This window comes from Bacillus daqingensis (genome assembly GCF_042654445.1).
Taxonomy (GTDB): Bacteria; Bacillota; Bacilli; order Bacillales; family Salisediminibacteriaceae; genus Alkalicoccus; species Alkalicoccus luteus.
Window position 1 is genome coordinate 1 of sequence record NZ_JBHSGK010000003.1, and the last position, 54,415, is coordinate 54,415.

Annotated in this window: 67 protein-coding genes and 1 pseudogene (1 of these 68 cut by a window edge); 49 read left to right on the forward strand and 19 right to left on the reverse strand. The window is 47.1% G+C overall.

Annotated features, from left to right (window positions below):
- Positions 1-652: 652 nt before the first annotated feature.
- The 3 genes from ACFO4L_RS17565 to ACFO4L_RS01045 form a co-directional block, all read right to left on the reverse strand.
- Positions 653-805, reverse strand: coding sequence for a four-helix bundle copper-binding protein (locus ACFO4L_RS17565; RefSeq protein WP_465251173.1), 153 nt, complete (start codon positions 803-805; stop codon positions 653-655).
- A gap of 300 nt (positions 806-1,105) precedes the next feature.
- On the reverse strand, positions 1,106-1,954 hold the full coding sequence (locus ACFO4L_RS01040) for a ferric reductase-like transmembrane domain-containing protein (protein WP_168006055.1): 849 nt from the start codon (positions 1,952-1,954) through the stop codon (positions 1,106-1,108).
- A 115-nt stretch (positions 1,955-2,069) separates the two neighbouring features.
- The gene (locus ACFO4L_RS01045; protein WP_168006057.1) at positions 2,070-2,234 is read right to left on the reverse strand and encodes a hypothetical protein; all 165 of its coding nucleotides are present in this window, start codon (positions 2,232-2,234) and stop codon (positions 2,070-2,072) included.
- Positions 2,235-2,817: 583 nt separating this feature from the next.
- Between ACFO4L_RS01045 and ACFO4L_RS01050 the strand changes: the two genes are divergently transcribed.
- The 3 genes from ACFO4L_RS01050 to ACFO4L_RS01060 all read left to right on the forward strand — a co-directional run bounded on the left by ACFO4L_RS01050 (position 2,818) and on the right by ACFO4L_RS01060 (position 5,768).
- Positions 2,818-3,462 carry a YdhK family protein gene (locus tag ACFO4L_RS01050; protein ID WP_168006059.1) on the forward strand — a complete coding sequence of 215 codons (645 nt, stop codon included), beginning with the start codon at positions 2,818-2,820 and terminating at the stop codon, positions 3,460-3,462.
- A 507-nt stretch (positions 3,463-3,969) separates the two neighbouring features.
- On the forward strand, positions 3,970-4,830 hold the full coding sequence (gene lgt / locus ACFO4L_RS01055) for a prolipoprotein diacylglyceryl transferase (RefSeq protein WP_168006061.1): 861 nt from the start codon (positions 3,970-3,972) through the stop codon (positions 4,828-4,830).
- A gap of 788 nt (positions 4,831-5,618) precedes the next feature.
- Positions 5,619-5,768 carry a hypothetical protein gene (locus tag ACFO4L_RS01060; protein WP_377907789.1) on the forward strand — a complete coding sequence of 50 codons (150 nt, stop codon included), beginning with the start codon at positions 5,619-5,621 and terminating at the stop codon, positions 5,766-5,768.
- Positions 5,769-5,805: 37 nt separating this feature from the next.
- On the opposite strand, the gene ACFO4L_RS01065 is transcribed toward ACFO4L_RS01060, so the two are convergent.
- Complete coding sequence (locus ACFO4L_RS01065) at positions 5,806-6,711, reverse strand: F510_1955 family glycosylhydrolase (protein WP_377907790.1); 906 nt, start codon at positions 6,709-6,711, stop codon at positions 5,806-5,808.
- Positions 6,712-7,200: 489 nt separating this feature from the next.
- Between ACFO4L_RS01065 and ACFO4L_RS01070 the strand changes: the two genes are divergently transcribed.
- The 5 genes from ACFO4L_RS01070 (at position 7,201) to ACFO4L_RS01090 (ending at position 12,260) form a co-directional block, all read left to right on the forward strand.
- On the forward strand, positions 7,201-8,451 hold the full coding sequence (locus ACFO4L_RS01070; RefSeq protein ID WP_377907791.1) for a cell wall-binding repeat-containing protein: 1,251 nt from the start codon (positions 7,201-7,203) through the stop codon (positions 8,449-8,451).
- Positions 8,452-8,763: 312 nt separating this feature from the next.
- Positions 8,764-9,090: a four-helix bundle copper-binding protein gene (locus ACFO4L_RS01075; protein WP_168006069.1), complete on the forward strand. Its 327-nt coding sequence runs from the start codon at positions 8,764-8,766 to the stop codon at positions 9,088-9,090.
- A gap of 401 nt (positions 9,091-9,491) precedes the next feature.
- Entirely contained in the window at positions 9,492-9,770 is a 279-nt protein-coding gene (locus ACFO4L_RS01080) for a DUF6414 family protein (protein ID WP_440898475.1), read from the forward strand.
- A gap of 45 nt (positions 9,771-9,815) precedes the next feature.
- Entirely contained in the window at positions 9,816-10,445 is a 630-nt protein-coding gene (locus tag ACFO4L_RS01085; protein WP_377907793.1) for a hypothetical protein, read from the forward strand.
- A gap of 870 nt (positions 10,446-11,315) precedes the next feature.
- A complete protein-coding gene (locus ACFO4L_RS01090) occupies positions 11,316-12,260 on the forward strand; it encodes a DUF4349 domain-containing protein (protein WP_377907794.1) in 945 nt (314 codons plus the stop codon).
- A 226-nt stretch (positions 12,261-12,486) separates the two neighbouring features.
- Here ACFO4L_RS01090 and ACFO4L_RS01095 read toward each other — a convergent pair whose 3' ends face one another.
- From ACFO4L_RS01095 to ACFO4L_RS01110, 4 genes are all read right to left on the reverse strand, one after another.
- Entirely contained in the window at positions 12,487-12,801 is a 315-nt protein-coding gene (locus ACFO4L_RS01095) for a hypothetical protein (RefSeq protein ID WP_377907795.1), read from the reverse strand.
- A gap of 263 nt (positions 12,802-13,064) precedes the next feature.
- On the reverse strand, positions 13,065-14,117 hold the full coding sequence (locus ACFO4L_RS01100; RefSeq protein WP_377907796.1) for a homocysteine S-methyltransferase family protein: 1,053 nt from the start codon (positions 14,115-14,117) through the stop codon (positions 13,065-13,067).
- Between the two features lie 227 nt (positions 14,118-14,344).
- Positions 14,345-15,079, reverse strand: a complete 735-nt coding sequence (locus ACFO4L_RS01105) for a hypothetical protein (RefSeq protein ID WP_377907797.1) — start codon at positions 15,077-15,079, stop codon at positions 14,345-14,347.
- 252 nt (positions 15,080-15,331) lie between these two features.
- Positions 15,332-16,198 carry a DMT family transporter gene (locus ACFO4L_RS01110; RefSeq protein ID WP_377907798.1) on the reverse strand — a complete coding sequence of 289 codons (867 nt, stop codon included), beginning with the start codon at positions 16,196-16,198 and terminating at the stop codon, positions 15,332-15,334.
- Positions 16,199-16,504: 306 nt separating this feature from the next.
- Here ACFO4L_RS01110 and ACFO4L_RS01115 point away from each other — a divergent pair, with 306 nt between their 5' ends.
- From ACFO4L_RS01115 to ACFO4L_RS01130, 4 genes are read left to right on the forward strand one after another with little or no spacing between them, the layout of a single operon-like run.
- Entirely contained in the window at positions 16,505-17,083 is a 579-nt protein-coding gene (locus tag ACFO4L_RS01115; protein ID WP_377907799.1) for a TetR/AcrR family transcriptional regulator, read from the forward strand.
- A 48-nt stretch (positions 17,084-17,131) separates the two neighbouring features.
- Positions 17,132-17,704: a hypothetical protein gene (locus ACFO4L_RS01120; protein WP_377907800.1), complete on the forward strand. Its 573-nt coding sequence runs from the start codon at positions 17,132-17,134 to the stop codon at positions 17,702-17,704.
- Complete coding sequence (locus tag ACFO4L_RS01125) at positions 17,670-18,290, forward strand: GNAT family N-acetyltransferase (RefSeq protein ID WP_377907801.1); 621 nt, start codon at positions 17,670-17,672, stop codon at positions 18,288-18,290. Before ACFO4L_RS01120 ends, ACFO4L_RS01125 begins: the two co-directional genes overlap by 35 nt.
- Before the next feature lie 40 nt (positions 18,291-18,330).
- Positions 18,331-18,762, forward strand: coding sequence for a hypothetical protein (locus ACFO4L_RS01130; RefSeq protein WP_377907802.1), 432 nt, complete (start codon positions 18,331-18,333; stop codon positions 18,760-18,762).
- A gap of 151 nt (positions 18,763-18,913) precedes the next feature.
- Here the strand turns inward: ACFO4L_RS01130 and ACFO4L_RS01135 are convergent, their stop codons facing one another.
- Positions 18,914-19,099, reverse strand: coding sequence for a hypothetical protein (locus tag ACFO4L_RS01135; protein ID WP_377907803.1), 186 nt, complete (start codon positions 19,097-19,099; stop codon positions 18,914-18,916).
- Between the two features lie 262 nt (positions 19,100-19,361).
- Positions 19,362-19,817 (reverse strand): hypothetical protein, encoded by a 456-nt coding sequence (locus ACFO4L_RS01140; protein WP_377907804.1) that lies wholly within the window; start codon positions 19,815-19,817, stop codon positions 19,362-19,364.
- Between the two features lie 111 nt (positions 19,818-19,928).
- Here ACFO4L_RS01140 and ACFO4L_RS01145 point away from each other — a divergent pair, with 111 nt between their 5' ends.
- From ACFO4L_RS01145 to ACFO4L_RS01155, 3 genes and pseudogenes are all read left to right on the forward strand, one after another.
- Positions 19,929-20,417, forward strand: coding sequence for a DinB family protein (locus ACFO4L_RS01145; RefSeq protein ID WP_377907805.1), 489 nt, complete (start codon positions 19,929-19,931; stop codon positions 20,415-20,417).
- Positions 20,418-20,696: 279 nt separating this feature from the next.
- Positions 20,697-21,239 (forward strand): annotated as a pseudogene (locus ACFO4L_RS01150) (protoglobin domain-containing protein); the annotation flags it as partial.
- Positions 21,240-21,503: 264 nt separating this feature from the next.
- A complete protein-coding gene (locus ACFO4L_RS01155) occupies positions 21,504-22,010 on the forward strand; it encodes a methyl-accepting chemotaxis protein (protein ID WP_377908547.1) in 507 nt (168 codons plus the stop codon).
- A gap of 52 nt (positions 22,011-22,062) precedes the next feature.
- On the opposite strand, the gene ACFO4L_RS01160 is transcribed toward ACFO4L_RS01155, so the two are convergent.
- Both ACFO4L_RS01160 and ACFO4L_RS01165 read right to left on the reverse strand, forming a co-directional pair.
- Positions 22,063-22,275 carry a helix-hairpin-helix domain-containing protein gene (locus ACFO4L_RS01160; RefSeq protein WP_377907806.1) on the reverse strand — a complete coding sequence of 71 codons (213 nt, stop codon included), beginning with the start codon at positions 22,273-22,275 and terminating at the stop codon, positions 22,063-22,065.
- 1 nt (position 22,276) lies between these two features.
- Positions 22,277-22,732, reverse strand: coding sequence for an SRPBCC family protein (locus ACFO4L_RS01165; RefSeq protein WP_377907807.1), 456 nt, complete (start codon positions 22,730-22,732; stop codon positions 22,277-22,279).
- A gap of 182 nt (positions 22,733-22,914) precedes the next feature.
- Here ACFO4L_RS01165 and ACFO4L_RS01170 point away from each other — a divergent pair, with 182 nt between their 5' ends.
- The 5 genes from ACFO4L_RS01170 to ACFO4L_RS01190 all read left to right on the forward strand — a co-directional run bounded on the left by ACFO4L_RS01170 (position 22,915) and on the right by ACFO4L_RS01190 (position 25,158).
- The gene (locus ACFO4L_RS01170; RefSeq protein WP_377907808.1) at positions 22,915-23,163 is read left to right on the forward strand and encodes a hypothetical protein; all 249 of its coding nucleotides are present in this window, start codon (positions 22,915-22,917) and stop codon (positions 23,161-23,163) included.
- A gap of 178 nt (positions 23,164-23,341) precedes the next feature.
- A complete protein-coding gene (locus tag ACFO4L_RS01175) occupies positions 23,342-23,818 on the forward strand; it encodes a DinB family protein (RefSeq protein WP_377907809.1) in 477 nt (158 codons plus the stop codon).
- Positions 23,819-23,873: 55 nt separating this feature from the next.
- Complete coding sequence (locus ACFO4L_RS01180) at positions 23,874-24,131, forward strand: hypothetical protein (RefSeq protein ID WP_377907810.1); 258 nt, start codon at positions 23,874-23,876, stop codon at positions 24,129-24,131.
- Positions 24,132-24,386: 255 nt separating this feature from the next.
- Entirely contained in the window at positions 24,387-24,848 is a 462-nt protein-coding gene (locus tag ACFO4L_RS01185; RefSeq protein WP_377907811.1) for a hypothetical protein, read from the forward strand.
- Between the two features lie 55 nt (positions 24,849-24,903).
- Positions 24,904-25,158: a DUF4190 domain-containing protein gene (locus tag ACFO4L_RS01190; RefSeq protein ID WP_377907812.1), complete on the forward strand. Its 255-nt coding sequence runs from the start codon at positions 24,904-24,906 to the stop codon at positions 25,156-25,158.
- Positions 25,159-25,282: 124 nt separating this feature from the next.
- Here the strand turns inward: ACFO4L_RS01190 and ACFO4L_RS01195 are convergent, their stop codons facing one another.
- A complete protein-coding gene (locus ACFO4L_RS01195) occupies positions 25,283-26,158 on the reverse strand; it encodes a GNAT family N-acetyltransferase (RefSeq protein ID WP_377907813.1) in 876 nt (291 codons plus the stop codon).
- Between the two features lie 544 nt (positions 26,159-26,702).
- On the opposite strand from ACFO4L_RS01195, the gene ACFO4L_RS01200 reads away from it, so the two are divergent.
- The 5 genes from ACFO4L_RS01200 (at position 26,703) to ACFO4L_RS01220 (ending at position 29,427) form a co-directional block, all read left to right on the forward strand.
- The gene (locus ACFO4L_RS01200) at positions 26,703-26,873 is read left to right on the forward strand and encodes a hypothetical protein (RefSeq protein WP_377907814.1); all 171 of its coding nucleotides are present in this window, start codon (positions 26,703-26,705) and stop codon (positions 26,871-26,873) included.
- Complete coding sequence (locus tag ACFO4L_RS01205; protein WP_377907815.1) at positions 26,870-27,169, forward strand: TIGR04104 family putative zinc finger protein; 300 nt, start codon at positions 26,870-26,872, stop codon at positions 27,167-27,169. The genes ACFO4L_RS01200 and ACFO4L_RS01205 overlap by 4 nt, the downstream gene beginning before the upstream one ends.
- Positions 27,170-27,183: 14 nt before the next feature.
- Complete coding sequence (locus tag ACFO4L_RS01210; RefSeq protein ID WP_377907816.1) at positions 27,184-27,852, forward strand: HAD family hydrolase; 669 nt, start codon at positions 27,184-27,186, stop codon at positions 27,850-27,852.
- A 402-nt stretch (positions 27,853-28,254) separates the two neighbouring features.
- Positions 28,255-28,707, forward strand: a complete 453-nt coding sequence (locus ACFO4L_RS01215) for an NUDIX hydrolase (RefSeq protein WP_377907817.1) — start codon at positions 28,255-28,257, stop codon at positions 28,705-28,707.
- Between the two features lie 207 nt (positions 28,708-28,914).
- A complete protein-coding gene (locus ACFO4L_RS01220) occupies positions 28,915-29,427 on the forward strand; it encodes a hypothetical protein (RefSeq protein WP_377907818.1) in 513 nt (170 codons plus the stop codon).
- Here ACFO4L_RS01220 and ACFO4L_RS01225 read toward each other — a convergent pair.
- Positions 29,388-29,882 (reverse strand): VOC family protein, encoded by a 495-nt coding sequence (locus ACFO4L_RS01225; protein WP_377907820.1) that lies wholly within the window; start codon positions 29,880-29,882, stop codon positions 29,388-29,390. The two genes, ACFO4L_RS01220 and ACFO4L_RS01225, sit on opposite strands and share 40 nt — an antisense overlap.
- A gap of 382 nt (positions 29,883-30,264) precedes the next feature.
- Here ACFO4L_RS01225 and ACFO4L_RS01230 point away from each other — a divergent pair, with 382 nt between their 5' ends.
- Entirely contained in the window at positions 30,265-31,665 is a 1,401-nt protein-coding gene (locus ACFO4L_RS01230) for an N-acetylmuramoyl-L-alanine amidase (RefSeq protein ID WP_377907822.1), read from the forward strand.
- Between the two features lie 80 nt (positions 31,666-31,745).
- Here the strand turns inward: ACFO4L_RS01230 and ACFO4L_RS01235 are convergent, their stop codons facing one another.
- Positions 31,746-32,183 carry a hypothetical protein gene (locus ACFO4L_RS01235; protein WP_377907823.1) on the reverse strand — a complete coding sequence of 146 codons (438 nt, stop codon included), beginning with the start codon at positions 32,181-32,183 and terminating at the stop codon, positions 31,746-31,748.
- A gap of 373 nt (positions 32,184-32,556) precedes the next feature.
- Here ACFO4L_RS01235 and ACFO4L_RS01240 point away from each other — a divergent pair, with 373 nt between their 5' ends.
- From ACFO4L_RS01240 to ACFO4L_RS01260, 5 genes are all read left to right on the forward strand, one after another.
- Positions 32,557-33,102 carry an RNA polymerase sigma factor gene (locus ACFO4L_RS01240; RefSeq protein WP_377907825.1) on the forward strand — a complete coding sequence of 182 codons (546 nt, stop codon included), beginning with the start codon at positions 32,557-32,559 and terminating at the stop codon, positions 33,100-33,102.
- On the forward strand, positions 33,099-33,758 hold the full coding sequence (locus ACFO4L_RS01245) for a hypothetical protein (protein ID WP_377907826.1): 660 nt from the start codon (positions 33,099-33,101) through the stop codon (positions 33,756-33,758). The genes ACFO4L_RS01240 and ACFO4L_RS01245 overlap by 4 nt, the downstream gene beginning before the upstream one ends.
- Before the next feature lie 62 nt (positions 33,759-33,820).
- Positions 33,821-34,603, forward strand: coding sequence for a class I SAM-dependent methyltransferase (locus ACFO4L_RS01250; RefSeq protein WP_377907827.1), 783 nt, complete (start codon positions 33,821-33,823; stop codon positions 34,601-34,603).
- Complete coding sequence (locus ACFO4L_RS01255) at positions 34,600-35,076, forward strand: GNAT family N-acetyltransferase (protein ID WP_377907828.1); 477 nt, start codon at positions 34,600-34,602, stop codon at positions 35,074-35,076. The genes ACFO4L_RS01250 and ACFO4L_RS01255 overlap by 4 nt, the downstream gene beginning before the upstream one ends.
- A complete protein-coding gene (locus tag ACFO4L_RS01260) occupies positions 35,073-35,549 on the forward strand; it encodes a hypothetical protein (RefSeq protein ID WP_377907829.1) in 477 nt (158 codons plus the stop codon). The genes ACFO4L_RS01255 and ACFO4L_RS01260 overlap by 4 nt, the downstream gene beginning before the upstream one ends.
- Positions 35,550-35,667: 118 nt before the next feature.
- Here ACFO4L_RS01260 and ACFO4L_RS01265 read toward each other — a convergent pair whose 3' ends face one another.
- Positions 35,668-35,802, reverse strand: a complete 135-nt coding sequence (locus ACFO4L_RS01265; RefSeq protein WP_377907831.1) for a hypothetical protein — start codon at positions 35,800-35,802, stop codon at positions 35,668-35,670.
- Between the two features lie 36 nt (positions 35,803-35,838).
- On the opposite strand from ACFO4L_RS01265, the gene ACFO4L_RS01270 reads away from it, so the two are divergent.
- Positions 35,839-35,970: a hypothetical protein gene (locus ACFO4L_RS01270; RefSeq protein ID WP_377907832.1), complete on the forward strand. Its 132-nt coding sequence runs from the start codon at positions 35,839-35,841 to the stop codon at positions 35,968-35,970.
- Between the two features lie 605 nt (positions 35,971-36,575).
- Here the strand turns inward: ACFO4L_RS01270 and ACFO4L_RS01275 are convergent.
- On the reverse strand, positions 36,576-37,442 hold the full coding sequence (locus ACFO4L_RS01275; protein WP_377907833.1) for a DMT family transporter: 867 nt from the start codon (positions 37,440-37,442) through the stop codon (positions 36,576-36,578).
- Between the two features lie 447 nt (positions 37,443-37,889).
- Between ACFO4L_RS01275 and ACFO4L_RS01280 the strand changes: the two genes are divergently transcribed.
- The 7 genes from ACFO4L_RS01280 (at position 37,890) to ACFO4L_RS01310 (ending at position 45,595) form a co-directional block, all read left to right on the forward strand.
- The gene (locus ACFO4L_RS01280; protein ID WP_377907834.1) at positions 37,890-39,428 is read left to right on the forward strand and encodes an AbgT family transporter; all 1,539 of its coding nucleotides are present in this window, start codon (positions 37,890-37,892) and stop codon (positions 39,426-39,428) included.
- Between the two features lie 84 nt (positions 39,429-39,512).
- Complete coding sequence (locus ACFO4L_RS01285; RefSeq protein WP_377907835.1) at positions 39,513-40,697, forward strand: M20 metallopeptidase family protein; 1,185 nt, start codon at positions 39,513-39,515, stop codon at positions 40,695-40,697.
- Positions 40,694-41,998 (forward strand): amidohydrolase, encoded by a 1,305-nt coding sequence (locus tag ACFO4L_RS01290; RefSeq protein ID WP_377907836.1) that lies wholly within the window; start codon positions 40,694-40,696, stop codon positions 41,996-41,998. Before ACFO4L_RS01285 ends, ACFO4L_RS01290 begins: the two co-directional genes overlap by 4 nt.
- On the forward strand, positions 41,995-43,221 hold the full coding sequence (locus ACFO4L_RS01295) for a M20 family metallo-hydrolase (protein WP_377907837.1): 1,227 nt from the start codon (positions 41,995-41,997) through the stop codon (positions 43,219-43,221). Before ACFO4L_RS01290 ends, ACFO4L_RS01295 begins: the two co-directional genes overlap by 4 nt.
- Before the next feature lie 5 nt (positions 43,222-43,226).
- Positions 43,227-44,534, forward strand: coding sequence for a hypothetical protein (locus ACFO4L_RS01300; RefSeq protein ID WP_377907838.1), 1,308 nt, complete (start codon positions 43,227-43,229; stop codon positions 44,532-44,534).
- A 54-nt stretch (positions 44,535-44,588) separates the two neighbouring features.
- The gene (locus tag ACFO4L_RS01305) at positions 44,589-45,293 is read left to right on the forward strand and encodes an AzlC family ABC transporter permease (protein WP_377907839.1); all 705 of its coding nucleotides are present in this window, start codon (positions 44,589-44,591) and stop codon (positions 45,291-45,293) included.
- Positions 45,290-45,595 carry an AzlD domain-containing protein gene (locus tag ACFO4L_RS01310; RefSeq protein ID WP_168006085.1) on the forward strand — a complete coding sequence of 102 codons (306 nt, stop codon included), beginning with the start codon at positions 45,290-45,292 and terminating at the stop codon, positions 45,593-45,595. The genes ACFO4L_RS01305 and ACFO4L_RS01310 overlap by 4 nt, the downstream gene beginning before the upstream one ends.
- 297 nt (positions 45,596-45,892) lie before the next feature.
- Here ACFO4L_RS01310 and ACFO4L_RS01315 read toward each other — a convergent pair whose 3' ends face one another.
- Entirely contained in the window at positions 45,893-46,675 is a 783-nt protein-coding gene (locus ACFO4L_RS01315) for a formate/nitrite transporter family protein (RefSeq protein ID WP_377908548.1), read from the reverse strand.
- A 329-nt stretch (positions 46,676-47,004) separates the two neighbouring features.
- Here ACFO4L_RS01315 and ACFO4L_RS01320 point away from each other — a divergent pair, with 329 nt between their 5' ends.
- The 3 genes from ACFO4L_RS01320 (at position 47,005) to ACFO4L_RS01330 (ending at position 49,773) form a co-directional block, all read left to right on the forward strand.
- Positions 47,005-47,535, forward strand: coding sequence for a thermonuclease family protein (locus ACFO4L_RS01320; protein ID WP_377907840.1), 531 nt, complete (start codon positions 47,005-47,007; stop codon positions 47,533-47,535).
- A gap of 224 nt (positions 47,536-47,759) precedes the next feature.
- Positions 47,760-48,065, forward strand: a complete 306-nt coding sequence (locus ACFO4L_RS01325) for a hypothetical protein (RefSeq protein WP_377907841.1) — start codon at positions 47,760-47,762, stop codon at positions 48,063-48,065.
- A gap of 232 nt (positions 48,066-48,297) precedes the next feature.
- Positions 48,298-49,773 carry a potassium/proton antiporter gene (locus ACFO4L_RS01330; RefSeq protein ID WP_377908549.1) on the forward strand — a complete coding sequence of 492 codons (1,476 nt, stop codon included), beginning with the start codon at positions 48,298-48,300 and terminating at the stop codon, positions 49,771-49,773.
- Between the two features lies 1 nt (position 49,774).
- On the opposite strand, the gene ACFO4L_RS01335 is transcribed toward ACFO4L_RS01330, so the two are convergent.
- On the reverse strand, positions 49,775-50,875 hold the full coding sequence (locus ACFO4L_RS01335) for a GGDEF domain-containing protein (protein ID WP_377907842.1): 1,101 nt from the start codon (positions 50,873-50,875) through the stop codon (positions 49,775-49,777).
- A 131-nt stretch (positions 50,876-51,006) separates the two neighbouring features.
- On the opposite strand from ACFO4L_RS01335, the gene ACFO4L_RS01340 reads away from it, so the two are divergent.
- From ACFO4L_RS01340 to ACFO4L_RS01370, 7 genes are all read left to right on the forward strand, one after another.
- Complete coding sequence (locus ACFO4L_RS01340) at positions 51,007-51,546, forward strand: GNAT family N-acetyltransferase (RefSeq protein WP_377907843.1); 540 nt, start codon at positions 51,007-51,009, stop codon at positions 51,544-51,546.
- Complete coding sequence (locus ACFO4L_RS01345) at positions 51,543-52,463, forward strand: AEC family transporter (protein ID WP_377907844.1); 921 nt, start codon at positions 51,543-51,545, stop codon at positions 52,461-52,463. Before ACFO4L_RS01340 ends, ACFO4L_RS01345 begins: the two co-directional genes overlap by 4 nt.
- A gap of 10 nt (positions 52,464-52,473) precedes the next feature.
- Positions 52,474-53,370 (forward strand): arsenic resistance protein, encoded by an 897-nt coding sequence (locus ACFO4L_RS01350; protein WP_377907845.1) that lies wholly within the window; start codon positions 52,474-52,476, stop codon positions 53,368-53,370.
- A 5-nt stretch (positions 53,371-53,375) separates the two neighbouring features.
- A complete protein-coding gene (locus tag ACFO4L_RS01355) occupies positions 53,376-53,564 on the forward strand; it encodes a hypothetical protein (RefSeq protein ID WP_377907846.1) in 189 nt (62 codons plus the stop codon).
- Positions 53,565-53,614: 50 nt separating this feature from the next.
- On the forward strand, positions 53,615-53,743 hold the full coding sequence (locus tag ACFO4L_RS01360; RefSeq protein WP_377907847.1) for a hypothetical protein: 129 nt from the start codon (positions 53,615-53,617) through the stop codon (positions 53,741-53,743).
- A gap of 44 nt (positions 53,744-53,787) precedes the next feature.
- On the forward strand, positions 53,788-53,985 hold the full coding sequence (locus tag ACFO4L_RS01365) for a hypothetical protein (protein ID WP_377907848.1): 198 nt from the start codon (positions 53,788-53,790) through the stop codon (positions 53,983-53,985).
- Between the two features lie 188 nt (positions 53,986-54,173).
- Positions 54,174-54,415: the 5' portion of a hypothetical protein gene (locus ACFO4L_RS01370; protein WP_377907849.1), read on the forward strand. The gene runs 109 nt beyond the window's last position; 242 of the gene's 351 nt are visible here — the first part of the coding sequence; it begins with the start codon at positions 54,174-54,176; its stop codon lies beyond the right edge, outside the window.

Here is a 54,415-nt window from a genome sequence, read left to right on the forward strand (position 1 = left end):
GGGTTCACGAGTGGCATGGCAAAAAGCGCTGCCGTTTTATACATTTTTCTCTTGCCAAATACAGGTCTTCACTCTTATGCGTAACTTCGATAGAATATGAATATCTAATGAAAAAGCTGTCCATTATGTATACTGGACAGCTTCCTAGTAGAGGTTTTCTTTTATTAGCATGACCCAATAATTGAAATACCTTCTCATTTCAATGTTATCGTTGGGTCGCAACCATTGGTCATTGCTCAAAATCCTGAATCCGCTGAACACCTCCCAATCTGAATCTTTGGTTCGCTTTGTCGCAGAACAAGAGGGTCTCCTATACGTCAAAGCACCATTCCTGGATAAACCAAATTGCGTGCTGATTCCGTATCCTTGCTTATGATTTTTAATCGAAGAACTACATTTCACTTGGTACAATAGCCTTTAGAATGGCTGACGAGTATATTGATTACTATAAATAACGCCTTGCCAAGCCAATTCGAAGGAGGTTTAAAAGGGGACTATTGAAAAGAGGATGTTCTATTTAAGTCATAAGGCACTAGGAATTCAGCATGGCATGCCACTTCTTTTGCGGGTTATTTCTACTTCAGGCTATTTCTTTACCAGCAGCTGCACATTTTTTTACAGTGATCATGATTATGCTTCTTACTTTCATTGTCTATGCTTCGCAAATCTTCGCACAGGCTGCTTTTAAATCAGAAGTAAATGGTGCGTTCCTAGTTAACGCTTGTTCTAAAAATGCACAGATATCTGCACCTTCACAATTCAGACGCATACACTCTCCCATCATTTTTACCTCTTCTTCTGGCAAGCAGGCATCGAAACAATGATTACACGCCTCCCCACATGCAAAGTTTGAATCAATTTCTAATGCTGTTCATGAGCCATTTATAAATCCCTCCTATATAATTGTACCTGCCATATATCTTTTATAAATAAACTGATATATAGATCCCATAGAAACTGCACGAAATTTTAATATTAATGTGCAATTTTCTTTACTGTCTCGAATTTTGAGAGTTGCAGCGCTAGTGAAGCGGAAGTTACTAGCAGTTCGCTATTAAGAGAAGATTTTGCAGGGCACAAGGCTCTTCCAGACACACTATCTGATTCAAAGAATTTCCAAAGCAATGGTATCAAAATAGATCACGGCTACGAGAAGAAGTAGCATGGGCAAAATATATAGGAAAGAAACGCCAAGAACGAATCCTATTTGCACCCAGCTTTTTTGTTGCTGGTGGTTCCGATTTTGTAGAGTTTTTTTAGTGAATGCTGCAGCTTGCAAAACCACCACAGTTAAACCCATGCCTAGAAAAACGTATAAAAACCAGATCGGTGGATAGGGTATCCAGTCCGGAGGTGTCGTTTGAAAAAAATAAAACAAGTATAAGATACCTCGTAACATCACGATATAAAAAATCACATGAACAAGAGTTCTGTGAAGCCATTTCCAGGTTGAAACTCCGAGAAGTTGAATGGATTTGTCAAATGAGGTGGCGGCTAACAGAATGATCATAGGGGCTACAATCAAACCCATTATGTTCATGATGCCGACTTCTGGTCTCATGAGCACATAACTTCCGATTTCTTCTACGTATTGGAAGCCAAATAATACAGCAAGATCCCATTGGGCCCAGCGATCCAGGATAGCATAACCGTGTCCAGCCGAGAGAATGGCAAACCATATCCCTATTTCACGCCTCCATGAAAGGAAACGTGCAGCGGGTGGCCAAAGAACGGCAATTGGAGAAAGAATGAGCGTGATAAATAACAGTATAAAGGCGGCATGCGCCCATGCGCGCCAAAAAGGGTGATCTGCCCCCCAGTCAGGCCAGAGAGCAAGTTCCACCCCCCAGGAAGTATAAGAAAGATAAAATAAGTAAACGAGAAGCAAAGATGCAGTTCCTGAAACTATGTGACGGAATATCAGTTCTTTTTTGCGGTGAAGGGGGCGGCCCATAGGTTCACACTCCTGTAGAAAATTTTGTGATTGCTATTGTCTATGTTTTATTAAAGGAAAAGGAGCTGAAAATCTGCCGAAACTTATTTTTATAGAGAAACAAGTTTCAATTGTTTTACTCTTTTTCCTTTTCTTCCTGTTCTAGTTTTTTGTTCTGATTCTTTAATAGAATAACGATGAGCTGAGCAATGATAAATGCTACGCTCATCAGTGCGAATGTGTAAATATAATCTCCTTCTTCAAGGCTGGGTAAATGTACAATTGATTCAGTGATGCTCATGGTTCTCCTCCTTCTTTTCCTAAAATTCTTTCGTTATAATAAAATTTGTTTGTTAAGGATAACAAAAAACCATGAAGTTTTTATGAAGATTTCTCCGATTTTCGTCGTCGAATCGAGAGCGACATAATTGCCATAACTGCGCCCATTTTACTTAAAAACGGACGCTCACCTAAGCACCCGATGAGCGAAGGGAACACTCAGACTAACAGAACGTGTCCGACTTAAGTGTCGTGGAATATAAGGTTGATGAAACCCAATGAGCCTATGGGTTTAATTTTTATTCGGTCGATCTGAAGATCCTGCATTTGAACCTAGACAAGGTGCTGCGGGAGCTTCCCGCCTTTTGATCCCGGTTTTCTGCACGACGATCTAGCCTATATAAATGAATAACTAGACACCCAAGACCTAATTGGACGGGATAGACATATAATAGGTGTTCGGTAATCTCTACATAAAAATTTAATGCTTTTTTGAAACTATTTCCTTTCCCATCACTCCATACATTAATTTTTATCTTAACTTCATATAAATTTCACACCTTTAGACTATGCTGTTTAATAGTAAAGAAATTGGAGGTGAAAATATGAGGAAAAATAAAATGACATTAGGATCCCTTCCTTTGCTAGCGGCAGTTTTGTTAATGGGGTGCGCTGATGAAGAGTCTCCAATCAATGAGAGTGAGGAGCCTCAGAACTCTGAAACAGATGCAACTGGGGAAGAAGAAATGAATATGAACTCCGAGTCGAATTCTGAGGAAGAGATGAACCACTCAGAAATGGATCACTCAGCTGAAGAAATGTCTAGTTCCGGTGAAGTACCTGAAGGTCTGGAAGAGGCAGAAAATTCTACGTATGAAGTAGGAAGCCAAGCGATTATTCAAGCAGACCACATGCAGGGCATGACAGACGCTGAAGCAACAATATCCGGCGCCTTTGATACCACCGTTTATACGGTTTCGTATATACCTACAGACGGGGGAGAACCTGTAGAAGACCATAAATGGGTCATTCATGAAGAATTTGTAGATACAGAGTCAGCACCGCTGGATGCAGGTACTGAAGTCATACTCGATGCAGAGCATATGGAGGGTATGGATGGTGCAGAGGCCACTATTGACACAGCGGAAGAAACAACCGTATACATGGTGGATTTTGTTATGACAGATACTCAAGAAGAAGTCTCGAATCATAAATGGGTGACAGAAAGCGAATTAGCTGCTGGGGAATAGATTCAAATATTCTCAGCAATTAATATAATAGACTGAATAAAACAATCGCTCCTATAAAAAACGCTTTCGAAACTAAAAGGATCGAAAGCGTTTTTGATTCTGGGAGGAATACTGCGCTGCTTTAATCATTTAATTTATAAATTATATAAAGGAATTATCAATATCGTAATTCTATATATATCTATACCTCTTTTTAATATGATAGCCTAAAGCAAAACTATAAGAAATTCGACCAAATTGGAATAACATTAAGTGGCTCGAGCATTAGTACGCGAGTATAATATCGTAAATTTCATTAAAAATGGCTTATTTTCGATTATGTACAATTTTGGTGCAGCAATTTTGATAATCTTACAGGCAAAAGGAAGAATGAAGCAAAGCGATCTAGACATTTCGTCTTTCTTCAATAAATTTTCATAATAAAAGGAAGGATAGGTAGTAGCCTTCCTTTTATTATGAAATATGCTCAAATGAACAATAGACTGAAATAAGTAGAGGAGAGTAACGATGGTTGTCACTAATCAAATAATAGATCCAGTGGCATTTGATCTTGGACCAATCACTGTCCAATGGTATGGAATAATTATTATGCTTGGAGCAGTATTGGGCTATTTGATCGCGGCTAGTGAAGCAGATAAACGTGGCTTGCCGAAAGATACGCTCACTGATTTATTACTATATGCGATTCCCATTTCTATTGTATCGGCCCGCTTGTATTATGTGATTTTTCATTGGGAACATTACACTGGTGATTTAGGAAGAATACTTGCGGTTTGGGAAGGCGGTCTAGCCATTCATGGCGGGCTTATTGGTGCAGTGATTACTACTGTAGTATTCGCGAAAAGAAGAGGGTTATTGTTTTGGAAAATTGCCGATATTACCGCACCTGGTATTTTGCTCGGTCAAGCCATCGGGCGCTGGGGAAACTTTACGAACCAAGAAGCTCATGGAGGGGAAGTAAGTCGGGAATTTTTAGAAGGTTTACTGCTTCCTGAGTTTATCGTTAATCAAATGTTTATTGATGGTGTGTATTATCATCCAACATTTTTATATGAGTCGATTTGGAGTTTAATAGGGGTTGTCTTTCTACTATGGTTACGGAGCGTGAACTTACGTCGAGGAGAACTTTTCCTTACCTACGTCATTTGGTATTCCGTTGGACGTTTTTTTATCGAATCATTGAGAACCGATAGTTTAATGATATTTGATTTACGGACAGCGATGATGCTTTCAGTCGTTCTAGTCATTGTCGCAGTGGGTTTAATGGTATACCGTCGTAAAAAGGGATTATCGAAAATACGATATTTGGATGAAGAATCTTCGCAAACGAACAATCATTCAAAAGAGAAGAAAAAAATAAAGAAATAAAGCGCGGATTTTTTTGATTGGAACAGCTGCAGTCATTAATGCAGTGGTAAATACTAGAATATCGATTCACTTTCAATGAAATCAAATGCTATTCGCAAGGGTTATTATTTAATGGATTAGGGATTATCTTTGGAACAATTCATTTTAGAAGAACTTTTTAATAGAACACGCGTAAAGCGGCAATTAGGAGCAAAAACTGAAGAGCAGATGGTGGCTTCACTGGACGATCTCATTCCATAAATTTACCAGGAGATACTACATGAATAAAATAACCTGCGAATGTGGATGTCAAAATCCGTTTGGTACTTACTTATGTGAATCTTGCGGAAAACCAATCAAAGAGGATAACAAGCTTGCTAATATGAGTTAGGAGGGGACTAGCTCGATTTCCTATTTTTCCAGTGGAGAAGTCATCGTACCATCTGGCACTCGGATGACCACGATCTACAGGTAGCGAAACACCTTTAAAAGCAGCACTGGCTTCGGTTTAATGAGTGTGCGGCCACGAACCCCCACGTAAAGAAGAGAAGGGAATGGTCCGGTCGAGCTTCTCATCTTACTTCTGCAGTAGTTCCATTGTTTCCTAATTCCATGATATTTCCGTCTGCTTTTTCCTTATAGTAGTGTTTAGACTGGGAATAAACTTATTTGTTATGTAGGCCCCAGTGTTTTTAAAAATCCTTATAGAAATTTAGTTTTTAGGAGGAGCTCTTGGTCTCCTCCTATGTTTATTTCAGAAAAATGAGCAAAGTTCTAAACTATTTAAATTTGATAATAGGAGGGGAAAAATGAGTGTAGCAGAATCAATCGTACATCTTCCAAGTTGGGAGGATGGGGGGTACGGATATACTTTTTTTATACTTGCAGTGATGTGGTCTTTAGCTTTTATTGTTATAAATTTGTTGAAAAAATCCGAAAAAAAAAACAAAGGAAGTTAGAAAAAGAATTGTACGTGGAAGAAAGTAAAAGAAGGGATTAGGGAGCTATGGGCTCCCCTTTATCAATCCAAATTTCCCAAGAGGCTCCTCCATCAAAAGAAAGATAGAGGGAATCCTCAGTTCCTCCCGCAGCAATGGTGTCTCCATGTCTATCAAATGCAATAATAGGTTCATCGGGTAGTGCCATGTCATATGCTTCCAACGTCTCTCCTAAGTCTTCTGTATAAAACCAACCTTCCTGCTCTCCCACGCCATAAACTAAATGACCATCGTCATAAGGAGTACTACTTAAAGCAGTCGTTTCTTGTTGTATATGCTCCCAGGATCCCCCACCATCTTCAGAGCGGTAGATTCCATACGGGGAAGCAGCAGCCAGAACTTCAGAATCCTCCGCATCTGCAAATATTTCTAAGATTTCCTGGTCATTAAAATCTTCTTCATTTACTATTGTCCACTCCTGGCCGGCATCTCTTGATGAATAAAGATGTCCATTGTAAGCGTCAAACCCATAAAGAATGGAAGCATCTGCGGGACTTTCAACAAGGTGATGAAAATCAACCTCTTCATAAAGTACATCTACTTCCCACGATTCTCCCGCGTCTTCACTGCGCATAGCGCCTAAAGGATTACCTAAGTCAGAGGCAGGGGACGGATGGCCACTACTAATAAAGACTCCATCCTCTAAAATAGTAAGTCCCATAAAATCGTGGCGTTCTTCTGGAGACCCCTCCCAAACCATCGTTTGATTATCAATATTTACATGCAGAAGGCCGTGGTGCGTACCGATATATGGATCTCCATTTCCGGACGTATGAAAAGATATATCATGCATATGCATGATTTCTTCTGCTTCTTCTCGTGCTTCTTGCTCTGCATCAGTGCTGCAAGCGGTGGTTACAAAAGCAATCGTAACCGCTAGAATAGAAATATTCTTATTTGACAAGTTGCTCATCTCCTTACAAATTTTCTATGTTACTCTATTCAATCATTATGCAATCTAAATATGAAGAATGTATGAAAGCAGTATTCTCCAAGTTTATTTTTTCTTTTACATAAGGAGTTTTCTCTTTTTAAAGCGAAAAACAAGATCTCCCAGTAGGAGAAGCTAAATGCTCGTTTTGATTCCTGGTTAATCGTATGCTATAGAAAGAAGTGTAACTGGTAAGGTATCTATAAAAACGAGCAATAATATCTGTTCCATTCTAGGTTATAGGATTAAATAACCTTATTCAAAAATAAAAATTCATAGTTTCTTCAAATTTATTTTTTATACTAATGGCAGGACGAAATTTTAAAAAGATATAGAAGAAAGGGAGTAATAAAAATGAATAGGAAAAAATCAACGATTTCTGGAGTGGTGCTGGTTTCTTCTGCTTTGTTGCTAGCAGCTTGCAATGAAAGTGAGGAAAATACTTCAGCAAATGAGAATAACATGAACCAAATCAATGAGGAAAATATGAATGAAAATGACATGAACGATGGGGACATGGATCACAATAACATGAATGAGAACAATATGAATCATCATGACATGAATGATGAGAACATGGATCAGGAAACGAATGAGGCAAGAGAAGACTTTGAGGAGGAAGCAGCAGAACTTCCTGAGGATTTTAATGAAGGAGCGAATGAAAATCTGCAGACGCTGAATACGAAAAACGTTACGAGACTGGATGCCTCCAGCATAGAAGAAATGACAGTTACGGCAGCGCAAACGATCTGGCCGGCGACGCATGAAGCAAATCAGCCGGGAGCGGTTATTCTGGCTGATGCCGCAGAGTGGCAGCACGCACTTGCAGCTTTAACGCTCGTTCACCACCCAAATGATGGTCCGCTCCTCTTAATGGAAGATGGGTTAACGGAAGAATTAATAAGTGAAATCGAACGACTCAATCCTCTGGGGAATGAAGAGGGGATAGAGGTCCTTGCAGCAGCAGAACTTACAAGTGAGGAAGAAGAATTACTGGAAGGTTTTGAAGTACACAGTATTTATGAGGAAGATCCTGCTGAATTTGCAGGAGAAGTAGAAAATCAGTACGCAGAAACCATTGGAGAATTGCCGGAGAGTGTGATCATTGGTTCCATGGAAGAGGAGCATCAGGCTTCTTCTTTGCTCGCTGGAAGCTGGATCGCTCACATGGACGAATCTCTGCTTTATGTGAACGAAGAAATTCCGGAAGCGACAGCAGAAGCCTTGGAAGCAAGAGAGGGAGAAGCGAATATATATCTGCTTGGAAATGAGGAAGCTATCTCCGAGGAAATAGCAGAAGAGCTTCAAGAATATGGTAATGTTGAAAGAGTCGAAGGAGAGACGCCAGTAGAGCTTTCTATTGCCTTTGCTTCGTACCAGGATGATAACTTCGGATGGGGAATTGACGAACCGGGTCATGGGCTTGTGTTTGCATCTCCGGAAGAATCAGGTATGGTACTACCAGGTTTACCGCTCGCTCATTTAGGAAAGCACGCGCCACTGATATGGGTGGAGGAGGATGAACTTGAACAAGCGCACGCCGATTACCTGGCCCAATTAAAACCTTCTTTCGAAGAGGTTCCAATGGAAGGACCTTATAATCATGCTTATATTTTAGGAAATGAAGATACGATTTCTTATCAAAATCAAGGGATTATTGATCAAAAGCTTGAAATTGAAGCACTTGGTGACGGAGGGCATGGGGGACACTAATCCTCTGCTGCAATTACTTCCACCAGCTTCTTTACAAAATACACGGGCTATCGTCCTTCTACTTTACACACAGAAGGCAATTTCTTGATAAGAGAAGAAGAGAGCAAGAATTCGATTTGATTTTACTGCATATAATGATGCCGGTGAAAGACGAATGGTCATTACTAAAAGAAACAAAAATGATTTAACAAGCGACGCCAGTGATTATACTGATAGTATTCGGCAATACAGAATAACAGGAATATCTTCAGTGTTTGAAATACACGCGAGTGGGAAGAGAAAGATAACTTTAAATGGAAGGGAGTTTTACACATGGCACACGATCGTCACGAAGAACTTCTACAGGCATTACATGAATGTATGGAAGCGTGTAATCATTGTTTTGATGCATGTCTTCAAGAAGACAACGTAAAAATGATGGCAGAGTGCATCCGATTAGATCGGGAATGCGCGGACTTATGCGGATACTTGGAGCAAGCGATTTCAAGAAATAGTCTTTATGTAGCGGATTTAGCCTCGCTTTGTGCTAAGATTTGTGAAGACTGTGGGAATGAATGTAAGAAACATGATCACGAGCATTGTCAACGCTGCGCAGAAGCATGCTTTAAATGTGCAGAAATTTGTAAAAAAGCTGCGTAACCAAAGGAATCTCAAATGATCTTACCTAGCTGTGAACTCCTCACAGCTAGGTTTTTTAAGTGTGCTACATTGAAACTAAAGGAAAGAACGTAAACTTTAACCTCATTCCTAACCCTGCTTCTACAAATTATCCGGTTCTTTTCATACTTTCTTCATGTTTTTCTTATACATTGATAGATATATTGGATTATTTTAAAAAGATGAAAATAAATATTTTATCATTAAGAAAGGAGTATGCATTTTACTCAATTGTATGACTTAGAGAAGCAAGCTAGATTAATCGGATCGGCTGGAGCCACCTTAAGAGCAATAGATCCAGAAGAAGTTACTGAACTACTAACTCAAATAGACCAAGTAAAAGAACTACAGGAAAAAACGGGGTCCCTATAAAATTTGAAACTTTGGATGGGAATTATAAGTTTGTCAGTTATCTCAACAAAAAATATTTAGTTAAGGATCAAAACGAAGCAGTGGGTACGGAATATAAAATGCTTTGCAAAATTGAGAAAGTGATTCCAAAAGGTCACAAGTTTGATTTATTCGACCTTGAAGAACTGGAAAAAAAATTATTAACTCGAAAACAAAGAAGGAGTAAAAAATCAGAAGGCTTGCCAAACGAGTTTAAAGAAAATGTGAAGGGCCCGGCTGCTATTGTTATGCCCATAGCTATTTATAGATAAATAAATTGTTCAAGCAAAATTTTAATAAAGAGAGTAGGGAAATAGATGGCTAATCGTGATCAAAGTGAGTTTATTAGAATACTTCAAAAACATGGAAAAAGACTAAAACGTAGTGCAAATCTTTTTGATCAAGGAGAAATTGATGAATTCAGCCAAATGGCATTATCTTTACGTATTTTGTTACACGATGCCTTGAAGTCGTGCTCTGCTCTTTACCAATTAGATTTAGAGAATAGACAATTTATTGATTCTGCTATTCATGAATATGAAAATTCTAATATGTTAATTGATGACGAACCGCTGTTTTATAAAACTATAGAGATAGATGGAGTAAAACTGTTTCCCAATTGTACTGATGACTCACTTAAGTTATCAGAGCAAAAAAAGATTTTTAGTGATTGGTTCCACCAAAAAGTATTACAACTAGAAACTGGAGGTAAGTATACGAGGAAAGGTTTAATTCTTGAAGTTGCAAATAAAGTTGGTGGAGCCCATGAAGACGCTACTTTATCAAACAAGTATAGGAGGCTTACACGAGAAGAAGGTTTAGGAGAAACTTTTGCACGAAATGATGGTCCCGCTCAACCTGTACTGGAAAACGAAGCTTTCACGATAAGACAGATAGCTTATGAAGTGATAAAAACTCTAGAAAAGGATTACGATTTAAACTCTTAAAATAATGTTAGAGCATAAGGAAAATTTGTCCCCAAATGGATGGGCAGTCCGGCAACACCGAAACGAAAACGGCGTCCTGGTGTAAACACGAACCAACTTGTATCATTGGATCATTCCGAAACGGGTGTGCGAAGAGCCGATCCTGCTAAGGGGTATTGTCCACTTTTCAACCTAGAAAGGGAAACGGTCGTAGTCATACAAGTTTTTCGGAAAGACATCGAAGACACCGGATGGAAAAACAAAAAAGTGATCAAGGTGCTCGAATGAGCTCTGGAGAACAATGCTCAGGAATCGTAACATCCCCGTATCCCACTGTTGTTAATCATTCGGATGATTGAAAAATATCATATCATGATACAACAAGGGTTACCGCTAACATTTCAACGAAATTATACGCTATGCTAATATTTGGATCATAAAAGCCGAATTCACCTTCGCTAAGGAGATTCGACTTTTAAGGTTGTAGATCTACAAAATAAAGTCTCGTTTCATGAGAGTTTATAAGTTGTTCTTATATCGGAGCATTTTTAGGAAAATGCGTATTTACAACGCTAAGACTATTTTATTGGCGGTTACCCTTAATAAGGTCTACTATTGAGTTAACATAATCCCACTTATACGAACCTCAAACCAGCTGCGCTTAAAAAGCAGCTAGTTTTTATTCAAGTTATTCATTTGACCTTACCTGCTTCATTTATTCCTCTACGCAAATACTTATCCAGTAGAATGTTGCTCTCTATTAATTGTGATGAATTGCTCTCTAATTTAGGATTTACACTAGCTCACTAAGACTCACCTCCATTATTTGTAACTTACCCTGCTATTTTTATGACTAATATGGTAAGAAGACACAGAATGGGGGTTTTTCTTTTGCGAAGAAAACAGCTTGTGTTTTTCCTTCTTATGACAGCGGTGCTGGTCATTCTGGGTGCGTGCATGAATCAGGCGGATGATAATCAGGCTTCTGATAATCGGAATACCGAAGATACTGTGGATGATGGCGGCGGTCTTGTGGAATCCAACGAAGAAGCAGCGAATGCCCCGGCGGAAGAGGACGCGGATCAGGAAGCGTTTCCGGAGAGCGAGGAAGCACCGACTGCCGATCAGACGGGACAGATGGTGATTTATAATGGAGAGATTTCCGTCGAAGTGAATGATTTTGACACGATGCAGGCTGCCATTCAGGAGCAGGTCGATGCGAGGGGCGGATATGTAGTCGAGTCCAATGTCGAGCAGGCAGGAGAAAACGAAGAGCGCAGCGGCCGCATGGTGGTCCGGATTCCGCACGAGGATTTCCATCCATTTTTGCAGGAGCTGGAGTCTGCAAGTGCGACAGTACTGGAACGTTCCACGAGCGGCAATGATGTATCGGAAGAGTACGTCGATCTGGAATCCGAACTTCGTGCCCAGGAAGCGGTGGAGGAGCGGCTGCTGAGCTTTCTGGAAGATGCGGAGACGACGGAGGATCTGCTTGCCATTTCTCAGGATTTGGACGAGGTGCAGAGTGAAATCGAACGCGTTACCGGCAGAATGAACTATCTGGAAAATCAAGTTGCCTATTCGACGGTAACGATTCAGATACAGGAACGTGCAGTGCAACTGGATCAGCTACAGGATCAGGAATCGCTGAATACGTTTGAGCGAGCGCAGAGCCTGTTTATGACGACCGTCAACTTCCTGCTTTCGGCTTTCTCTGGCGTGACTGTCTTCCTTATCGGATTATCACCGATGCTCGTCCCGCTTGCACTGATTGCAGGCGTGATTTACTGGGCTGCTCGTCGCACGAAAAAGAAGAAGCAGGTTAATCAGGAATAAGAATGAAAGCAGCCCCGTTCATTAACCGGACGGGGCTGCTGTTTTTCGGTAAGGGATTTGCTGCATTGATCTGTGCTCCCTTGAGAAAGCCTGATCCTCTTTACCTCATCCGACCACTTTGCAGCAGTAAATTCAAATCAGGAGACATTTGTACGACCCTTCATCCAGCAGCAGCTGAAAAGCGGCTGGATAATGTTTGCGTTATTCAAGGGATTTCAATCTTCACTCAACGAAAATACATATCTAATGGGATGACGCTAAGTGTGAGTAACACCATGCCGACGAAGTAGGGGTTGAGTGCGGCCGGGTAATCGCGTTTTTGAGTTTTAATATCGTCTACAGTGGACATCGAGTGAACCGCACTGCCTGCCATCATGGCACCGTTACCTCCGCCGATGCAAATCAATGCCATAATGGAGCCACCGACAAACATGATATTCTGCCAGGCAAAGTCCGTCATGTACCAGACGCCAGTTAATATCAAGGCGCCAACTGCCATCGTGGAAACCATTCGAATAAAATAGCCGAGCATGTCCATCACCTCTGTTTCACTTGTACTAGTTGCTTATCTCTATTTCTATACGCATCAATCACAAAGTAAGTTCCCATTTTTTCACTAATTATCCAGCCGGTGTGAGGTTGTCGATGGAAATACGAACGCTGTAAGCAGGTGAGGGGATTAGTCGACGGCTTTTCCATTTAACATAACTGCGTATCTTTTAAGTCCAAGCTCCTTCAGCTTGGTCTAATAAAGCCTATCAAAAAATCAGCCTCCCGATTCGATCGGAAGGCTGGTGGTTTTCGTTATGCTTTATTGCGGTAGTCCAGGTTCTGTTTGTTAAGCGTTTCGTCTTTCCCGAAGAGGAAGTGCTTCTCCATGTCCGGGGAATACTTGGAGTTAATCGCTTCCTGGCTTGCGGCTTCTGCTACTTCCCGCAGCATCGCTGGTGAAGCACCGCAGCATAGGCCGATATAGTTGATGCCAAGATCCTTGGCTTCCTTCGCCCAAGCCGCAATTTCGTAGCGGTTGTGGTAAAGCGGGTCGAGCGACGTCGGGAAGGTCGTTTCCGTTGGCAGGTGGCAGCTGCAGCCGCCGTCCGGCAGGTTGAAAAACGTCGGGTGCTCCTCGGTTGTGCGGTACGGCACCGGTAGACCGGCAACATACCCGTCAACCTCGCTGCGGATCTTCTCGAGGTACGGCTGCATCGTATTCGGTCCGCGGAAGCAGTTCATGCCGACGACGAGCGCACCTTTTTCGGAAAGCAGGCGGCACGATTCCTCAACCGTATACCCGTCACGCAGGATGTTTTCTCCCATGAGACCCATCGTAATCACGGCCGGAAGCCCCTGCTTTTGAATTTCCTCGAGCGCGACGACGGCTTCCGCATGGTAGTAGAACGTTTCGCCGTTCACATAGTCGACGCCTTCTTCTTTACACCAGCTGATCATCTCGGCGAACATGCTCCGCACTTTATCAACGGATTCCTGATCATCCGGGTCAAAGATGTTCGTGTTGGAAATGTTTCCGGCAACGAGCGCCTCTTCGGTCGGATGCTCCTTGGCGACTTCTTTTGCGAGGCGGATCGCCTGCCGATTGAGCGGCTCCAGCACATCCTCCTTGCCGATAATCCGCATTTTCTCCCGGTGGGCGTTGTACGTAAACGCGAGAACGACGTCTGAGCCGGCGTTCATAAAGTCGCGGTACGTCTGCTTCAGTGCATCTGGATTCTCCAGTGCGACCTCCGGCACAAAGGAGCCGGCCTGCAGATAACCTCTTCGCTCCAGTTCAAATAAATATCCTTCTCCAGCTACGACGGTCCCGTCCTGCAGCCGTTGTTCCAGGCTTCGCTTTGCCATGTGCATTCCCTCATTTCTATACTCGTTCCATAATTGTAATGATCTCCACATACCTGATCGAGATAATGGGATATCCCGCACTTTACAACGCACACATCGGATTGTCAAGAAAGGTGACAGAAGGTTCAATGACCCCATGTAGAGAAGGCGTTATCACTGTTTCATGAGAAAGACAAACAAGCCGCCACATGGTCAGTGGCGGCTTGCGTTTTTGAAAGAACGTAGATTTAATTATTCGACTTTTGCCGGGCCGGGCGCTTGATCGCCGGGACAAAATCCTGGAACAAGGTGTCGACCAGCTGATTGTCAGGTGTACGTAAATGCGATATGTCCGAGCTGCTGAAGTAAAGCGTGCGCTGAATCAGCGTATCCAGTTGATCGAGACGTTCATCGATCAGCTCCTTTAAGTCAGCTGCGCTTTCGGCTCGAAGCTTGGAATCTGATTCAATCGTATTCAGGTGGAATCCCTGCCATTTCGTGCGGATCGTCGCTGTGAACGTGCTGTCTTTTTCCAAAGACCAGATGTCGTAGCTGACATAAGCGCGGTGCACCGTTTCTTTCTCTGCCAGCGTACTATCAGTCGCAGCAGAAGATCGTTCCACTGTATGTTCAGGTAAGTGTTCATAAAAATAAGACGTGATGCGTGGGTGGATATGCTTTTCAACGGCCTTTCTTCGCTTCACGAGGGAGTAGAAGAGATACGCCGAGACAGCTGCACCGACTACCAGGATGGCGCTGATCCCCATCGAAAGACTTACTGTAGAAGGGGAGGCTGTAATAAAGGCTGTTCCTTTTTGCTGGGCATGGTCTGCGTACAGGCTGCCGGAAAGGAAGATTCCAATCGCCGCTCCGTAAATGAAGAAACCAAGAACGATAGCGTTAATCGTTTCGACCTGCTTTAAGCGCTGTAAATGGCGCAGTACATGTTTGGTATCTGCAAATTCGCGATTGGAATGATTCATGCGAGTCATCCTTTCTGATTTGGGAGATTGTGGTCAACTTCCGTTTGCAGATACATAGAGTGTACCATTTTTTCATATTTCACGCTCCTGTCCCGATTTGTCAGTTTATATAAGCGGTTGAGCTTGGCTGTTAAAAACGGGGGAGCGGCCGAGTGGAACAGGGGAGGACTTATAGAGCTGTTTGCGAGACATAATCAGGGAGTATGTAAGCCCCCTGCCGACGTCGACAGGGGGTGGTTGCTTTATACGCGGCTAGGACTGCCTTCTGCTTAACACGGTAACGGTTCCGAGAATGACAGCCATACCGGTTAATTGAATCACGGACAAATAATCACCGAGTAAAAGCACGCCGAAGAGGGAGGCAGTGACAGGTTCGACCATGGCGACCATCGCCGCAGTAGAAGGCGTCGTGAGCCGGATGCCAAACAAATAAAAGATAAACGAAACGCCTGCTCCGACTATACCAAGAAGCACAAACCAGCCGATGTCTCCGGACGTCAGCACTGCTGCAACCTGCTCTTTATCGGCGATCATGAACAGAACAACACAAAAAACGAAAAACGCAATGGAAAGCGTTGTCTGCGGATTGCCAAACGGCGACGCATTTTTAAAGCCAAAAATAAACAGGGTATAGGAAAGTCCGGCAGCAAGTCCGGTGACGATGCCGAGTGTACTCGTTTCCAGCGCCCCCGGGTTATAGGCGCCGGTTATCAGCACGATCCCGCAGAGAACAAAAAAGATGCAGCCCCATTTAAACAGTGTGGACCGCTCGAAGCCGATCACAAACGAGATGAGCAGCACAAACACGGGAGCGGTGTACATGAGCGTTGCCGCAACGGCGACCGTGGACGCCTGGATGCTCAGGAAGTAGAAGCTGAAGTTGCCCGCGACGCCGATGCCGGCTAGCACGGACCATATGTAAAAACGCGGTGTGGCCGCTTTCTTTGGCGAAGCACTTGCGAAAAACCAGACGATGAAAAAGACGAGTCCTATCGCACCGCGGTAGAAGGAAATCACGATTGGATCCCAGCCCCGGTCCATTAAAATATTCCCGATTCCACCGCTCAACCCCCAGCCGACAGCCGCCATCATAATAAACAACACACCTGCAAAACGCATGTAACCCCTCCACCACTCGTTCTCTTGCTCGATGGCCCACCTGAAGAAGCGGCAGGATGCAGCCTTAGGGTGGATTCCTTTTTATGCCAATAACTAAACCACATTCTAGCAGGAAGAGGCTGATAATGAAAGAAAAATCGATATAAAAACAGCTTCCACTCAGTAAACTCCTTTCAGGCGTGTTTCAGGCCGGATAATGACGGAATTTCGCGCATCAGCAAAATTGCTAACAGCATGCTTTATAAAACTGATTGACCGGTCGGACGGTTATTTATATACTAAGCGTAACGAATAAGGGGGGCTTTGATGCGCGACGATCTACGGATGGTAAAAGGAAGTGAAACGAAGCGACGTCTTTTAGAGACCGCGATGGCGATCGTGGCAGCGGAAGGGCTGCAGGGGGTGAGCGCCAAGAAGGTCGCGGATGCATCCGTTATCAGTAAAAGCAGCGTGTTTCACCACTTTCGATCGGTTGATGAACTGCTGCAGGAGCTGCTGCTCATGATTACAAGAAACCTGTCAAAGGAATTAGCACAGCCGCATACCAGCGCAGAAGAGTACCTGTACGCAATAGGGGCAGAAATCTTTCAATCGTCCAATGAGGAAGCACTAGCCTACACGACGCTGCTCCACTATGTGAACGCGGCTCTGTACACACCTGAATACCGCGACGTGCTGCTTCAATCCAATGAGGAAATGATTGACGCGATGACGAACCAGCTTAGTCTCTTCAGTCAAAAGCCGGAGAGGCAGCTGAAGCAAGTGGCAGAAATGATTGTCGTGACGCTTGATGGCTACGGTATTCACTATTTGCTCGAACCGGATCGGACGGATTGGCGGGAAATCTGGTCGCTGCACGTGAAGGGCTGGCTCCAGCTGCTGTAAACGGTTCGGATAAAAAAAGACCGTTCGATCGGTCGGAAGAGGTGCGACGTGATTCGGATCCCGGCTTTTTTTCATGAGATTTTCGGGGAGGTTCAGTCCAGGAAGGCACTGTTCGTGGTCATGCTGTTTACAGGAACAATCGTGCTTCTGGCAGGCATTTTTGGCTATGGAACGTGGAGCGAGCTGACCCTCGTGAAACAGCTCGTGCTCTTTGTGCTCATCATCGATATTGCCGGCGGTGTCGTGGCGAATGTCACCCCGGGAACCAACCGCTTTTACGAGGCATCGACCAGACGCCGCTGGGTGTTTATTGCGATTCACGTGCAGCCAATCATCCTTGCCTGGGCGCTAGAACTGCCGCTCATGATCGGCATTGGCATCTGGGCGTTTACGACAGCGAGCGCTGTGCTGTTGAACGTAGTGCGCGGGCAGCAGGAACAGCCGCTTGTGGCGTTTGCACTCGCAGGCATTGGCTTTGTGCTGATTGCATTCAGCGGAATCGCTCCGTTAGCAGCGGGAATCTTTCTGCTGTACGTGTGCAAAGTGCTGATCAGTTTTTCCATTTCATTTACGAAGGAGGCATCTTATGAAACACGAGCCAGTCGTTCAGTTATTAGCTGAAGCATTTCGAGAGGATCCCTTTTTTAGGCTGATGTTTAATGACGAGGAATGGGAGACAAAGGCGACCGCGATGATTGCGTTTTTGATCAGGCGAAACGAGCTGCTGGACGGTGTGCTGCTGACGGATGATGAGGCGGCTCCTAGCTTTGCTGCTATTGTGGAAAAGCCGGCACCTTTAAGGCGGATTTCATTAGTGAATCGCCTCAGGCTGCTTGTTGAAATGATGAAGCTGGGTCTTCGTTTACCTGGGCGAATCCTACCGATTGCACAGCAGTATGAGCGCATTCAAAAGCAGCACCTGCCAACCGAACCTCATTACTATATCACGATGATCGGCGTCGCCGCATCGGTCAGAGGCAAGGGAGTCGGAAAGCGTGTGCTGCAGGCGGTGGACGAATTAGCAGCATCCGGCCCATATCCTGTCGCACTCGATACGGAGAACGAACAGAACGTGGAAATCTACAGACGGCTTGGCTTTACGTTGACCGGCTCTGAGAAGCTCGGCGATGTGACGATGTACTGCATGACGAAGCCGCCAGAGAAGATGAGAAATGAACGTAACGGCATCAGGCGGGGAAACAAATAAATGCTTTAGGTGTATCGAATAATACGAAGGAGGACTGAACGTGGATACTCATACATTTTCCATCCTCATTCAGGCGGATAAGAGAGAGATTTGGAACGTCTTGTGGGAGGATACGTCGTTTCGGGATTGGGCGAACTTGATTGATGAGGGCACATACATGAAGGGAAAGCTCGAAGAAAACGGGGAGGTCGAATTCATTTCCGCTGTCAACGGCTACGGAGTGACAAGCCTTGTCGAAGAGCTGCGCCCGCATGAGTATGTGCGTTTTCATCATCAGGCGGACACGCAGGATAGCGGCTCAGACGTGAGGGCAGATGAATGGACTGGGGGAACGGAGAGCTACTTGCTGGAAGAGAGTAAGGAGGGAGTAACACTAAGTATGACGCTGACGATTCCCGCGCATCAACTTCCCCTCTTTTCCGATAGGGTTCCGAAGGCGCTGACCCGAATTAAAGAACTGGCAGAAGCGTAAATATCGTTTCGGAATCGAATCACAAAGAAAGAGAAGCACAGCGATGATAGAATGAAGCGTCTCATAATGCTTCTAATCGTAGCGAACATATATGAATGGAAGATCAACAACTAAACGCTTCTTGAATAATCAAGAAGCGTTTCAGAGGAAGTTATTGTTGATGAACGGTGTTTTCCTTTCGAAGGGCCAGCATATTTTTTATGATCCCGTAAATGCCGACCAGAATCATCGCGATGTGCCAGAAGCCGAACGGCAGTCTCAGGACGAAGGAAAAAAATAAAAGTGTCGCAAGTACGATCAAGGCAATCCAAAGTATGTTTTTCACGTACAGGTGCATATAAAACCCCTCCTTAGCTGGTTGATTTCGACCCGGGCAGACGGTGTTTTACTGCGGTAATCAAGAAAGCTGTAAAAGCCGTGATGGAACTAAGCAGCAGCGCGTAAAACAGCTGCTGCTGAATGGCAGCCTGCATGGGAACCCCGCTTAGCCCGGCCGCGCCCAAATAACGTGCCGCTATAAAACAAATCGGGATCCATATAATAAGTGAGAAAAGAAACGTACGTTTTACGACACAGGTCTTGTAATACTCTCCTGTATGCTATGGAATATCGTCAGTTTTACGCTCCAGGAGAGGAATGCCCTGCCAGTACTTGAGCTGAAAGGTGAGGTCATCTGCTTTCGTCAGCACTTCCTGATCAGAAGACAGGCCGAAGCCGTTATTCTCCGGATAGCCGTAAACGTAACAGGTCACTTCGTTTTCATCCATAAAGACGACCTGGTTCATGCCTTCGCTGACAGTTGCTGAAATAGATCTCCATTCGTAGCCGACGGTTTCATAGATGGTTTCGACCGGTGTATAAGGCTCAAAAAAATACACCCTGTCCCATTCAAAAGCTGTAACCGTCGAAAGATCCGCTTCGGTTTGATCCAAAGCCTGGATCGACTCCCTCAACGATAAATAATGCCGGTCCCAAATCTGAACAGAAAGGGAATATGTTAGATAGATCAGCGTGAGCAGTAATACTATGAGAGCGGAGCTACTTCGCAACTTCATTCACGTTCCCTCTTTGCAAAATGGCATGTAATAAGCAAATTTTATCATATAATTACGTGCTAGAATAAGAGAATCAAAAGATGACAAATTGTTATGTAGGAGGCACTCTTTGTGAAAAAACAGGCTGTGATTCACCACTATGAGGAAACGATACAATTTGTACGCAGTCTTGAACCGATGTCTGAGCAATACTGGCGTACGCCAATTGCGGCTGGTAAATGGACGATAGCAGAAATTGTTGCTCATTTTATTCCGTGGGATGTATTTGTCCAATCAAAGCGGCTCCCGTATTTTCATAGCTCTGAGCCATTACCCCCTGGCCCACAAGCGGCGCAAGTAAATCATGAGGCGGCTGATTGGGCCAGGATCACCCCTGTTTCGTCTATTGTGAACGAGTTTGTTGAAGGAAGAGACAAGCTGATTGCGAGTATCGACTCCATTTCAGAAGCGGACTGGCAAACGCCTTTTCAAATAGGCGAAACAAACTTGACGATTGCCCGTTATTTCGAAAACTTGGCAGCACATGACCGCCATCATATGGTACAAATTACTGACTTGCTCGACTCTCTGGATGATACAACAAGCGATTCTTCCATATGATCAGCTTTTGGCGGGGGATAGGTTGAAAGCTAAGGTCACTCATAGTCTTTAGAAACGTAGTGATAAGGTCTTTATGGAACGCATGCTAAATGCTTGAAACGGTCTCCTGGTTGGAGGTCGTTTTTTCTGTCCAGGTGTACCAACCAATCGAATTAATGAGATGCCCTGTGTCTGGTGATGTATTATTTTATTATACAACCAATATACATTACATAAACAAGAGAAACTGCCGATAAAAAGGTCATAGCCAATTTCAGCACGTTCATCAGGAGGAGAGACATGAATTTATTCGCTTTTACGAAACGATCGCAGCAAGCTGTATTTGAACCAGGTCTGGCCTATGAGAAAGGCAGCTCGTTTCAGCTGTCGGAAAAGGTGCTGGAGCAGCGGCTTTTTTACATGAACGTCACGACCGAAAAACTTGCCGTGCTGCAGGAAGTGAAGCCGTACGTGCTAAGCATAAAAGATGAATTTCTGGATACAGTGCTCGATCACGTGTACAGCATCGAGCCGCTGCGCCAGATTGCGGAAACCCATTCCACCAGGCAAAAGCTCAAGGACGTATTCGCTATGTATCTAGCAACGTTGTTTGAAGGTTCGATTGATGACAAATACGTGCAGCTACGGAAGCGGGTCGGCTCCACGCACAAAGGAGTGGAGCTTCCGGTCGCCTGGTTTCTCGCCACGTATCAGGCGTTCAACAGCCTGCTCATCCCAAAGCTCGTGCAGCTGTTCGTACATGATCCGCAAAAGCTTTCTGACGTGCTCGTTTCTGTTACTGACGTGATGAACTTTGACGCGCAGCTCGTTGTGGAAACGTATTTAAACAGCAAGATGGAGGAAATTACACTGCTTTACGAGGAGCAGCAGGATCTGCAGCAGGAGCTTAGCGGACTCAGTCAGGACCTTGCCGCGATGGTCGATCAAAACGAAGCCTCACTAAGGGCAACGGCCACACGTGCGGAAAAAATGGGGGCAGATACGCTGTCGACGATGGATCGGAATAAGAGCGTACTTCAGCTTGCGGGAACGAGCGAAGAGCACATCGAAAAAATGACGGTTTCCTTCGCTGTTTTGCGTGAACAGATGACGCAGGGCGCGAGCCGGATCGAGGAAATGAAGCGGATTTCGTCGAGTATTTCAGACATGACCAGGCAAATTGAAAGCATTGCCGAACAGACGAACCTGCTGGCGCTGAACGCCTCCATCGAAGCTGCCCGGGCAGGGGAGGCAGGGAAAGGTTTTGCGGTTGTTGCAGATGAAGTCCGCAAGCTCGCTGAAAACTCAAAATCGATCACGTCCTCGATCATGGCACTTGCGTCAGAGAGCAGTGAGAATACCGATCAGCTTGTTGCCTCACTGGAGACGATGGGCCAGGCAACCGTTGCATCAGACGAGAGTATGACAAATGCCCGTTCGAGCTTTTCGAGCGTAAAGCTCGAGATGGAAAGCTACAGCAGCATGTTCCAGACGAATAAAGATGAAATGGACTTAATCGTGCAGTCCGTCAGGGAACTCGCCGACTCCACAACCAACCTCTCACACATGTCGAATCAGCTGCTCCAAAAAGGGCAGAAGGTTTCGATACTGTAACGAAAAAAACGTCGCAATCAGCGGCGTTTTTTCAGTCTGGCAGGAATCTTTTTTATCCTTGCTGTTTAAAGGAGTACCCTTCTTCCGCAAGTAGTTTTTTCATCGTCGGAATCGACGCCGGCCCCACCCCGTGTAAGGCTAGAATCTCTTTTTCAGAATAAGCAGCGAGCGTCTCCAGTGAGGTAATGTTTTCATGCAGGAGGGCGCTTCTTGCCGGACCGCTCAGTTTCATGAGAAAAGCCTGTTTGTCATTGGCATTTGTCACGTTAATCACCACCTTTTGATTCTGCCACTAGCTTTACTCGTTGGGTAAACGCTTTGACAGTTTTATCACTCGCAAACAAAAGCATCCATCTCAATATCGGGTTTGTAGGCCGATTCGTCACGGTATACCGGAAAATAGTAGACGACGCTGTATGCCGAATCAATATATACTCGGCTGTAATATCAAACATATTCGCAAGAGTAAAGCTGACGCGAAGCTGCTTTTGACCCGGCAGATCACAGTACGCAATTGTTTCAACCTCATACGTTTCCGTTCGTCTGCCTTCCTGATACGTCTGCCGGTAAACGCTTCCGACTTTTTCATCTGTGATGGTGACCGGCTCATTTGCTTCGACCTGCGGCATTATTTTTTGCGTATGAGCAAGCGTGCCGTCAAATAACGTCCATACCTGCTCAATCGGAGCGAGGATGTGTACCGTACTCGACCATTGCGTCAATACAATCATCTCCTTCTCAGTAAGCTACTGGTATTCTTTAGTATAGCTTACATGAGGAATGGAATGAATTGTTTCCAGTCTCCAGAAAAAACTTGCGCTATTCGGTGAGAGAAAAGCAAAAATGTAATGGAAGGGTGCTCGTCGCGTAAAATCGGGTATAAGGAGGTAAGGAGGGAAGATGCATGTTTTATTACGGTTTGAAGGAACTGTCGCTCATGATGCTGTACTGGTCGAATCCGCGTAAGGGAGTGGCCAAAATCGAAGCGCAGGACAGCTGGGGCTATCCGTTTCTCGAGGAACAGCAAAAGCCGACGGAAGAAGAGTTAATCCGACGCAGACATCAATCCAGTCCCATTGCTCACTCAAAGGATGACATCAAGAGGGCCGAGGCATTGTACGATAAATACTTGCGCATGAGTAAACGACCGTAAAACGGAACGGAGTCTGAGGAAGGCTCCGTTCCGTTTTATTATGCTTCTATACGTCGACAGCTAGAGCATCACGAGATACGGAATTGCATCCACTCGTGAAATAGAAGATAATGTAAATGATTGGGCGCAATATGTTCAGAAACAGAGATTGTGATTGGAAACAGGGGGGGCGACTGATATGCAGCAATTGTTCAGCTACAATTGGCAGGTGCGGGAAGAGTGGTTCGCGTGGTGTGAAGAGCTGTCTTCTAATGATTTTTTTCTCCTCCGTAACGGTGGTCAGCGAAGCTTTTACCGGACCTTTCTGCATCTGCTCGACGTAGAAAAGAGCTGGGTGCTGGCAATCGAAGGGAAGCCGGACGAACCGATTACCGCTGACGACGCTTCCACATTAGCAGAGCTGAAGGATCTTTCCGCACGTCAGCAAAAAGAATTGAACCGCTTCTTTACGGACGTAACGAAGGAAACGTTAACCCAGATCGTTTCGCCTGTTTGGACGCAGCATTCCTATTCGGTTAACGTGATTCTTCAGCACCTTATCGCGCATGAGATTCACCATGTCGGTCAGCTGTCCGTCTGGGCGAGAGAATTGAATCGGCAGCCTGTGTCAGCTGATTTGATTGATCGAAAGCTGCCTGACCACTCCAGGTTTTAACGATCGTGCAACAGGCTAAGAGAAAAAGAGACTATACGATATAGGAGGAAGCCGGATGTCAGGTGAACGAACGTATAATGTCAAGGCGATAATCGGATTTTGCTTCTCGCTGATCGCGTTGTTTATCCCGATCTTTGGTGTGCCGATCGGCATTGGAGGCATTACACTGACCAGAATCGCGATAGCTGAAATCGATCAGACCCATCAACAGGGAGTCGGGCTTGCAAAAACAGGTTTTTTCCTCGGTATTGCTGCCGTGATTGTACATACTGGTCTCCTCATTGCCGGCCTCATGTCGATCTGGACACTATAATTCACGATTACGTCATAGGGAAGTATTGCAAGAGTTAGTTATAAAACCGGCGGAATTTCTAATGCTAGATCTGATTTTTAGAGGCTGGAGTATGGATAAGTAACTGGTTGATATGAATAGAGGCAGAAGCAACTACCTCAGAGTGAAATGACGTAATATACGTCCATCAGCGGAGGTCAACCAAGATTATCTGTGGCTCTTTTAAGAGAGAATATTCGATATCGATCATTCTTGGAAGAAAGGTGATACATCATTATGCTAGTTTTTTGGAATCCAATTCGAGATCACAAAATGAGTATCTCCTTTACTCATCGTGATGGCGAATATGATGCTATGCAATTGCACTCTGTAGAACGACCAGGGAACCTCCGTATTATTTTAGAAGATAATCATTTTTCTTACCTTTATGAATACGAAGAGTCTCAACTTTTTCCCTCTGATGAAGTTTATACGGTTGTTCGAACTCCTGAACACATGCGAACTGGTCTGATGGAGGGTTATTTTGAAATCCTTGAAGAAGAAGGGATAACAGATAAATTCTGGCCCTTTTTTAAGGTGAAACATTCTTCATTGTTGACTTGGACTAGAAATGCCGTGGATATACACATGCCAAAAGAGAAAAAGCCAAATCATCATGTGTACATTACAGTAGATGAAGTCATTGAAGTAATTGCAGATAGAGACCCAAAAGTGACAATTCAAAAAATCGATAAATAAATAGTATCTTCAATTGGTTAAAACTGTCGGCTATTTTCAACTGGAGGTGCTTCATATGACAGGTGCTGCCTATAATGTGAAAGCGATCATCGGATTTATCGTTTCCTTGCTTGCCGTATTCGTTCCGGTGTTCGGAATTGTTCTCGCTATTATCGGAATCGTGCTTTGCAAAATGGCACCGAAAGAAATCGTTCTCTCCGGCGAAGAAGGCTCCGCTCTCGCTAAGGCAGGCTTCATATTAGGCATTATCGCAATCGTGCTGCAGCTGTTTTTTCTTATCGTAGGTGTAGCAGCCTTTTTAGCAGTGTAAGCCGCACGAATCAGTCATGTCCGATGAAAATGTTGTGGTCATGCAGTGGAGAAATAGGTGACGATGACCTGCATCGCATAAGCAAACGGAGTCTGTTGAACAGGCTCCTTTTTTTGACGCGCTTTTATTTGGATAGCGTATAACTGGTCAGCTCGTATTTTAACGTAAACCCCAAAGAACGGACTAAATGATTAGCTGGTTTGTTATCAGAAGCGGTGCAGAGTTCAATTGTACGTATATCAGGATGGTGAAAGTGATGGGTCAAAGCCGAGCGGAGGAGGCGTTCCCCATAGCCGCAATGCCGGTAATCATGGTGGACGGCAATATATTCAATGGTTCCTTCACCATGCATCGGATTGGTTTCAGTGTACACATAACCTGTAACCGAATCATTATAGTCGCTTACAACGAATAGTGAATTGTTTTGGTTTATGCGCTTCAAAATGGTTTCACCATCAAAATAGGTTTGAGGAAAGATTTGATTATGAAACGCGACAAAGCTTTCGTGTAAATGGTCGGTGATTGACTGAGAATTTAACGAAGCAGAAGGCGTCGGCTGTTCCGTTCGCCTAAGTAAATAAACGTGTTGAGTGCTGTCTGGCAAACCGTGATTAAACTCGATAAATGTTTTTGCGAATAAGTTCTTATTGTTGACAAAGAATGAAAAACTCGTGATAGAACTAAACTCTCCCAGCAAGCGGTCCCATAGAAGCTGAGCCATATTTAAGTCGTGATCCATACAAAACGGTCCCCATACATCTGCTTCTGAAAAATCCTCGTCTATATCAAAACCTAGAGCGGCCACGATTACCCCATCTTGATAAGCTACATAAAATGATTCAAGTGCAGGAGAATTGGAGAATTCATCCTGTAATGCATCGGTTATTTCAAACTTGTCTTCACCGCAATAGCCAATATGAGATAAATCCGAGCTATTTTGAGTGGAGAGAAACGCAGCTAATTCAGTTAGTGAGGTCGGTTTTTTTATAGTTAATGTCACGGAGTACAACCCCTTTAAAATGTAATGTCGCCTTCTAAATTTTACCACTTAATTGGTTATCGTCCAAATTTATGAAGTTGTTATAATGATACAAGACTGCTAACTTAACGAAACTATTTCTAATCTGTTTCCTTGTACGATTTGAACAACGTTTACAACTGGTTCGCATGCTGAAATACGATGAACTTTTACAAACTGAAACGAACCCTTCCGCTGATCCGTAGCTCTATTAAGCACGGTGACTATCATGAAAGACAGGTGAGACGTATGTTTCTATTAATACTCATTGGGGTTCTCTGTCTGATCGATGCTGGTGGAGCGGTTTTTGCTTCACGTCGGACGAACACCATCTATGTCTCCGTCGTTGTCTTATTGCTCGCTGTTTATCTCACTGATAGGCTTGTTACACCTCTTCTTCCGGAATGGCTGCTTTGGTTTCTGGCAATCGGTATATTGTTGCCTGCATTTCATCGGGCCTATCAAAAGTTGAAAGGGAATTTATGATACAATTAGATAATAATACCATTATAAGGAGGGTGATCCAATGAGCAAAAATCGCGCTCTGGCACTAGGCTTGATGGCTTTATCCGGGCCGATTTTATTAGCTGGCGGGCTTCAAAACCAGCTGCTTCCATACTTGTACCCACTGGGTGCCCTTCTTTTTTGTGCAGGTGGAAGCTGGTTATTTCTACAGGAGTGGAGGAAAGAAACATGAAGCCCAGCAGATGCCCCTGCTGCAGCGAGTCATTTAGCTACAGCCAGCTTATCAAATTACAATTTAGCAGACGCTGTCCGGCTTGCCGGAGGAAGCTCTTTTTAACGAGAGAGAGTCAGTTTAAAAGCAGCATCCCGCCCGTGTTGATGCTCTGTATTCCAGCATTCCTTATGCTCATTATTTCTCCGGTTTCTATTACGTTTTACCTCCTTACGGGAGCAGCGATGACCGTGCTGATTGTTGCCGTACAGCCGTGGACGCTTGAATTTACGGATAAAGAAGAAGCGTTATTTTAGAGAGGATGGGTCTTATGACCGCAATAAAAGCAATTCTATTTGATTTGGACGATACGCTGCTGAGCCGAAAAGAGGCGCTGCACCGATTCTTTTTATTGGTGGTGGAGAAAGGATATGTGGAGCCGGCAGAGGAGGATGCTATGTGGCAGGCGTTTCAAGAGGAAGATGCAAAATGGCACGGTCATGCAGATAAAACAGACGTGCTGCGTATCTTTTTTGAGCGCTATCCGCCAGGTGATTATTTTGACGATCAGGAGTATCAGCAGTTTTGGAACGATTACTTCCCGTCCTGCTATGCCGTGACTGATGAAGTGGTGGATATGCTCGATACGCTGAAGCAGCAGGTGCACACAGGGATTGTGACCAACGGCGTAACGAAACGCCAGCAGGCAAAGCTGTCTGTTTCCAAGCTGGAGCGCCTCGTGGATGAAGTCGTCATTTCCGAAGAAGCTGGCGTGGAAAAGCCGGATGCACGTATTTTTCAGCTGGCCCTTTCCCGGTTAAATGTGCAGCCGCACGAAGCTGTTTTTGTCGGCGATGATCTGAAGAAAGACATTGCCGGAAGTCAAAGCGCCGGAATGCGGGCGGTTTGGTACAACCCTGAACGACTCAACAACGATACGGCGATTAATCCGGATAATGAAGTGCAGACTTGGAACGAGCTGCTGAGAAAGATGACGTGAAGACTAGAAGAGGAAAAGGCAGATGAACAGTCTATTGGCATGATTTTTCGGTTGATAATAGAGCTAGCGACAGAAAAAGCCATCCCGAAACAAGGCCAGTTGGACAGGCATTTTATAACGACCCTAAAATTTGTCGTGCCCCTTTTCGTCAAAGGCAGCGAGATTCATCTTGGCGGGCAATGCCTGACAGGACAAAAAAAGAACAAGCTTACGTTATTGATAGATACCCATGTTTTTAGATAACCAGCAATTATAAAATGGAAGAATAAGAAACAAAAAGCCTTTATCAATAATTATCAGATCAGCAAGTTGTTTGCCTTTGATTTTGTGGAAGGAAACATGAAGTGTCCGAAAGGAGCGCCTATTTTGACAACAACAACCGTCAATTGGGGAGGATCTGCGGTGCAGTTAACATGGACGGCTTCTTCCTCGATACCTCAAGATAAAACGATTACGAGCGCACACGGGTTTTGCTTTCAGCATGATGAACTTTTACTCGTGAAGCTTCAGCACCGCGGGTGGGATTTTCCGGGTGGCCATTTGGAACAGGAAGAAACACCAGAAGCATGCGTAAAAAGGGAAGTGGTGGAGGAAGGGTACGTGAAAGGAAACCTGCGGCTGATTGGTTTTGTGACAGTAGATCATACACATAATCCAAACTGGCAGGAGAACGGACGCTACCCGAAAATTGGCTGTCAGCTGTTTTATCGAATGGATATCACGGAGCGGATGCCTTTCAGAGGATTGCATGAATCCGAAGACAGAATGTTTATTGAACCTGCTCAGATTGACGCCTATTATCATAGCTGGAATCCCGTCTATCAGGCTATTCTGGAGGAGGCGCTCTCAAACTAAGAAACGAATGATGACGAGAAGAACAACGACGATACCAAGTCCGCCCAGGCCATAAGCGTACTGCTTTCTTTCAGGAGGATTGCCATCAGCATCTTGCTCATGAAAAGGCAGTGCCAGCATGACAAACCAAAGCGTGAGTCACACAAGAAATACCAGGATCACTAAAATGATGGATTGCATAGAACCTTCCTTTCAATATCACATCAGGTGGAGTCCGATAATGAAGAAACAATTGCCATTTCCCTTCTGTTACTCGCAGGATGCGGCTCGGCACAAGTAGCAACAGACGAAGCAGATCTGCATAACCTTAATGCACCAGATGTTGCAGCAGAGCCGCAAATCGACTATGAGCAGGATCCACTGGAAGTTATTCATACTGGATGGTACGAAGCGGCTCTTTTTGCAGAAGAAGGCGGAGGTCTTGAGGACGTACCTGCCAAGCTCACTTATATTGGAGAAGAAGCGGAACGTGAAATTGAGCACGCCTCCAGCATGCCGCTCTATTTTTCATTTGAACAAACAGACGGTGAATTTTGGGAGAATCAAGAGCGCACGACTCAAGTAGAGCAGCTGATATTCGAACAGGGAGAGCCTGTTACAGTTGAACTTCTTCCAGCTTCTAAGGGGGAGAAGATGCCAGCCGGCGAATACGTAATCCTGGCCCATTCCTCTATCACCAATCACTCGTTTACGTTGTCATTTACAGCCTCTCTGGAATAAAGCTGCTTCATATCGCGTTCGTAAAACTCGACGATGTTTCCGTCAGGATCCTTTACGTACAACCGCTGTTCATCCTCCTGAAACCACTTATAGTCAATCTCCTCCGATTGCAGCAAGGCGACTGTTGCCGGGAATGCTGCTCGATTGAGCTTAAACGCAACGTGAACATGTACGCCACCTTCGTCATACAGCCCCTTCCATGTGGAGACAGGCTCTTCTTTTTCTTTCAGCTCAGCCGAAGAAAATGGGCGCTTTAGCCATAACCCAAGCCTTGTGACTCCGCCAACATAGAGCCAGGTTGCATGCACTCGTCCTTCTTTGGAAAACTGGCCCTCATCCATTCCCCATTGCTCGACAACTGGAAATCCAAGCTGACGGGACCAAAAGTGAACAGCCCGATCCATAGAGGCAACCTCAAGCACGAGCTCCGAGATGCCTTCTGTTTTAATCTTCATTCACAAACACCGCCTTTTTGATGATCAATCTGCTGTAGAAATGTGACGAATATAATTAACTTATTTAGTTTAACGTGAATGTTAGGTATTGATTTGTAGATTATTCCATTTTAGTATGCGACTATATTTTACCATAAGCCTCCCAATATGATTGCATAGGCTGTTTTGATATTATTCCACAATTGCTTAAGAAAGGACTTTTGTCTTCAGTCTGATAGCGATTGAGTACGCATCTCAAGGTATTTTGAGCTGGTTACTGTGTTTTACTAAAGCATGATCAGTGTGCAGCGCTATGCTCTTTGCCTCATCAATCGGATAAAGCACCTATGTTACATTGACTTCAGCAGTTCAGCTGTTAGTACATACATAGGAGTGGTGAATGGTGACAGCAAGACAATGTTTAAGCTGGTTTCTCATCATCGTGCTGCTGGTGACCTCGCTTGGGACACCTGCTTCTGCAGGAGAATCACTGCCAGACACGGATGCAGAGGAAGTTCAGCGTTTGTATGACGAAGATATCGTGACGACCTTTGACGATGGCACATTTCGTCCGGATCATCACGTGACGCGGGCCGAGGCAGCCGTGATGCTGACACGTGCCCTTGAATTCTCCACAGAGAACACCTGGACGTCGTTTTCGGATGTGGAGAGCGATCATTATGCAGCAGGGCATATTCATGCGGTTGTGGATCGCGGATTAATGACCGGCTATCAGGACGACACGTTTCAGCCGGAAAGCCCGATGCTTAGAGGCGAAACGGCTGCAGCACTATACCGGCAGTTTCAATTTGACGGCACAGACTACGTATCGTTTTCGGATATAGAAGGGCATCACTACAGCTCGTATATCACAAGCCTGAGCGGCAGCGGGATCATTGGAGAGCAGCCTGATTCTACATACCGGCCGGACGAGTCTGTTACCCGGCTTGATTTTGCTAACATGCTGGCAAGATCGCTCTATTCCGAGTACCGCGTTGACAAAGAGGACGGTACTGACGAACCGGAGCAGCCTGAGCCTGAAACGGAAGCAATCGGCTACGGGGAGGTTGTGAACAGCCCGACGTTAAACGTTCGTCCCGATCCTTCCACGGACCAGGAGCCGATTGGATCTCTCGCAGAAGGCGATGAAGTGGAAGTACTGGACCGGACCGGCAACTGGGCAGAGATCCGCACAGACGCCTACGAAGGCTATGTGTCACAGAGCTATTTGATTGTAGATTATTATAATCATGAGAGCTCATTATACGGGAAAACGATCGCAGTGGACCCTGGACACGGCGGCGAAGACCCAGGCGCGGAAGCAAATGGCGTGGTAGAGAAGGAAGTGGTGCTTGACGTCGGACTCCGTTTGGAAGAGGAGCTTCGTCTGGCTGGGGCAAATGTGATTATGACCAGACGTTCGGACTGGTTCCCGTCCTTGGAGGAGCGCGTTCAGGAGGCTAACCAGGCAGGTGCTGATATTTTCGTAAGTATCCACACGAATGCAGCGGCAGCAACAGAAGCGAGCGGGACCGAAACGTTTTATAACGAAACGAACAGTCCGGGACAAAGCGCCGATCTCGCCGGGGAGCTGCAGGAAAAAACAGTTGAGAAACTCAATACCGTAGACCGCGGTATACATGATCGTAATTTTTATGTTGTCCGTGAAACGACAATGCCAAGCGCTTTGGCAGAGCTTGCATTTAAAACGAATGCGGAAGAAGCGGAATACATGAAAACGGATCAGTTTCGTGAAGATTCCTCTGAAGCCTTATTTGAAGGCATTGAGGCCTTCTTTCATTAATAGGTTAGCCCGTCAGACAATCTGGCGGGCTTTTCTTTATGAGCTATATATGCGGAAAGTACATGCACAGCGCTCACGCATTACGCTAGTTTGTCAGTGATCCAGCTTTCTGGGTCCCTATTTGCAAGTACCTCCACAAAACCATCTTCTGTCGCAATGATGTGATGTTTAACAGTTTCGAAACGTGCTTGAGGAATCTCCTGCAGTGACCAGGTAAGCAGAAATGAGCGGCTCGCCTTAAAAAGAGGAAAATGTTCAATGTGCTGATGAATGACGCTAATCAGCTCGAAGCGATGTTCTTTCCTTGTTTCCAGAATGGCAAATACCTCTGTACAAGGACGATCTTCATTCGCAACGTAATGGAAATGGTAATAAAATCGATTGTCTTCAAACTTAAGATAGAGCCCGTTCTCTTCCTTACGCTTTACCAGACTAAGCGCTTCAAATGGAGCGTAGCGGGAAAATGAAAATTCATGATTGGGAAACAGAGGCCAGGCTTCCAGTTCATTAAAAGACACCGGTTTGCCTCCTTATATCATTTCTAATGAAGAGCGGAGCGTATAAAGAAAAACGGCACCGCTGCCACAGAAAAGAATAACACTCGCAGTTTTAATACTGGTCATCCATTCTTTGACACCGATCAATAGCAGAAACAAGCTTAATGAGAGACCTAACGTGAGGGCTGTTATTAGAGAAGGATCCAAAACGATTATCCCTAGTCCAGAAATGAGAGTAGCTACGGCAGAGACAAAGATAAGGTAATGCAGCATATGTAGAAACCTCCTGACATGAATATGGATATAGTTTACCATAAAAAGTAAACAAAGGTTTGTAACCGAAAGCGTTGCTATTTCGTCTAAGCTCTGATTCCATTTGCAGGAGGTGAACGATATGAGCTATGAAAGAGAGTTAATCGCTGAATGGTACGAGGCCCACAGTCGTGCCGTCATGCATTATGTGCTCGTCATGGTAAAAGATGTTCAACAGGCGGAGGATTTAACGCATGATGTATTCATCAAGGCTTACCGCCATGCAGGCTCTTTTCGTGGTGATGCACAGGTCAAAACGTGGCTGTTTCAAATTGCCCACCGTACTGCACTTGATTTTCTAAGGAAAAAAAGACCGCTTCAATTATTTGATACATATATAAGCAAGAAGCAGGACCCGGAACGACTACCGGCTGATGTACTTACGCAAAAAGAGGAGACTGAGACACTCTATCGAGCAATTACCTCATTAAAGTCATCTTACCGCTCTGTCATTACCTTGCGAAAAATAAAGCAATTTACAACGAAAGAAACCGCAGCGATTCTAGGTTGGACAGAAAGTAAAGTGAAGGTTCAGCTGCATCGTGCTATGCCGGAGCTGGAGCGAAGGATGATCAAGGAACAGAATAAACAAGTTTCTACTGAATGGGAAGGGAGGGAAAGTAAATGAAAAAAACAGAGGATCTATTAGAAGAAGCTGAACGAGAGTTTAACTGGTCTGATCAGGAAAAGCATGCGTTATGGAGGAATATTGACCAGACACTCCATAAAAACCCGACTCGTCGAAAAGGTGGTTCATTCACCAATGTATTCAGCGCTGTTTGTTTTACAGGAATAATTGCTGCGGGTGCTGGCTTATTCATGATGAGCGAAGGTGATTCTCCAGCCGGTCATGGAAACATGGAGCCTGCTCAACCAGAGCCGCAGCTAGCCGTTCCATCTGACGATATCGATACCGGTGAAACAGTATCGATGTACGAAATTCCGCAAGAAAATTCTGATGAATGGGAAATTAACTTTCCAACGGTTCTTCCAGACAACGTCGTTCATGAACCTCAAATAACTCTCTATAAAACGGATCACGAAGAATTGGCAGTCAGTTACGCTTATCGAGATAGAAGCGGATTTTTTCAGTTTAACCAGAAAGATAGAGAGCATGCGGAGATTGATAAAGACATGAGGCCGTTAGAATCGGTAGACGACTTTGAATTATACGAGAAGATGGACGGAACAATTCTTGTTTTGTCCGATACGCATGCGTATACCCTGAATTTACCCGCGCATGACGGGGATTTAAAGAGAGTAGTAGAGTCCATTGAGGAGTAAGCGGCTTAAACGTCAGGATAAAATGGTATAATAAGTAAAATGTGCTAAGGGGAGGATTTCAAATGCATAAACCGCTTTACGATCAAATCGGCCGCAGCTACGACATGACGAGGCGCGCCGATCCGCGTATAGCAAAACGAATCAGGGAGCTGCTGGACGTTCGCGACAGTGCTCGTGTTATGGATGCCGCATGCGGGACGGGGAACTATACGCAGGCGTTAGCGAATACAGGCTTACAGATGACGGGCGTTGACGTATCGGGAACGATGCTCGATCAGGCAAAGGAAAAATTTCCGGAGCTGACGTGGGAACAAGCGGATCTGAGCAGCATGCCATTTCGTTCAGCGCAGTTCGACGGTGCGGTCTGCGTCCTGTCGATTCATCATCTGCCAGATTTGAATGCCGCATTTCGTACCGTGCACCGTGTCATGAAAGAAGGCAGGTTCGTCATCTTTACGTCATCACCGGAGCAAATGCAGACCTACTGGTTATATGATTACTTTCCAGAAATGATGAAACGTTCAGCCGAGCAGATGCAATCGGTGGAAGAAGTGAAAAGCGCGCTTGTGGAAGCAGGCTTTGCTGACGTAAAGCAGGAGCCTTATTTTATTGATGATGATCTCGAAGACTTCTTTTTATACAGCGGCAAGCACGAACCGGAAATGTACCTCGATCCAACAGTGCGAAGCGGCATCTCAAGCTTTGCTTCTCTTGCAGATGAAGCAGAAGTGAAAAGCGGCGTGGAAAAACTCCAGGGCGATATAGCCTCCGGTGAGATCGAAAACGTGATGAAACGATACGCGTCTGAAGCTGGCGACTATGTCTACATAACGGCCGTTACATGATCGTTCAGCGTGCTGAAAAAGCATACGCAGCGGCTGTGACAGCCTTGCTGAACAGGGTAACGAAGCGGCTGCTTACGATGAATATGATGCAGTGGGACTACCCGTGGGATGAAGCAGCAGTAATCGCGCAAATCGACAGAGGAGAACGCTATATCCTTATTTCCGGAGAGCACGTGATCGGCACCTTTGCCATGAAGCAAATCAATGAACCGATGGCGTTTCCAGTGGCTCCAGGTAGCAGCTACCTTTTTGAGCTTGCTGTCGAACCGGTTTATCAAGGTCAAAAGATTGGCCAAAAGCTGCTGGAAGAAGCGAAGCTCAGAACTGCCGGCACGTTGTATCTGGACTGCTGGGCAGGGAATGAAAAGCTGCGTGACTATTACACAGAAGCTGGTTGGAAAGAGGCAGGTGTTTATCCGGTGAATGATTACGAGATTTGTGTGTTTCAAACCAAGGGAGGGAAAGGCGATTGAACGTTGTTGAAACGCTCCTAATGCTGAAGGGAAAACAGCTGCGTGGCTTACGCTCGCAGCAAACGGTCATGTATCCGTCCGGCGATTTTTTAGAATTGAACACGATGCCAACGCTGCTCCACTGGCAGGAGGGAGATGAAGGAGAGCAGGGCTTTATCCGCCTGGACTGTACAGAAAATGATAACTACAACAACGTTTTTACAGTGCGTAATCAGGAACACCCTTACCCGCTGTCATTTGATATAGAGGACGGACTGTACATAAACGTTTCCGGCTCTGTACTCGCAATTAACGAGACGATTAAAGACGTCAAGCTGTTTACGTTTGATCATGTACCGGACTCGGTTTCTGGAGTTGCGCTGTACACCGAAAAAGGCGTCTTGTTTATCGCGGCCACCATGTTTTTCATGGAATGTACGTTTGCAGAAAAACTCGTCGCAAGAGATACAGGGCTGAAAGAAGTAGCGTTATAAGAAAGGAGTGCGGGTATGTGGATAGTAACAGGTTTTGTCCTGGCATTGGGAACAACAATGGTACTCATCGTTACGCAAGAAAGAATAAGAAAGAGGGGGCGGTAGCATCGTTTTACCTTCAGGAAATCATAGCGAAGGCGAAAAGCTGATACATAAATGGATCGGCCGTAAGGCGTTTAAAGATCGTCATCCGGTTTTTAATGCCGTCGATATGTTGATCGGGATCGTCTACGCAGGATTTCCAGTCTTTCATTATTTGAACCCGAACGTCTTCCAAGCCCCAGTAGCTATGTGGACATTGATACTATCGAGCTTTTTTGCCGCAAGAATCATTGAAGCTGTCCAGGATGAAAACAACCTGCAGCGAAACGTGTTTGCTGGCTTTTTTGCGCTCGTGCTCGTCGGTGCGCTCTGCTTTTGAATCATTGGGCTCTAGTGAATAAAACGATAGAAAACGCTCCGGACAACAAGGTCCGGAGCGTTTTTCAAAGTGTCGATAAAGTGTTTTTAAGTGAATAATCTTACACCTGCTTTTGTCTGTGCATACTCGCTTTACTGAGGGAAAAGCCTCGGCTTTCGCCTCGTTCTGATCCTCCTGGAGTCGAGGTTTTTCGATGTCTACAGCTGGCAGTTCGGTTCAAATGCCTGGATCTGATTGGCACGAGCTTATAAGATTCAGATGGAGCGTATCGTTATGTGATGTTTCGAAGTTGAATAGGCAGCCCAGTACGTCATGAAATTCACCATTAGAGCAAAAAAGCAGTCGCGTCTGCCTGTCGCGACGTTGTTTTCCAACAAGCAGAGCCGTTTCCTCAATGTGTCCGGCGGGGACGCCTGTGGAATAAGCGCAGTCTAAAGATCCTTTCTCAGGGGTCACCCTGAGAAATAGCTGAAGACAAGCCCACGGCAAGCTTCCGCCGGTAAGCAGAGAGGAAATACAACCAAACGAATAGACATGTAAATTGAAAGACTTTTTCAATATCCTGGAAAACGCTCCGGACGTCTAGGTCCGGAGCGCTTTTTGTCTTATGCTTGTTTCACACTTAAAATCGTAACGGTGATGAGAATGACGCCCATGCCGACTGCCTGAATCAGTGTCAGGACATCGCCGAGCAGGAGCAGACCGAAAAGCGTTGCGGTAACTGGCTCGACCATCGCAACCATCGATGCGGTAGAAGGTGCCGTTTTGCGGATTCCGTATAAATAAAAGATAAACGATACACCTGCTCCGACCGTACCAAGCAGGATAAACCAGCCGATATCAGCGGACGTCCAGACGGCTAAAAGCTGCCCGGGGTCTGCCAGGAGAAACAGCGCAATACAAAACGCTGAGAAGGCGACCGCGAGAATTGTTTCCGGATTGCCAAGCTTGGAAGCACGCTTAAACCCGAAGATGAATAATGTATAGGCCATACCTGCGCCTAAACCTGTGATTACACCCAGCGCACTGACCGCGACGTCATCCGGATTATAAGCGCCCGTCAACAGCACAATTCCGGCGACGACGCTTGCCACACAGCTCCATTTAAAGATCGTCGATTTTTCAATTCTAAGCACAAAGGAAATGAGCAGCACAAACACCGGCGCCGTGTACATGAGCGTCGCGGCAACGGGCACGCTGGACGCCTCGATGCTCGTATAGTAAAGCGTAAAGTTACCGGCTACACCAAGCCCGGCAAGCACCGCCCATAAGTAAAATCGGCCGGATCGTTCGCTCTTGGAAGACGAACTGACGCCAAGCCATATGAGAAAGAAGACGAGTCCGATCGCGCCCCGGTAAAAGGAAATGACGATCGGATCCCAGCCGCGCTCCATTAAAATATCTCCAATTCCGCCGCTGAGACCCCAGCCGATGGCGGCAAGTATCACGAAAAGAATGCCTGTACCTCTCATTCTTTCACCCCTCTGCATGTTACATCGTTCTTACAGGTCACGATCGACCCGGACTGGTAAAGGATACCTTTTTACCGTGCGAAATAAACCTAAATGACAAAATCGTTTTCGGTCATTGGATGACAATTTCTTCTGGCGATGGTATCCGGATGTGCTGTTTCATACGTGAAATCCCTCAAATATAAACGATTAATCCCCCTATGTCCGAAATTACGTTCAATAAATCACAAATACGAAGATTGGATGTAATCGCTTTCGTGACGAGGATGAGTAGCTATTGTGCCGAACAGGTATGGGCCTACTATGCAGTATTTGTCACGTTATCTGACACGAAAAACTAATTTTCTGAAAAAAGGGGGCTTTCAAATGTCGAAAACTGTGGTAAGGTACGTTTAACGGAATAAAAAAAGATAATGTCCGTTAATACATACGTGCTGGAGGGATACGATGTCCACCGAAGAAACGGAAAAGAAAGGCTTTTTCCTTAAGTTTCTCGACAACGTCGAGCGTTTAGGGAACAAGCTTCCACATCCATTTATGTTGTTTATTTATTTAGCGGCCGGGGTGATTCTCCTGTCGTGGGTGCTGAGCGCACTCAACCTCTCCGTTGTGCATCCGCAGGACGGTGAAACAGTTGCCATCGAAAACATGGTGAGCTTGGAAGGGCTCGAGTTTATTTTGTCCTCGATGCTCGATAACTTCACCGGCTTTGCGCCGCTTGGTCTCGTGCTTGTCATGATGTTCGGGATCGGGCTTGCGCAGAAGGTCGGACTGATCGAAACGTTTATGAAGCGGACGATTTTGAATGCACCCGCAAAACTTGTCACCTACGTCATTATCGGAACTGGTGTCATTGGAAACCTAGCGTCCGATGCAGCGTTTGTTATCATTCCACCGCTTGCGGCGATGGTGTTTTATTCACTCGGCCGTCATCCGCTCGCTGGTATGGCTGCCGGTTTCGCCGGGGTTGGTGCCGGATTTACGGCAAACGTGCTGATCACGGGTACAGATGCCCTGCTTTCGGGTATCAGTACAGAAGTGGCCCAGACGGTAAATGAAGACCTCGTCGTCACCGTTGTGGATAACTACTTCTTTATGGCGTTCTCGGTACTCATGCTCATGATCGTCGGAACATGGATCACCGAACGCGTCGTCGAGCCACATCTTGGTAAGTTCAATGACAAGTACGCAGATCCGGATACCGTCTCCCAGACGGCAGAACAGCCGACTGCACAGGAACTAAAGGGGCTTCGAAACGCCGGTATTACAGCGGCCGTATATATTGCCATTGTTGCTGCCGGTATTGTGCCGCCAAACGGCATTCTCCGCGGGGAAGATGGAACGGTCGTGCCGTCGATTTTCCTGGATAACATCATTCCGATTATTTTGTTCTTCTTTATTGTCGTTGCCATTGCCTATGGTACAACGGTCAAAGTGCTTCAATCGACTGCCGACGTACCGGAGCTGATGGGGAAAGCAATGAAGGATATGAGCGGCTTTATCGTCCTCATTTTCGCTGCTTCCCAGTTTATTGCGTATTTCGAGTGGACAAATCTCGGCACGTTTATCGCCGTCACAAGCGCAAACGGGCTGGAGGCGATTAACTTCACCGGAATGGGACTGATTGTCGGCTTTATTCTGCTCGGTGCTGTACTGAACCTGTTTATTTTCAGCGGCTCGGCACAGTGGGCACTGATGGCACCGATTTTCATTCCGATGTTTTATTTCTTAAATTACGATCCGGCGTTCGTCCAGCTGGCCTACCGTATCGCGGATTCATCCACGAATATCATTACCCCGATGAACCCGTACGTGCCGATGGTGCTCGCCTTCATGAAAAAATACGACAACCGCGCAGGCTTTGGAACATTGTTTTCCATTATGCTGCCGTACGCGATGACTTTCCTGTTCATCTGGATTGCAATATTCGTCGTATGGAACCTGATCGGACTGCCGATCGGACCTGGCATCACGCCTGGTCTTTAAGCGAGACAGGCTGTTCCCGCGGGGCGCAATTCGTGCTCCCGGGGGCGGCCGTTTGTCGTGTATCAGACAGAGAGGATAATGTGTATGTTTATAGGACTTGGAGAATCAATCAAAGAAGAAACGATCGCGTTCCGGCGCGAGCTGCATGAAAATCCGGAGCTTTCGCACGAAGAAAGCCGTACGTCCAGACGGGTCCAGGAAGAACTTGAGAAAGCCGGCATTCCGTTTCAAACCGGCTTTGCCGAACACGGGGTGCTTGGCATCATCAAAGGGAGTCATCCCGGAAAAACGATCGCGCTGCGCGCCGACATGGACGCTCTGCCGATCGTCGAGCAAAACGAGCACGAGTTCGTATCCAAAACGAAGGGCGCGATGCACGCCTGCGGGCACGATGCGCACACGGCGATGCTCTTAGGAGCGGGAAAGCTGCTTTACGCTAACCGTGAATCCCTATCCGGCACGATTCTGCTCGTGTTTCAGCCGGCAGAAGAGAACGCACCTGTCGGCGGAGCTCAGGCAATGATGGATGACGGCATATTTGCCGACTACGTTCCGGATGAAATTTACGCGCAGCACGTCTGGCCGGATTTGCCGGTCGGTTCATTCGGCGTCCGCCCTGGTGCGATGATGGGCAACTCGGACCGCTTTGAGATTCGCGTCACTGGTGCATCAGGCCACGCATCGATGCCGCATCAGACGACCGATGCCGTTGTGATTGCCGCGCAGCTTGTTAATGCGCTGCAGACGATCGTAAGCCGCAGCACGGATCCATTGAAATCAGCGGTTGTCACCGTCGGTACGATTAACGGCGGTTCCCGCTACAACGTGATCGCCGAAGAGGTTGTGCTCGAAGGAACGGTGCGGACGTATGAAGCGGACGTCAAAAACAGCATTAAAAAACGGATGGAAGCGATTACGACTCAGACGGCAGAGATGCTAGGCGGAACGGCTGAGCTCACTTACTATGACGGCTATCCGGCAACGCGAAACACCGAAGAAAGCGCGGCACTCGTCTCGGAGACCGTGCGCGATGCCTACGGCGAAGAGGCACAGCCGGAGATTCTTCCTAGCATGGGCGGAGAGGATTTTGGCCGCTTTCTGGAGACGTATCCGGGAGCTTATTACTGGCTTGGAACGGCAATTCCGTCGCGAACAGTGCAAAAGCCGCTGCACGACCCGCAGTTTGATATCGATGAGCGTGCGATTCCATATGGCGTGGAAATGCTCGCGGAAACGGCATACCGCGCGGCAAAAGGAGGAGACGTATGAGCTGGTCGGATGCGATCGCAGCAAAAACAGAACAACTGACAGAGCTTCGCCGGAAGCTGCACCAGATCGCCGAACCTGGCTGGTGTGAGTATCAGACGACTGCGGCAATTGTTTCGGAGCTTTCCGAGCTGCCGGTTACGATCTATACCGGAACGGATGCAGTAGAGAGCAGTGCTCGTATGGGCTTGCCGTCGGCTGAAGAAGATGCTTATTTTTTTCAGCTCGCAGAAAAGGCGGGCTTAGAACCTGCTCTGCTGGAGCGAATGCAGGGCGGACACACTGGTGCAGTAGCGGTGCTGGATACGGGGAAACCGGGTCCGGATACAGCGCTTCGTTTTGACATCGATGCGCTGCCCATTACAGAAGCTGCTGCAGAGCATTTTCCCGCAGATGCAGGCTTTCCAAGCCGCCATCCAGGGTACATGCACGCCTGCGGGCACGACGGGCATACGGCGATAGGGGTAGAACTTGTGAAGCTATGCGTCGAAAACGTCGACCAGCTTACAGGTACGCTGACCTTTTTATTTCAGCCGGCGGAAGAAGGCAGCCGTGGCGCGTATGCGATGGTGGAAAAGGGCTGGCTGGACGGGAAGGACTACTTTTTCAGCGGCCACATCGGCATTCATGATCTGGAAGTCGGCACGATTGCATGCGGCACGGAACGATTTCTCGCGACGACAAAGCTCGATGTCACGTTTACCGGCGTGTCTGCACACGCAGGCGTCGATCCGGCGGCAGGAAAAAACGCGCTGCTCGCAGCTGCGTCTGCTGCGATTCAGCTGCAGGCAATTCCGCCGCACCGGGACGGCATCATACGCTTGAACGTCGGCAAGCTGACAGCCGGAGAAGGACGCAATATCATTCCGGAACGAGCGGAAATGATGATGGAGACACGAGGAGAAACGAATGAGCTGAACAATTATATGGAAGAAGAAGCAAGGCGCATCCTCACCGCCTGTGCCGACATGTACGGAGTCGAGGTCACCATCGACGTTGTGGGGCAAGGCAGCACAACCGAGTCGAGCAAAGCAATCGGTGCTAAGCTCTCCGCTTGGGGTGAACAGTTTACGAAGCGCGTCATCGGACCGCTTCCGCTCGGAGGCTCAGAAGATGCGGCGCTCATGATGAATCGCGTACGCGAGCAGAATGGGGAAGCCGCTTACCTTTTATACGGCACACCGCTTCCATATGGTCACCATCATCCGAAATTTACGTTTGATGAAGGGGTACTGCCGGCTGCTGTTGAGGCGCTGGCTCAGCTCGTCACGACTTATCATGAAAAGGAGAGGGTGAGCCGATGATTGCAGATTGGCTGGAAACACGACTACTTGCACTGAACGTGACCGATACGATGACCCGGCCGGAAGGGTTTACGCGCCTCAGCTTTACGAAAGAAGAACAGGAAGCGCAGGACGTCTTTCGTAAGGAGGCAGAAGCACTGGGTATGACGGTGCGCACGGATGCCGTCGGCAACGTGATCGCGCGGCTCGATGGGAAGACGGACGGTCCGGCGCACGCGTTTGGTTCACACTTGGATACCGTCACGAATGGCGGCGGCTATGATGGCGCTGCTGGTGTTCTGACCGCGCTCGGTGCGGTAAAGCTTTTAACGGACACAGACATTACGCCGGAAAAACCGATTGAAGTAATCTGCTTCGTATCGGAGGAATCCTCGCGCTTTTCCATGTCAACGGTCGGCAGTAAAGCGATGGCAGGGATGCTGACGCGTGAACAGCTCGATACGATCACCGATCAAGACGGCGTCACGCTCGGAGAAGCGATGCGTGAGGCGGGCTACAATCCGGACGCCTTCAAGGAAGCGGAACGCGGCGAAAACGAGCTGCTCTCCTTCACCGAGCTGCATATTGAGCAGGGGATGCGGATCGAGAACGCAGGAAAAGAATACGGGGCGGCAGCTGCCATTGCCTGCCCGATTCGCATGCACGTGACAATCAGCGGAAAAGCAGGTCATACCGGCACGACGCCGATGGACCAGCGCAAGGATGCGCTGACAGAAGCAGCCGGTTTGATCACATTCGTGCAGCAGGCAGCGCTCAAGCTGAACGACTACGATGACTACCCGCTTGTTGCGACTGTAAGCACGATAGACAGTCGTCCGAATGCGATGAACGTGATCCCGGGGACCGTCGTTTTAGGGATCGACATCCGCAGCGTGTCCGATCAGCAGAAAAAGCGAATGGAAGCGGCCATTGACGGATGGATGTCCCAGTCGCAGTTCGATATCGAAAAAGACGTCATCGTTCGCAATGCGTCGATGACGCTCGACGCAGGCATCTATGATAAACTGAAGAAACTGGAAGAAGAAACCGGTTATACATGCCTCGGGATGGAGAGCGGAGCAGGGCACGATGTCATGAACATGCAGACAAAATGGCCGTCCGGACTTTTGTTCATTCCATGCCGCGACGGACTCAGCCATCATCCGGAGGAGCACGCGTCGCTTGAGGACCTTGTGAAAGGCACGGAGCTTCTTTTCCACCACATGAAATCTGTCAGTAGGTGATGTCTGTGAAAATACGTTTAGGGCTGCTCGGTCCTAAAGATTCGGTAACGATGATGGAAGAGGTCGTGCGGCCATTCCCTGATTTTGACTGGACGAGCTTTCATTATGAAGCAACGGAAGAAACAGAAGCGCTCGTGAACGGCGCGGCCGGAAAGGTGGACTGCTGGCTTTTTTCCGGTCAGGCCCCTTACGCGTATGCCGTAGAGCAGGGGCTCGTGAACCGCGAGAATGCCTACTATCCGCCGCTTCACGGGGCGAGCCTCGTTGGCGCGCTGCTCGACATGTTTTTCAGGGAGGAGAACCCGACCCGGGTCTCGCTCGATACGATCGACGAAGCCGAGTTTCAGCAGGTGAAACAGGAGCACGAACTGGATGGTCTGCAGGTGACGACGTATCCGTATGCGGGCTATAAATCAGCTGAGGAGATTATTCAGTTTCATGCAGCGGAGCATGAAAAAGCACCGGAGACGATCGCGTTAACGTGCATCCGCCGCGTGTACCAGGAGTTAAAAAGCAGAGGCATCCCGGTTTACCGGATTACGGCATCACGCTTTGATGTCAGTGAAACGCTTAAATTTATCCGCGAGCGCCGATCGGCGGACTGGTACCGCAGTCACCAGCTCGCTGTCATCGGCGTCGAAGTGCGCGAGGAAGCAAGCCTGGAGGAGTATCATTCGTTCAGACGAAAGCACCGTGAGCTGGATTTGAAGCGAATTTTGCTGCGCTATGCCGAAGAAGTAAAAGGCTCCTTCGTGCAGATCGGAGACGGGTTGTTTCACCTCTTTACAACGCGTGGTGAAGTAGAGCGCCGCCCGCTTCCGTTTACGGTGATGGAAGAAACGGAGCTGCAGGCGAAACTGCACATTCGCATGGCAATCGGCTACGGCAACAGTGCAATGGAAGCGGAAGTCCACGTGCAGGAGGCGCTGCAGCAGTCGCGCCGCACAACGGAACGGGTGATTTATGCAGTCGACGAAGAAAAGCGGCAGACGGAGCACTTCCCGGAGGCAGGATCACTCAGCTACTCGGTGCAGAGTGGACACCTGCGTGCGGTCGATCAGCTGCGCGGCCGTGTGTCGCCCGGCGTTGTCTCGAAAATTCTCGCGTACGCCCGCTATCACCAGCAGCGGGAAGTGACGTCGAAGGACCTCGCCGTATGGCTTGCAAGCTCCGAGCGAAACGCACGTCGCATTTTGCATGAGCTCGAAGAAGCAGGGTTTGCAGAAATTGCCGGAGACGAGCAGGGAGTCCGCCGCGGACGGCCCCGCAAACTGTTCCGCCTGAAGCTGGAGGAAGCAGAAGGAAACGCTTGACAGCTCTGCCTGCTCCTGTCGTAAACTAGGAGAAGTGAGAAGGAGGAGAGCGTTTTGGAACAAGCTGCACCTGCACCAAATACAAACGAGCTCCGCCGGGGATTATCGGCGGGGCTTTCCATTGCGTTTGGCTACATGCCGGTTGCGATTGCATTCGGCCTGCTTGCCGGCTCGACCGGTCTAACGGTGTATGAAGCGGTGCTCATGAGCATGCTCGTGTTCGCCGGAGCGGCCCAGTACATGGCACTGTCGATGATTGCGGTCGGCGCTGGCATGATTGAAATTGTACTTGCTACGTTTATCGTGAATTTCCGGCATCTGCTCATGAGCGCCTCCATCAACGAACGGGCAGAGCCGACGTCGAAACGGTACCGCGCTCTATTTGGTTTCTTTTTGACCGATGAAGTCTTTGCGGTCTCGTCGGTTCACAAGGAGCCGGTCCCGGGCGGATACATATTAGGAACAGGCATCGCCGCTTACTCCAGCTGGGTTGGATTTACGGCTGTCGGCTATTTTACCGGAGCGATTTTACCCGCGATATTACAGGAAAGCATGGGAATTGCGCTTTACGCGCTGTTTATCGCCCTGTTAGTGCCATCGATTAAAGACGCAGGCCGGCCTGTCGTCGTGCTCGCTTTACTTGGCGGAGGCTTTAACTGGATCTACGCTTTTGCACTCGACACCGGCTGGGCCATAATGGCCGCGGTGATTACGGCAGTTGTCGTCTATGAGCTGCTGATCAGGAGGCGGATCACATGAGAGAAGAATTCATCTGGATGATCATCGGCATGGGACTTGTCACGTACATCCCGCGCATCCTGCCGCTGATCGCCCTTTCTACAGAAAACTGGCCTGACTGGCTGCGCCGTATGCTCTCACACGTGCCGTACGCCGTGCTCGGCGCCCTCATCTTTCCAGGTATTCTGTATGCGCAGGAAACGATCTGGTACGGCATGTTAGGCGGCGTCATCGCCTTTTTGATCGCTTACACCGGCGCACCGCTTCTAGCCGTCGTTGCAGGCACAATCCTGCTGTTAACCGGCGTGCATATCATCACGTAAGCTCCCCGAAACGGGAGCTTTTTTCGTTGGAAAAGCAAATCCGCTGATCCTATTCGCAGGGGAGAGGGAGTTATGCGTACGGAAAGAGTGTTTATGCGTAAGTGGCGGAGCTGTATGCGTATGAGAGGGGCATTTATGCGTAAGTAGTGGAGGTATATGCGTATAAGAGGGGCGTTTATGCGTAAGCGGTGGAGCTGTATGCGTATGGAAAGTGCATTTATGCGTAAGTGGTGGAGCTGTATGCCGTACTACAAGCATGTACTAAAAAAGCCGCTTCCATCCCGAAGCGGCTTTCGATCAGCTGTCTTTAATAAACGGCCGGTTAATGTAGTAATAGACGAGCCCCATAAAGATGGCGCCGCCGATAATGTTGCCGGCGGTGACGGGGATTAAATTGCGGACGATGCCTTCCGGTGTGACAGCTCCGGGATTGTCGAGCACGAGCGCGATCGCGAAGGTGCACATGTTGGCGATGCTGTGCTCATAGCCGGAGATAAAAAAGCAGAACACAAACAGCACCATTGCTGCCATTTTCGCAATATCATCCTTCATCGACATCGGCACGAAAAAGGCCATGCAGATCAGCCAGTTACAGAGCACTGCCCGGAAAAACAGCTCGGACACCGGATCGGTCATTTTACTGTCGGTGACCGTCAGCAGAAAGGCACTGATCTCAGGATCGCTGAACAGCCCGGTCGTGTAAATCAGCAGGGCGAAGGCTGCAGCACCGATGATGTTGCCGATATACGTAAACGTCCACAGCTTTCCAACGACGCCCCAAGCCATTTTTTTCCGGATGGCGGCGTACGTGTGATAAAAGGTATCCCCTGTAAATAAGTCGGCACCGCCGTAAGCGATTAAAATGATGGCGACACTGAACGTAAGCCCGGCCATTGGATAGGCCCATGGAGACTCAGCCAGATAAAAGTAGCTGCCCGTTCGGAACGCGACGATCACACCAAAGCCGATAAACATGCTTGCAAGCGCCGCTCGTATTAAATAACGAATTTTCCCTGTGCTAAATATCTTCTCTTTCTTTTGGGAGACCTGCTCGACCTGCTCCAGCGACTGGCTCTCCATCATACGTCATCCCTCCATCTCTGTATTCCACTTTACGCCGGGAATAGAGAAAAAGAAAGAGTAATGTGAGTAGATTCACAAGTGACAGCCCTTACATGAAAAGAAATACCAATAAGGAGCAAGGATAGGCGACGTAACCCATCTTTTGACGATAAAACATCATAAAATATGCCACTGACGTGCAGGAGCAGAACAAATACAATGACGAAGATAAGCATCATTATTCCCTTCCGTTTTAAACCATGGCGGCGATTTAGAAAATCGATGGAGCCTTCTATCATGGCGCACAAGGTCCGCTTTCGCTACAATAAGCTAAAGGGGAGATGCACGTGAAACGACTGCTCGCGCTTGTTTGTTTACTGACAGCTTGCGGAATCCATACGGAAGAAGAAACGTTTGAGCTGGAGTTTGAGTTACATACATATGTGGATCGGATCGAACAGGAAGATATTCGCGAAGGAACGGTTACGCACGTCGTAGACGGAGATACGTTTGATGTTGTCATTGCAGGAGAAGGGGAAGAACGGATTCGTCCGTACATGGTCGATGCACCGGAAATTTGTCACGGTCACGACCCGCCAACCTGTGAATCAGAGCCGTGGGGCGATGAGGCCGCTATTTTTGCCAGGCAGGCACTGCTTGGAGAAACCGTCTATTTGGAGCAGGATGAAACTACGGTTGATCGGTTTGACCGAACGCTCGCCTACGTCTATCTGGAAGACGGTACGATGTTTCAGGAGAAGCTGCTCGCTCTCGGTCTTGCCGAAGTCGTCGTCTATCCGCCGGACGACAAGTATGAAGCAGACCTGCGCGCAGTCGAGGAAGAAGCCAGAGAGCGCGGGATACGGATGTGGGAGTAGCGATTCAGCTAAAGCTGTAAAATCGCACAATGGATACAGCGGATTTGAGGCCATCCTTTCATGTTGTGGGTGTGATGATTGAAGGAAGTATTCTCATAAATGACTTTATTAACAGCCCAAGTACGATGGATTGTTTTGCTTAGGGTTGTTTCACTGTTTTCTAAGTTTATATGCCCTTAAATTCGTGAATAGGAACTGAAAAGAACAGGTTAGGAGGAGTCAGTATGGATGGAGCAGCTGTAATAGTGGTACTCGATCGCAGTATTACAAAAGACGTGTTAACTAAGCTTGAAAAAGAGGAAGGGGTGCAGTCGCATACGCACTGGCAAGCGTCCGGCCACAGCTCGAAAGATGGGAGCTTAATGGGAATGAAAATTCATCCGGAACGCGACTGTATACTGCTTATTGTCAACAAAGCGGAAACATCAGCTGTCATTGAAACGGTTAAAAAAGAGGCCGATCTGTATGAAGCCGGCCAGGGGCTTGTTTTTTCAGTCGATTTAATGGAGATTGCCGGATTGCGTCATTAATTTGTGTAATGCCATTTTATTCGCAGGAGGCAGTTTTATCATTTTCATTAAGGCTTCCCTTAATCGGGAAGTCTTTTACGTACGGTGCCTTTGAGAGTAGACATTTCCACGTATAAATAATAGTTTGAAAAGAAAGAATGTGTACTTTTCTGTGAATACGCGGGTTAAACTGGTAAACTTGTGAATAGCAACATTCTTATTGAGGCGGTGTCCGTAATTGTCCATAGAAGACATGTTTTCCACTGATCAGTTTCTAATGCTGATCGCATTCTTTTTCATCATCGGCGTGCTAACCACGAAATTCTCCAGTCGTTTTGGTATTCCTGCCCTTATTTTATTTATTGGAATAGGCATGCTTGCCGGTAGTGACGGGCTTGGACTCATTTACTTTGATGATGCCTCGCTGGCGCAGCTGATCGGCATTTTTGCGCTGGTTATTATATTGTTTGAAGGTGGTCTCTCGACAAAGTGGGCGACAATAAAACCTATTGCTGTCCCTTCCCTTCTCCTCGCAACTGTCGGCGTTATACTTACTTCGCTCATCGTCGCCGTTGCGGCACGTTTTGTATTGGACGTAACCTGGCTGGAAGGGATGCTTTTCGGCGCCATTGTTGGTTCAACAGACGCAGCTGCTGTTTTTGCAGCATTAAAGAATCATAATATCAGCGAAAAGCTCGGAGCAACCCTGGAAGCAGAATCGGGAACAAATGACCCGATGGCGATGTTTTTAACGCTCTCTTTTATTACGCTTCTTACTACGGACCGTGTAGGTTTTCTTTCTGTTGCTGGGGACTTCTTCATTCAGATGGGCGTCGGGTTGGCCGCGGGTTTGCTGCTAGGGAAAGCGGCATCGTGGCTGATCAATCGCGTTAACTTAGAATCGAGCGGTTTGTATCCGATCATTGCAATGGGTTTTGCGCTGCTTACGTACAGTCTGACAGCTGTCGTAGGAGGCAGCGGACTGCTTGCTGTCTATATCGCTGCTCTTGTGGTCGGCAACAGCGATCTTACCTACCGGCACACGATCTTCAGCTTTAACGAGGGATTTGCATGGATGATGCAGCTTGGTATGTTCGTTATTCTGGGGCTGCTTGTCTTTCCAAGCGAACTGTTTCAACTGGAGATTATTATTCAGGGGTTATTTTTATCAGCGGTGCTGATTCTCTTAGCTCGTCCTGCCGCGGTTTTCTTAACATTGATCGGCTTTTCATATAGTTTAAGGGAAAAGCTGCTCGTTTCCTGGGCCGGGCTGCGGGGAGCTGTTCCGATCGTACTGGCAACCTTCCCGCTCATAGCAGGTCTGCCGAATGCACAGCTGTTTTTCAACGTCGTGTTCTTCGTTGTATTAACCTCAGCTTTAATTCAAGGAACCTCTATTGCACCAGCTGCAGAGAAGCTCGGACTTACCGGTCCAAAAAAGGTGACCCCGTTTCATTCTCTCGAGCTCGTATCGATTGGAAAGGCGAACGCGGAAATTATTGAATACACGGTGAACGAAGAGACGAAAGTGATTGGTCAGACACTTTCAGAAATTGCCTTCCCGCCTGACGTATTAATTAACGCGATTATCCGCGGGGAAACACTCGTCACACCTTATGGGGAAACGACAATTGAAAACGGGGACATCCTGTATATTCTCGTGTCAAAAAAGCGTAAGAAAGACTTAAAAACGCTGCTCGGAGAAAGACGCAGCGTTCCGGAAGACTAAGTTAGAATACTTGCATGGCCCGCACGGAACTGGTGCGGGTTTTGTTGCGTCCGCTCCGCTTTGCTTCATACAGAGCTTCGTCTGCGTCGGCTGTGAGTGTTTCTGGGGCGGCAGAGGTTTCCGGAAAGGCGGCAATGCCAATCGAGAGTGTCACGTGGATAACACTGTCATCTGAAAGCACGAACGGGTGTGCTTCGACAGCTTTCCGGATGCGTTCTGCAATTTCATTTGCATCGTCCTTAGCACAGCCAGGAAGAAGTACGGTAAATTCCTCACCGCCGTTACGGCTGATGATATCAACCGGACGAACATTTCTGCCCATAATAGCCGCAATTTCCCTCAAAACAAGGTCGCCTTCACGATGTCCATACGTATCGTTTACCCGCTTAAAATGATCAATGTCAGCAAAAAGCAGCGCGAGCGGCTTGTCTTCCTCCTTCGCCTCTTCAGAAAAGGTGCGCAAATGCATATTGAACTGACGCAGGTTATTAAGCCCGGTGAGTCCGTCTGTGAGCGACTCTTCACGGTATCGTTTGAGCAGGTGCTGCGACCGTCTTGTATATTCTACCGTGTAAAAAGCAGCAGCTGCACCAATGTATGAAACGGCCCAGTAAAATGGTATAAGCCCGGTCAGGATGGACAGATCCTGAAGCAGATAAATGATGACCGCCGTAAAGATCACGTTGGCAGCGGTCGTCATCCAAAATACGCAGAAGGTTTTTGGAAGCTTGCTGCGGGCGATCCATACTGCTGCAATCGTTACAGCAATGATAAGTGCACTTCCGGCTAAAGCAGATACGGTCATACCAAAAAGAAAGCGGCCTATGATAACAAACAGCATGGCAATGCCTGCAGGGACGGCACCTCCATAGTAGGCAAGCAGCAGAATAGGAATATGACGCAGATCCACAATCGTTTCGCCATACTGCAGACTGTAAAACATCAGTACGTTAGACAGCAGCCCGCCCATTACACCGGCAAACAGCTTCAGCTTTAATGGAGATGTCTGGTGCAGCGCATAGCGGCCAGTAAATTGCGTATATAAAAATAATAACGTTGTTAACACAGCTAGATTTGCACCAAGCTCTTTGATCATCGACATAAAACGGTCCTCCGGGAGGGTGTGGCGTCATGATATTATTTTAGCATAACAGAGGAAGATTCAGGAAAGTTTATTTTTACTCCAGAAAGGCGTAAACTGGAAACGACAAGGAAAATAAAGGACAGATGCCGATGATGCTAACAGAATCAAACCTGCAGCTGAAAATACCGAACGAAGCAGAAATCCACAGTCTATACTGGTGGAAATATATTGAAGAAAAACAGCTTGCCAAGCAGTGGAACGGCCCATACATACCAGAAGAGTTCGTTGATGAGAAAACCTATTCTCAAATCTGGCAGGAAGAAATAGAGGCTGGCATTCCGGCTGCAGCTGCAATCGTGATCAATGGAAAAGCAGTCGGCTATACAGGAGCTTACTGGGTGGACCGGAACACCGACTGGCTGGAGGGTGGCATTGTCCTTTACGACCCGGATTACTGGAACGGAGGCTATGGAAGCACTGCTTTCCGCCTCTGGATCGATTATTTGTTTTCCTCGATGTCGATCCATCGCATCGGTCTCTCGACATGGTCCGGCAATACCCGCATGATACGTGTCGCAGAAAAAATGGGATTTATAGAAGAAGCACGAATTCGTGAAGCCCGATTGTGGAAAGGAAAACGGTACGATGCGATTAAAATGGGCGTGCTGCGACAGGAGTGGGAAGGATGATTGTGGAGATCGCCATTCAGGTGATGTTTCCGATTCTTGCTCTCGCGGGAGCAGGAGCGTTTTTTCAGCGGTGGTTTCAGCTGGATCTTGGCACTTTATCCAGGCTTCTGACATATTTCTTTCTGCCCGCTGTCGTCTTTACGACGATTTCCACACAGGAAATGGACAGCAGTCTGCTGCTTGACGTCGGCGCATTTCTGTTCATTCAATTTTTATTGCTGGCTGGAATGTCGAGACTGATTTGCCGACTGACCGGCATGGACCCGAAGCTTGCTCCGACTTTTAAAAACAGCGTCGTGTTGATGAATTCCGGAAACTTTGGCCTGCCTGTAAGCCAGCTCGTGTTTGCGGGTACAGCCGGTGTTTCTATTCAAGTCATCGTTCTGCTGTTTCAAAACTTTTTAACGTATACATACGGATTGTTTCAAGCGGCATCTTCTACAGCCGATACGATGAAAACAGCGGTGATGCAGCTGCTGAAAATACCGGTTCTCTATGCGCTGGCAGCTGCCGTTATTGTGCAGCTGACCGGCATCAGTCTGCCTGACCCGGTGATGATTCCGCTCGAGCAGACGGCGGATGCTTTTATCGCACTTGCCTTGTTTACGTTGGGGGCGCAGGTTGCTTATCCAGCGCTGAGGCAGTTATCCCTCCTCTTTTTCGCAGCGGTTATTGCGCGTTTGATATTTGCGCCGCTGCTCGGATTGGGAATCATCTTTTTACTCGGCATCGATGGCCTAACGGCTCAGGCCCTTCTCATCGCGAGCGCGTTCCCGATGTCTCGAAACAGCGCGCTGTTTGCACTGGAATACGACAATTATCCGGAATTTGCCGCACAGGGCGTGCTCATCTCCACGATCTTAAGTATGTTCACTGTCAGCTTTTTCATCTATCTGGCCCAGCTCTTATTTGCTTAGGAGGGGAACGATGATCAGAAAACATGCAATCGATCCGTTTTTACTCCTTGCAGCAGCTGTATGTGGGCTTTTGATAAGCGGTACTGCACCTGACTGGACATTGGAGCCGATTATTTACCTGCTGCTCGCGAGTATGTTATTTTTCGTTTTTTATACGATGCCAAGCGGCAAAGAAAAACGTGAAAGGAACTTTCGCTTGACGGTCCTGCTCTTAAATGGAGTGGTGGCTCCACTTTTCGCAGTATGTCTTGGGTGGCTTTTTCTCGGCGGTGAAACAGCGCTGTTTATCGGGTTTTTGATGCTGATGGTAACGCCATGTACCGACTGGTATTTGCTGTTTACGAAGGCAGCCGGAGGAAACGTGAGGCTTTCAGCCAGCTTCATTCCGAGTAACCTTGCGCTGCAGCTCTTTTTCTTATCCGCAATCGTAGTGATTGCTGGTGGCGCATTTGGTTTCAGCGGCGTAGCCGTTTCTTTGATGCAGGCGCTGGCTGTCGTCCTGCTTGCATTGAGTGCGGCGGTAGTTGCCCGGGCAAAGCAACCAGGCAGAAGCGTCCCGGAAAAGCTGCCCGTACTTTTGCTGGCAGGCGCTGTTCTGCTGATCTTTATGGCTGAAGGGGAGGCGCTCGGACAAGCGTGGGAGCAGGCTGGCATCATCTTCGTGCCTGCACTGCTTTTTTTCCTCACAATGAGCGGAGCCGGATACGTCATCGGAAAATGGCTGCACATGGAGCGACCGGCGCACATCAGTCTCGTCTTTACCGTCTCCGCAAGAAATGCACCACTCGCTGTGGCGTTCGCTGCTGCAGCTTTTCCGGATGAGCCGCTCATCCTGCTCGTACTGCTGGCTGTGCCGCTGTTGGAGCTTCCTTATTTAAGTCTGCTGACATATTTATTAAAGAGGTGATTTCCATGAACCGTTACATGATTGCGCTGCTGGCAGCCGTTTTAATGCTTGGCATCGCCGCAGCTTTATTTATCACGATGCAGTCCCAGCATCGCGACAACCTGCAGGTGATGCAGTCCTGCATTGAGGAAGGCGGGGTGGTGAACGTAGAAGAACGTTTTCTAGGGAACCAGGTGGAATGCCAACTGCCCTGACCTGAAACGAGATTTTCATTGAACCGTATACATAATATAGGAGGGATAGCGTGATCGTCTCAATTCTTGTAATCGCCTGTTTCGTCTTGATCGTTCTTACACTTCTAAAAGGATTGAAGCTGAGGCGAAAAGAGGTCCAGCAGTATTATGGCGGCATGCATCTGATCAGTTTGCACTGATTATGATGGCAACGTTCATCCTGACGATATGGATTGGAAGCCTTATGCTGGAAACACGGCAGGATGACTTGCTATGGACGAATCCTCTCCTGTATTCATCTGCAGGACTTACGCTCATGCAGCTTTTGCAGGCCGTGTACGATTACCGTTTTGCTGAAAATAGAAACGTCCCCGTTTTTTCGTTTTCCATGGTGGGACTGCTGGTGATTGTGTTCAGCACGATTCTGTTTTTGACAGGTTGACCGGTATGAGAAAACGTTTGGTCAAAGATGCTTAGAGGCGTGGAGTTTAGAGCAGCTGAAAAGGCTTAAAGGCAAAGTAGTCTGAGTACTTGTACAAACTGGATGTATGAATAGAACTTATAAAGAACACCGAGCTTAAGAGGAGGCTTATTATCGCAAATCTAATACTTTTTGCAGCAGGGCTGTTCGTGCTGTGTATGTTATATTTCCCGTTCCACTGGCGTAAGAAGCTTGATCTGCAAAAACAAGAGATCAATCGCACGTGGGGAAGATCTCATTTCATCATCCAGCTTGTGCTGATTGCGGCGGGGATCGGGCTTCTCTTGTCTGGAGCCATCTTTTACCGGGATCAGCCGCCTGTGTACCTTTCACCAATCGTCATTCTGCCAGGATTTTGGACAATTTTTTTGCTCGGGCAGGCGTTCTTTGA

Bases quoted from the DNA above. Each gene is read 5' to 3' on its own strand.
- ACFO4L_RS01040 (WP_168006055.1), bottom strand. From the start codon at position 1,954: ATGGGCCGCCCCCTTCACCGCAAAAAAGAACTGATATTCCGTCACATA.
- ACFO4L_RS01045 (WP_168006057.1), bottom strand. From the start codon at position 2,234: ATGAGCATCACTGAATCAATTGTACATTTACCCAGCCTTGAAGAAGGA.
- ACFO4L_RS01050 (WP_168006059.1), top strand. From the start codon at position 2,818: ATGAGGAAAAATAAAATGACATTAGGATCCCTTCCTTTGCTAGCGGCA.
- lgt (WP_168006061.1), top strand. From the start codon at position 3,970: ATGGTTGTCACTAATCAAATAATAGATCCAGTGGCATTTGATCTTGGA.
- ACFO4L_RS01060 (WP_377907789.1), top strand. From the start codon at position 5,619: ATGAGTGTAGCAGAATCAATCGTACATCTTCCAAGTTGGGAGGATGGG.
- ACFO4L_RS01070 (WP_377907791.1), top strand. From the start codon at position 7,201: ATGAACCAAATCAATGAGGAAAATATGAATGAAAATGACATGAACGAT.
- ACFO4L_RS01075 (WP_168006069.1), top strand. From the start codon at position 8,764: ATGGCACACGATCGTCACGAAGAACTTCTACAGGCATTACATGAATGT.
- ACFO4L_RS01085 (WP_377907793.1), top strand. From the start codon at position 9,816: ATGGCTAATCGTGATCAAAGTGAGTTTATTAGAATACTTCAAAAACAT.
- ACFO4L_RS01100 (WP_377907796.1), bottom strand. From the start codon at position 14,117: ATGGCAAAGCGAAGCCTGGAACAACGGCTGCAGGACGGGACCGTCGTA.
- ACFO4L_RS01105 (WP_377907797.1), bottom strand. From the start codon at position 15,079: ATGAATCATTCCAATCGCGAATTTGCAGATACCAAACATGTACTGCGC.
- ACFO4L_RS01110 (WP_377907798.1), bottom strand. From the start codon at position 16,198: ATGCGTTTTGCAGGTGTGTTGTTTATTATGATGGCGGCTGTCGGCTGG.
- ACFO4L_RS01115 (WP_377907799.1), top strand. From the start codon at position 16,505: ATGCGCGACGATCTACGGATGGTAAAAGGAAGTGAAACGAAGCGACGT.
- ACFO4L_RS01125 (WP_377907801.1), top strand. From the start codon at position 17,670: ATGAAACACGAGCCAGTCGTTCAGTTATTAGCTGAAGCATTTCGAGAG.
- ACFO4L_RS01135 (WP_377907803.1), bottom strand. From the start codon at position 19,099: ATGCACCTGTACGTGAAAAACATACTTTGGATTGCCTTGATCGTACTT.
- ACFO4L_RS01140 (WP_377907804.1), bottom strand. From the start codon at position 19,817: ATGAAGTTGCGAAGTAGCTCCGCTCTCATAGTATTACTGCTCACGCTG.
- ACFO4L_RS01155 (WP_377908547.1), top strand. From the start codon at position 21,504: ATGACGCAGGGCGCGAGCCGGATCGAGGAAATGAAGCGGATTTCGTCG.
- ACFO4L_RS01170 (WP_377907808.1), top strand. From the start codon at position 22,915: ATGTTTTATTACGGTTTGAAGGAACTGTCGCTCATGATGCTGTACTGG.
- ACFO4L_RS01175 (WP_377907809.1), top strand. From the start codon at position 23,342: ATGCAGCAATTGTTCAGCTACAATTGGCAGGTGCGGGAAGAGTGGTTC.
- ACFO4L_RS01180 (WP_377907810.1), top strand. From the start codon at position 23,874: ATGTCAGGTGAACGAACGTATAATGTCAAGGCGATAATCGGATTTTGC.
- ACFO4L_RS01185 (WP_377907811.1), top strand. From the start codon at position 24,387: ATGCTAGTTTTTTGGAATCCAATTCGAGATCACAAAATGAGTATCTCC.
- ACFO4L_RS01190 (WP_377907812.1), top strand. From the start codon at position 24,904: ATGACAGGTGCTGCCTATAATGTGAAAGCGATCATCGGATTTATCGTT.
- ACFO4L_RS01200 (WP_377907814.1), top strand. From the start codon at position 26,703: ATGAGCAAAAATCGCGCTCTGGCACTAGGCTTGATGGCTTTATCCGGG.
- ACFO4L_RS01205 (WP_377907815.1), top strand. From the start codon at position 26,870: ATGAAGCCCAGCAGATGCCCCTGCTGCAGCGAGTCATTTAGCTACAGC.
- ACFO4L_RS01210 (WP_377907816.1), top strand. From the start codon at position 27,184: ATGACCGCAATAAAAGCAATTCTATTTGATTTGGACGATACGCTGCTG.
- ACFO4L_RS01225 (WP_377907820.1), bottom strand. From the start codon at position 29,882: ATGAAGATTAAAACAGAAGGCATCTCGGAGCTCGTGCTTGAGGTTGCC.
- ACFO4L_RS01240 (WP_377907825.1), top strand. From the start codon at position 32,557: ATGAGCTATGAAAGAGAGTTAATCGCTGAATGGTACGAGGCCCACAGT.
- ACFO4L_RS01245 (WP_377907826.1), top strand. From the start codon at position 33,099: ATGAAAAAAACAGAGGATCTATTAGAAGAAGCTGAACGAGAGTTTAAC.
- ACFO4L_RS01250 (WP_377907827.1), top strand. From the start codon at position 33,821: ATGCATAAACCGCTTTACGATCAAATCGGCCGCAGCTACGACATGACG.
- ACFO4L_RS01255 (WP_377907828.1), top strand. From the start codon at position 34,600: ATGATCGTTCAGCGTGCTGAAAAAGCATACGCAGCGGCTGTGACAGCC.
- ACFO4L_RS01265 (WP_377907831.1), bottom strand. From the start codon at position 35,802: ATGAAAGACTGGAAATCCTGCGTAGACGATCCCGATCAACATATCGAC.
- ACFO4L_RS01270 (WP_377907832.1), top strand. From the start codon at position 35,839: ATGTGGACATTGATACTATCGAGCTTTTTTGCCGCAAGAATCATTGAA.
- ACFO4L_RS01275 (WP_377907833.1), bottom strand. From the start codon at position 37,442: ATGAGAGGTACAGGCATTCTTTTCGTGATACTTGCCGCCATCGGCTGG.
- ACFO4L_RS01280 (WP_377907834.1), top strand. From the start codon at position 37,890: ATGTCCACCGAAGAAACGGAAAAGAAAGGCTTTTTCCTTAAGTTTCTC.
- ACFO4L_RS01285 (WP_377907835.1), top strand. From the start codon at position 39,513: ATGTTTATAGGACTTGGAGAATCAATCAAAGAAGAAACGATCGCGTTC.
- ACFO4L_RS01290 (WP_377907836.1), top strand. From the start codon at position 40,694: ATGAGCTGGTCGGATGCGATCGCAGCAAAAACAGAACAACTGACAGAG.
- ACFO4L_RS01295 (WP_377907837.1), top strand. From the start codon at position 41,995: ATGATTGCAGATTGGCTGGAAACACGACTACTTGCACTGAACGTGACC.
- ACFO4L_RS01310 (WP_168006085.1), top strand. From the start codon at position 45,290: ATGAGAGAAGAATTCATCTGGATGATCATCGGCATGGGACTTGTCACG.
- ACFO4L_RS01315 (WP_377908548.1), bottom strand. From the start codon at position 46,675: ATGGAGAGCCAGTCGCTGGAGCAGGTCGAGCAGGTCTCCCAAAAGAAA.
- ACFO4L_RS01325 (WP_377907841.1), top strand. From the start codon at position 47,760: ATGGATGGAGCAGCTGTAATAGTGGTACTCGATCGCAGTATTACAAAA.
- ACFO4L_RS01330 (WP_377908549.1), top strand. From the start codon at position 48,298: ATGTTTTCCACTGATCAGTTTCTAATGCTGATCGCATTCTTTTTCATC.
- ACFO4L_RS01335 (WP_377907842.1), bottom strand. From the start codon at position 50,875: ATGTCGATGATCAAAGAGCTTGGTGCAAATCTAGCTGTGTTAACAACG.
- ACFO4L_RS01340 (WP_377907843.1), top strand. From the start codon at position 51,007: ATGATGCTAACAGAATCAAACCTGCAGCTGAAAATACCGAACGAAGCA.
- ACFO4L_RS01345 (WP_377907844.1), top strand. From the start codon at position 51,543: ATGATTGTGGAGATCGCCATTCAGGTGATGTTTCCGATTCTTGCTCTC.
- ACFO4L_RS01350 (WP_377907845.1), top strand. From the start codon at position 52,474: ATGATCAGAAAACATGCAATCGATCCGTTTTTACTCCTTGCAGCAGCT.
- ACFO4L_RS01355 (WP_377907846.1), top strand. From the start codon at position 53,376: ATGAACCGTTACATGATTGCGCTGCTGGCAGCCGTTTTAATGCTTGGC.
- ACFO4L_RS01365 (WP_377907848.1), top strand. From the start codon at position 53,788: ATGCTGGAAACACGGCAGGATGACTTGCTATGGACGAATCCTCTCCTG.